The sequence below is a fragment of the Albidovulum sediminis genome (assembly GCF_025380365.1).
Lineage (GTDB): Bacteria > Pseudomonadota > Alphaproteobacteria > Rhodobacterales > Rhodobacteraceae > Albidovulum > Albidovulum sediminis.
On sequence record NZ_JAOCQF010000002.1, the window covers coordinates 348,195 to 403,824 of the forward strand.

Annotated in this window: 55 protein-coding genes, 1 tRNA gene and 1 riboswitch (2 of these 57 only partly in view); of the genes, 36 read left to right on the forward strand and 20 right to left on the reverse strand. The window is 68.5% G+C overall.

The features are described 5' to 3' along the window. The 3 genes in view from N5I32_RS13395 to ric are tightly spaced (each overlapping or abutting the next) and all read left to right on the forward strand, a layout consistent with a single transcriptional unit that may run on beyond the window. Positions 1–1,205, forward strand: the 3' portion of a protein-coding gene (locus N5I32_RS13395; RefSeq protein WP_261496377.1) for a UbiD family decarboxylase. It extends 280 nt beyond the left edge of the window; only the last 1,205 of its 1,485 coding nucleotides appear in the window; its start codon lies beyond the left edge, outside the window; its stop codon occupies positions 1,203–1,205. Continuing rightward, positions 1,202–1,786: a UbiX family flavin prenyltransferase gene (locus N5I32_RS13400; RefSeq protein ID WP_261496378.1), complete on the forward strand. Its 585-nt coding sequence runs from the start codon at positions 1,202–1,204 to the stop codon at positions 1,784–1,786. Before N5I32_RS13395 ends, N5I32_RS13400 begins: the two co-directional genes overlap by 4 nt. Further along, entirely contained in the window at positions 1,783–2,448 is a 666-nt protein-coding gene (gene ric, locus N5I32_RS13405) for an iron-sulfur cluster repair di-iron protein (RefSeq protein ID WP_261496379.1), read from the forward strand. The genes N5I32_RS13400 and ric overlap by 4 nt, the downstream gene beginning before the upstream one ends. Here ric and N5I32_RS13410 read toward each other — a convergent pair. From N5I32_RS13410 to N5I32_RS13425, 4 genes are all read right to left on the reverse strand, one after another. Next, entirely contained in the window at positions 2,433–3,527 is a 1,095-nt protein-coding gene (locus tag N5I32_RS13410; protein ID WP_261496380.1) for an NnrS family protein, read from the reverse strand. The genes ric and N5I32_RS13410 overlap by 16 nt on opposite strands. Positions 3,528–3,529: 2 nt before the next feature. Then, positions 3,530–4,000 carry a 6,7-dimethyl-8-ribityllumazine synthase gene (locus tag N5I32_RS13415; protein WP_261496381.1) on the reverse strand — a complete coding sequence of 157 codons (471 nt, stop codon included), beginning with the start codon at positions 3,998–4,000 and terminating at the stop codon, positions 3,530–3,532. A gap of 68 nt (positions 4,001–4,068) precedes the next feature. Beyond that, positions 4,069–4,199, reverse strand: a riboswitch (FMN riboswitch). A gap of 108 nt (positions 4,200–4,307) precedes the next feature. Next, positions 4,308–4,394, reverse strand: a tRNA-Leu gene (locus tag N5I32_RS13420). A gap of 115 nt (positions 4,395–4,509) precedes the next feature. Further along, a complete protein-coding gene (locus N5I32_RS13425; protein WP_261496382.1) occupies positions 4,510–5,748 on the reverse strand; it encodes a peptidoglycan-binding domain-containing protein in 1,239 nt (412 codons plus the stop codon). A 108-nt stretch (positions 5,749–5,856) separates the two neighbouring features. Between N5I32_RS13425 and lipB the strand changes: the two genes are divergently transcribed. From lipB to N5I32_RS13445, 4 genes are all read left to right on the forward strand, one after another. Continuing rightward, positions 5,857–6,552 (forward strand): lipoyl(octanoyl) transferase LipB, encoded by a 696-nt coding sequence (gene lipB, locus N5I32_RS13430; RefSeq protein ID WP_261496690.1) that lies wholly within the window; start codon positions 5,857–5,859, stop codon positions 6,550–6,552. 137 nt (positions 6,553–6,689) lie between these two features. Beyond that, positions 6,690–7,103: a c-type cytochrome gene (locus N5I32_RS13435; protein ID WP_261496383.1), complete on the forward strand. Its 414-nt coding sequence runs from the start codon at positions 6,690–6,692 to the stop codon at positions 7,101–7,103. Positions 7,104–7,249: 146 nt separating this feature from the next. After that, a complete protein-coding gene (ctaD, locus tag N5I32_RS13440; protein ID WP_261496384.1) occupies positions 7,250–8,941 on the forward strand; it encodes a cytochrome c oxidase subunit I in 1,692 nt (563 codons plus the stop codon). A gap of 101 nt (positions 8,942–9,042) precedes the next feature. After that, positions 9,043–9,546, forward strand: a complete 504-nt coding sequence (locus tag N5I32_RS13445) for a DUF2244 domain-containing protein (protein ID WP_261496385.1) — start codon at positions 9,043–9,045, stop codon at positions 9,544–9,546. 45 nt (positions 9,547–9,591) lie between these two features. Here N5I32_RS13445 and N5I32_RS13450 read toward each other — a convergent pair whose 3' ends face one another. Both N5I32_RS13450 and N5I32_RS13455 read right to left on the reverse strand, forming a co-directional pair. Next, positions 9,592–10,131 carry a hypothetical protein gene (locus N5I32_RS13450; RefSeq protein WP_261496386.1) on the reverse strand — a complete coding sequence of 180 codons (540 nt, stop codon included), beginning with the start codon at positions 10,129–10,131 and terminating at the stop codon, positions 9,592–9,594. Between the two features lie 299 nt (positions 10,132–10,430). Continuing rightward, on the reverse strand, positions 10,431–10,889 hold the full coding sequence (locus N5I32_RS13455; protein ID WP_261496387.1) for a GatB/YqeY domain-containing protein: 459 nt from the start codon (positions 10,887–10,889) through the stop codon (positions 10,431–10,433). A gap of 182 nt (positions 10,890–11,071) precedes the next feature. On the opposite strand from N5I32_RS13455, the gene carA reads away from it, so the two are divergent. Continuing rightward, positions 11,072–12,238 (forward strand): glutamine-hydrolyzing carbamoyl-phosphate synthase small subunit, encoded by a 1,167-nt coding sequence (gene carA, locus N5I32_RS13460; protein WP_261496388.1) that lies wholly within the window; start codon positions 11,072–11,074, stop codon positions 12,236–12,238. Positions 12,239–12,300: 62 nt separating this feature from the next. Continuing rightward, positions 12,301–14,259: a glycosyltransferase gene (locus N5I32_RS13465; protein WP_261496389.1), complete on the forward strand. Its 1,959-nt coding sequence runs from the start codon at positions 12,301–12,303 to the stop codon at positions 14,257–14,259. A gap of 13 nt (positions 14,260–14,272) precedes the next feature. Here the strand turns inward: N5I32_RS13465 and N5I32_RS13470 are convergent, their stop codons facing one another. Continuing rightward, entirely contained in the window at positions 14,273–15,430 is a 1,158-nt protein-coding gene (locus N5I32_RS13470; RefSeq protein ID WP_261496390.1) for an acetate/propionate family kinase, read from the reverse strand. 3 nt (positions 15,431–15,433) lie between these two features. Beyond that, positions 15,434–17,209: a sulfoacetaldehyde acetyltransferase gene (xsc, locus tag N5I32_RS13475; protein WP_261496391.1), complete on the reverse strand. Its 1,776-nt coding sequence runs from the start codon at positions 17,207–17,209 to the stop codon at positions 15,434–15,436. A gap of 160 nt (positions 17,210–17,369) precedes the next feature. Here xsc and pdxR (N5I32_RS13480) point away from each other — a divergent pair, with 160 nt between their 5' ends. Then, positions 17,370–18,848 carry a MocR-like pyridoxine biosynthesis transcription factor PdxR gene (pdxR, locus tag N5I32_RS13480; RefSeq protein WP_261496392.1) on the forward strand — a complete coding sequence of 493 codons (1,479 nt, stop codon included), beginning with the start codon at positions 17,370–17,372 and terminating at the stop codon, positions 18,846–18,848. A 22-nt stretch (positions 18,849–18,870) separates the two neighbouring features. Here the strand turns inward: pdxR (N5I32_RS13480) and N5I32_RS13485 are convergent, their stop codons facing one another. The 4 genes from N5I32_RS13485 to N5I32_RS13500 are packed head-to-tail and all read right to left on the reverse strand — an operon-like array spanning position 18,871 to position 20,998. After that, positions 18,871–19,638, reverse strand: coding sequence for an aldolase/citrate lyase family protein (locus N5I32_RS13485; RefSeq protein WP_261496393.1), 768 nt, complete (start codon positions 19,636–19,638; stop codon positions 18,871–18,873). Continuing rightward, entirely contained in the window at positions 19,635–19,841 is a 207-nt protein-coding gene (locus N5I32_RS13490; RefSeq protein WP_261496394.1) for a Gfo/Idh/MocA family oxidoreductase, read from the reverse strand. Before N5I32_RS13490 ends, N5I32_RS13485 begins: the two co-directional genes overlap by 4 nt. After that, a complete protein-coding gene (gene aroQ / locus N5I32_RS13495) occupies positions 19,838–20,278 on the reverse strand; it encodes a type II 3-dehydroquinate dehydratase (RefSeq protein WP_261496395.1) in 441 nt (146 codons plus the stop codon). The genes N5I32_RS13490 and aroQ overlap by 4 nt, the downstream gene beginning before the upstream one ends. A gap of 3 nt (positions 20,279–20,281) precedes the next feature. After that, entirely contained in the window at positions 20,282–20,998 is a 717-nt protein-coding gene (locus N5I32_RS13500) for a GntR family transcriptional regulator (protein WP_261496396.1), read from the reverse strand. Positions 20,999–21,120: 122 nt separating this feature from the next. On the opposite strand from N5I32_RS13500, the gene N5I32_RS13505 reads away from it, so the two are divergent. The 7 genes from N5I32_RS13505 to N5I32_RS13535 all read left to right on the forward strand — a co-directional run bounded on the left by N5I32_RS13505 (position 21,121) and on the right by N5I32_RS13535 (position 28,343). After that, entirely contained in the window at positions 21,121–21,798 is a 678-nt protein-coding gene (locus N5I32_RS13505; RefSeq protein WP_261496397.1) for a GntR family transcriptional regulator, read from the forward strand. A gap of 137 nt (positions 21,799–21,935) precedes the next feature. Then, positions 21,936–22,940, forward strand: a complete 1,005-nt coding sequence (locus N5I32_RS13510; RefSeq protein WP_261496398.1) for a sialic acid TRAP transporter substrate-binding protein SiaP — start codon at positions 21,936–21,938, stop codon at positions 22,938–22,940. Between the two features lie 24 nt (positions 22,941–22,964). Then, positions 22,965–23,513: a TRAP transporter small permease gene (locus N5I32_RS13515; RefSeq protein WP_261496399.1), complete on the forward strand. Its 549-nt coding sequence runs from the start codon at positions 22,965–22,967 to the stop codon at positions 23,511–23,513. Then, positions 23,510–24,805: a TRAP transporter large permease gene (locus N5I32_RS13520; RefSeq protein ID WP_261496400.1), complete on the forward strand. Its 1,296-nt coding sequence runs from the start codon at positions 23,510–23,512 to the stop codon at positions 24,803–24,805. Before N5I32_RS13515 ends, N5I32_RS13520 begins: the two co-directional genes overlap by 4 nt. 3 nt (positions 24,806–24,808) lie before the next feature. Then, on the forward strand, positions 24,809–25,651 hold the full coding sequence (locus tag N5I32_RS13525) for a shikimate dehydrogenase family protein (RefSeq protein ID WP_261496401.1): 843 nt from the start codon (positions 24,809–24,811) through the stop codon (positions 25,649–25,651). 171 nt (positions 25,652–25,822) lie between these two features. Next, entirely contained in the window at positions 25,823–26,980 is a 1,158-nt protein-coding gene (locus N5I32_RS13530) for a Gfo/Idh/MocA family protein (RefSeq protein ID WP_261496402.1), read from the forward strand. A gap of 43 nt (positions 26,981–27,023) precedes the next feature. Continuing rightward, positions 27,024–28,343, forward strand: a complete 1,320-nt coding sequence (locus N5I32_RS13535; protein ID WP_261496403.1) for a cytochrome-c peroxidase — start codon at positions 27,024–27,026, stop codon at positions 28,341–28,343. 8 nt (positions 28,344–28,351) lie between these two features. Here the strand turns inward: N5I32_RS13535 and N5I32_RS13540 are convergent, their stop codons facing one another. Both N5I32_RS13540 and N5I32_RS13545 read right to left on the reverse strand, forming a co-directional pair. Beyond that, a complete protein-coding gene (locus tag N5I32_RS13540; RefSeq protein WP_261496404.1) occupies positions 28,352–29,857 on the reverse strand; it encodes a CRTAC1 family protein in 1,506 nt (501 codons plus the stop codon). Then, positions 29,854–31,137 (reverse strand): ROK family transcriptional regulator, encoded by a 1,284-nt coding sequence (locus N5I32_RS13545; protein WP_261496405.1) that lies wholly within the window; start codon positions 31,135–31,137, stop codon positions 29,854–29,856. Before N5I32_RS13545 ends, N5I32_RS13540 begins: the two co-directional genes overlap by 4 nt. Positions 31,138–31,352: 215 nt before the next feature. Here N5I32_RS13545 and N5I32_RS13550 point away from each other — a divergent pair, with 215 nt between their 5' ends. The 7 genes from N5I32_RS13550 (at position 31,353) to N5I32_RS13580 (ending at position 40,435) form a co-directional block, all read left to right on the forward strand. Next, the gene (locus tag N5I32_RS13550; RefSeq protein WP_439648198.1) at positions 31,353–32,381 is read left to right on the forward strand and encodes a substrate-binding domain-containing protein; all 1,029 of its coding nucleotides are present in this window, start codon (positions 31,353–31,355) and stop codon (positions 32,379–32,381) included. A 143-nt stretch (positions 32,382–32,524) separates the two neighbouring features. Then, on the forward strand, positions 32,525–33,844 hold the full coding sequence (locus N5I32_RS13555; protein WP_261496406.1) for a sugar ABC transporter permease: 1,320 nt from the start codon (positions 32,525–32,527) through the stop codon (positions 33,842–33,844). 13 nt (positions 33,845–33,857) lie between these two features. Beyond that, positions 33,858–34,625, forward strand: a complete 768-nt coding sequence (locus tag N5I32_RS13560; RefSeq protein ID WP_261496407.1) for an ATP-binding cassette domain-containing protein — start codon at positions 33,858–33,860, stop codon at positions 34,623–34,625. Position 34,626: 1 nt separating this feature from the next. Beyond that, a complete protein-coding gene (gene xylB / locus N5I32_RS13565; RefSeq protein ID WP_261496408.1) occupies positions 34,627–36,063 on the forward strand; it encodes a xylulokinase in 1,437 nt (478 codons plus the stop codon). Beyond that, the gene (gene xylA / locus N5I32_RS13570; RefSeq protein ID WP_261496409.1) at positions 36,060–37,361 is read left to right on the forward strand and encodes a xylose isomerase; all 1,302 of its coding nucleotides are present in this window, start codon (positions 36,060–36,062) and stop codon (positions 37,359–37,361) included. The genes xylB and xylA overlap by 4 nt, the downstream gene beginning before the upstream one ends. 39 nt (positions 37,362–37,400) lie before the next feature. Next, positions 37,401–39,134: an ATP-binding cassette domain-containing protein gene (locus N5I32_RS13575; protein ID WP_261496410.1), complete on the forward strand. Its 1,734-nt coding sequence runs from the start codon at positions 37,401–37,403 to the stop codon at positions 39,132–39,134. Then, positions 39,134–40,435 carry a beta-barrel domain-containing protein gene (locus tag N5I32_RS13580; protein ID WP_261496411.1) on the forward strand — a complete coding sequence of 434 codons (1,302 nt, stop codon included), beginning with the start codon at positions 39,134–39,136 and terminating at the stop codon, positions 40,433–40,435. The genes N5I32_RS13575 and N5I32_RS13580 overlap by 1 nt, the downstream gene beginning before the upstream one ends. Here the strand turns inward: N5I32_RS13580 and N5I32_RS13585 are convergent, their stop codons facing one another. Further along, positions 40,436–40,891 (reverse strand): Lrp/AsnC family transcriptional regulator, encoded by a 456-nt coding sequence (locus N5I32_RS13585; RefSeq protein ID WP_261496412.1) that lies wholly within the window; start codon positions 40,889–40,891, stop codon positions 40,436–40,438. Positions 40,892–41,024: 133 nt separating this feature from the next. Between N5I32_RS13585 and N5I32_RS13590 the strand changes: the two genes are divergently transcribed. From N5I32_RS13590 to N5I32_RS13600, 3 genes are all read left to right on the forward strand, one after another. Next, positions 41,025–42,074 (forward strand): Glu/Leu/Phe/Val family dehydrogenase, encoded by a 1,050-nt coding sequence (locus N5I32_RS13590; protein ID WP_261496413.1) that lies wholly within the window; start codon positions 41,025–41,027, stop codon positions 42,072–42,074. A gap of 64 nt (positions 42,075–42,138) precedes the next feature. Next, positions 42,139–42,336 (forward strand): heavy-metal-associated domain-containing protein, encoded by a 198-nt coding sequence (locus tag N5I32_RS13595; protein WP_261496414.1) that lies wholly within the window; start codon positions 42,139–42,141, stop codon positions 42,334–42,336. A gap of 94 nt (positions 42,337–42,430) precedes the next feature. After that, complete coding sequence (locus N5I32_RS13600) at positions 42,431–42,745, forward strand: hypothetical protein (protein ID WP_261496415.1); 315 nt, start codon at positions 42,431–42,433, stop codon at positions 42,743–42,745. A gap of 52 nt (positions 42,746–42,797) precedes the next feature. Here the strand turns inward: N5I32_RS13600 and N5I32_RS13605 are convergent, their stop codons facing one another. The 4 genes from N5I32_RS13605 to N5I32_RS13620 all read right to left on the reverse strand — a co-directional run bounded on the left by N5I32_RS13605 (position 42,798) and on the right by N5I32_RS13620 (position 45,064). Further along, positions 42,798–43,226, reverse strand: coding sequence for a copper chaperone PCu(A)C (locus N5I32_RS13605; RefSeq protein WP_261496416.1), 429 nt, complete (start codon positions 43,224–43,226; stop codon positions 42,798–42,800). Between the two features lie 36 nt (positions 43,227–43,262). Next, complete coding sequence (locus N5I32_RS13610) at positions 43,263–43,619, reverse strand: hypothetical protein (RefSeq protein WP_261496417.1); 357 nt, start codon at positions 43,617–43,619, stop codon at positions 43,263–43,265. Between the two features lie 104 nt (positions 43,620–43,723). Continuing rightward, complete coding sequence (rpmB, locus tag N5I32_RS13615; RefSeq protein ID WP_261496418.1) at positions 43,724–44,008, reverse strand: 50S ribosomal protein L28; 285 nt, start codon at positions 44,006–44,008, stop codon at positions 43,724–43,726. A 123-nt stretch (positions 44,009–44,131) separates the two neighbouring features. Then, positions 44,132–45,064: a LysR substrate-binding domain-containing protein gene (locus tag N5I32_RS13620; protein WP_261496419.1), complete on the reverse strand. Its 933-nt coding sequence runs from the start codon at positions 45,062–45,064 to the stop codon at positions 44,132–44,134. 108 nt (positions 45,065–45,172) lie between these two features. On the opposite strand from N5I32_RS13620, the gene N5I32_RS13625 reads away from it, so the two are divergent. From N5I32_RS13625 to N5I32_RS13665, 9 genes are all read left to right on the forward strand, one after another. Beyond that, on the forward strand, positions 45,173–45,367 hold the full coding sequence (locus N5I32_RS13625; RefSeq protein WP_261496420.1) for a hypothetical protein: 195 nt from the start codon (positions 45,173–45,175) through the stop codon (positions 45,365–45,367). A gap of 58 nt (positions 45,368–45,425) precedes the next feature. After that, positions 45,426–46,040, forward strand: coding sequence for a nitrile hydratase subunit alpha (gene nthA / locus N5I32_RS13630; RefSeq protein ID WP_261496421.1), 615 nt, complete (start codon positions 45,426–45,428; stop codon positions 46,038–46,040). Further along, complete coding sequence (gene nthB / locus N5I32_RS13635; RefSeq protein WP_261496422.1) at positions 46,037–46,708, forward strand: nitrile hydratase subunit beta; 672 nt, start codon at positions 46,037–46,039, stop codon at positions 46,706–46,708. The genes nthA and nthB overlap by 4 nt, the downstream gene beginning before the upstream one ends. Next, positions 46,705–47,034, forward strand: a complete 330-nt coding sequence (locus N5I32_RS13640) for a nitrile hydratase accessory protein (RefSeq protein ID WP_261496423.1) — start codon at positions 46,705–46,707, stop codon at positions 47,032–47,034. Before nthB ends, N5I32_RS13640 begins: the two co-directional genes overlap by 4 nt. 120 nt (positions 47,035–47,154) lie before the next feature. Beyond that, positions 47,155–48,546: an aminotransferase family protein gene (locus N5I32_RS13645; RefSeq protein WP_261496424.1), complete on the forward strand. Its 1,392-nt coding sequence runs from the start codon at positions 47,155–47,157 to the stop codon at positions 48,544–48,546. A 174-nt stretch (positions 48,547–48,720) separates the two neighbouring features. Next, positions 48,721–50,199: a MocR-like pyridoxine biosynthesis transcription factor PdxR gene (gene pdxR, locus N5I32_RS13650; RefSeq protein WP_261496425.1), complete on the forward strand. Its 1,479-nt coding sequence runs from the start codon at positions 48,721–48,723 to the stop codon at positions 50,197–50,199. A gap of 36 nt (positions 50,200–50,235) precedes the next feature. Continuing rightward, a complete protein-coding gene (locus N5I32_RS13655; protein WP_261496426.1) occupies positions 50,236–53,025 on the forward strand; it encodes a molybdopterin oxidoreductase family protein in 2,790 nt (929 codons plus the stop codon). Then, positions 53,022–53,759 carry a 4Fe-4S dicluster domain-containing protein gene (locus N5I32_RS13660; RefSeq protein ID WP_261496427.1) on the forward strand — a complete coding sequence of 246 codons (738 nt, stop codon included), beginning with the start codon at positions 53,022–53,024 and terminating at the stop codon, positions 53,757–53,759. Before N5I32_RS13655 ends, N5I32_RS13660 begins: the two co-directional genes overlap by 4 nt. Continuing rightward, a complete protein-coding gene (locus tag N5I32_RS13665; RefSeq protein ID WP_261496428.1) occupies positions 53,759–54,628 on the forward strand; it encodes a dimethyl sulfoxide reductase anchor subunit family protein in 870 nt (289 codons plus the stop codon). The genes N5I32_RS13660 and N5I32_RS13665 overlap by 1 nt, the downstream gene beginning before the upstream one ends. Here the strand turns inward: N5I32_RS13665 and N5I32_RS13670 are convergent, their stop codons facing one another. Then, positions 54,629–55,630 carry the 3' portion of a Na/Pi cotransporter family protein gene (locus N5I32_RS13670; RefSeq protein ID WP_261496429.1) on the reverse strand. Its footprint extends 663 nt past the window's final position, so 1,002 of the gene's 1,665 nt are visible here — the last part of the coding sequence; its start codon lies off the right edge, out of view; the stop codon is at positions 54,629–54,631.

Sequence of the window (55,630 nt, forward strand, 5' to 3'; positions counted from 1 at the left end):
GCGCCTTCCTGGCCGCATTGCGCGCCCCCGCCCCGGTCGAGGGGATGCGCGACGCGCTCGCGCGCTGGCCGATGCTGCGCGCGGCGCTGTCCACGCGGCCGAAGATCCTGCGTCGCCCGCCCGTGCAGGAGGCGCGGCTGCCCGATCTTGCCGCGTTGCCGGTGCAGACGCCCTGGCCGGGCGATGCCGGCCCGCTGATCACCTGGCCGGTGGTGGTCACCCGCCCGCACGGCAGCGCGCCCGCGGATGTGGCGCGCTACAATCTTGGCGTCTACCGCGCGCAGGTGATCGGCCCGGACCGGCTGATCCTGCGCTGGCTGGCCCATCGCGGCGGCGCGGCCCATGCCCGCGGCTGGGCACGGGCGGGCGAGCCGATGCCCGTCGCCGTGGCGCTGGGCTGCGATCCCGCGCTTCTGCTGTCGGCGGCGCTTCCCCTGCCCGAAACCGTGTCGGAACTGACCTTTTCCGGCGTTCCGCGCGGCGCACGCACCGAGATCGCGCCGGCCGCCACCGTCCCGCTGATGGTTCCCGCGCGGGCCGAAATCGTGATCGAGGGCTGGGTCCACCCCGGCGACACCGCGCCGGAGGGGCCGTTCGGCGACCACACGGGTTACTACAACGCCGCCGAACCGTTCCCCGTCCTCAGCGTCTCGGCGATCACCTGCCGCAGCGATCCGCTTTACCTGTCCACCGTCACCGGCCGCCCGCCCGACGAGCCTTCGGTGATCGGAGAGGTCTTCAACGATCTCGCCCTTCCCGTCATCCGCGCCCAGATCCCCGAGGTCGAGGATCTCTGGCTGCCGCCCGCCGCTTGTTCTTACCGAGTCGCGGTTGTGAAGATCGCCAAGCGCTATCCGGGCCAGGCGCGGCGGGTGATGATGGCGCTCTGGGGGATGCTGCCGCAGTTCAGCTACACCAAGATGATCGTCGCGGTGGACGGCGACATCGACGCCCGCAACTGGGATGACGTTCTCTGGGCGCTGTCCACCCGGATGGACCCGGCGCGCGACCTGATGGTGGTGGACGGCACGCCGATGGACTACCTCGACTTCGCCAGCCCGCGCGAAGGGCTTGCGGGCAAGATCGGGCTGGATGCCACGACGAAGATCAAGGCAGAAACCACCCGCGACTGGGGCCGCGTGATGGTGTTGGACCCCGCGCACGAGGCGCGCGCGGCCCGGCTGCTGGACGAGGTCATGGCATGACCGCGCGGGTCGTCCTTGGCGTTTCGGGCGCGTCCGGCGCGGCACTTGCGCTCGACTGCGCGCGCGCGCTCCACGCGGCGGGGGCGGAGGTGGAACTGGTGCTTTCCGCCATGGCCGAGCGCACGCTGGCGCTGGAAATCGGCCCCGCCGCGCGGGACGAACTGGTCGCACTGGCTGCCCGCGTTCACCCGGTCATCGACCTGGGCGCGGCCATCGCCTCGGGCTCCTTCCCGGTCGCGGGCATGATCGTCGCGCCCTGTTCGATGCGCAGCCTGGCCGCGATCGCGCACGGGCTGGACGACAACCTTCTGACCCGTGCCGCCGGGGTGCAACTGAAGGAACGCCGCCCGCTGATCCTTCTGGCACGCGAGGCGCCGCTGACGCTGGCCCACCTGCACAACATGACCGCCGTTACCGAGATGGGGGCGGTCGTCCTGCCCCCAGTGCCGGCCTTCTACCTCCGCCCCGTCACGGTGGCGGAGATCACTGCCCAGATCGCCGCGCGCGCAGTCGATCTTTTGCACCTTGGCCCGCCCATCGCGCAGGCCTGGACCCCCGAGACGAAAGGAAATGCGACATGACCACCCTTGCCATCACCCCCGAAACCCCGGTCGGCGCCATCACCGATGCCCTGCCCGGCGCGACCGAGGTCTTCCGCCGCGCGGGGATCGGTTTCTGCTGCGGCGGGGACGAGGCCCTGGCCGAGGCCGCCGCCCACAACGGCGCGGACCTCGGCGCGGTCATGGCCGAATTGAAGGCGCTTCTCGCCCGGCAGGGCGGCGAGGCGCCGTCGGAAACCCCCGCCCTGATCGACTATATCCTCCTGCGCTACCATGACGTCCACCGCGAGGAACTGGAATGGCTGATCCCGCTCGCCCGGAAGGTTGAGACCGTCCACGGCGACCATGAGGAGGCGCCGCTTGGCCTGACCGAGGCGCTGGTGGCGCTGGCCGAGGACCTCGACAGCCACATGGTGAAGGAGGAGAACGTGCTGTTCCCGATGATGCGGGCGGGCGGCCATCCGATGATCGTTCACCCGATCGCGGCGATGCGGCACGAACACGACACCGCGGACGCCCTGCTGCGCCAGGTTCTGGAGGTCACCCGCGATCTTGACCTGCCGGTGGGCGCCTGCCGTAGCTGGACCGCGCTATACACCGGCTTGCGCAAGTTTGCCGATGACCTCGTCGAGCATATGCGGCTGGAGAACGACGTGCTGTTCCCGCGTTACGAGAGGGTCTGAGCAGGGCGCGCCGCGCTCAGCACCGGAAAGGGCGCGGGGTGCGCCAGGGCGGGCAGGTGGGCCGACAGGAAGGCGATCCACCCGCCCGACCAGAGAAGGCCCGACAGCACGATCCAGCCTGCAGGGGCCTGCGCGGCTTCGGCGCCCGCCCGGATCGCGGCGGCCAGGAGGAGGAGCGCGAAGGCCAGCCAGTGGTGCCGGCGCGGCACAAGCCCGGAGCCCGGCGGGCGGAGCATCGTCGCACGGGCGGCAAAGGCCAGCACCATCGGCCCCATGACGCCCATCGCCAGCAGATGCTCGGCGGCGAGGGCCGGGATCGCGCCCGCCCCCGCCGCCGCCTGAACGACCAGCGCCGGGCAGAGCCCCGCATAGGCCATCGCAAGCATGCGGTTCGCCGCACCCGCGCGCGATGCCCCGCGCAGCCGCGTCAGCACCCAGACCGCGGCAAGGGCCAGGGCCGCCGTCCCCCACGTCGTCCCCCACGCCGTCCCTGCCAGCGCCATCCCCGCGAGGATGAGGGCAAGACCGGGCCAGAACCGCGGGGATGCGGCCGCCTCGATCTGCTCCGCCGCCAGAAAGGCCGGGACCGCCCGGCCCCCGACTGCCAGGATCAGCGCGGCCATGGCCAGCAGCAAGGGAGATGCCGGCAGATGCCCGGCGATCACCGCGACCTCTGCCACTGCCAACGCCAGCGGCGCCGAGGCCAGCGGCAGCCGCCACCAGCGCCGCGCAATGACGACCGGCCAGAGCACGGCCAGCGCGATGGCGAAAAGAAGCAGCACCAGCGCGCCCACCGCCTCCGGCCGGACCAGGGACACGATCCGGGCAGCGATAGCCAACAGGCCCAGCACCGGCGCCCCAAGCGGCGCGTCCTGCCCGGTCCAGGCCCGCTGCGCGGTCAGGACATAGCCCACGACTGCCGCCCCGCCGAAGCCGAAGACGCCCAGCCGCAGGTGCGCAAGCCGAGGATCGTCGAGCGGCAGGATCCAGACCCAAGGCAGCGCCGCCGCCATGATCCCGGCGAGCGTGAAGAATACCCCTGCCGGATGCCGCCACAGCGCCGCGCGCGGCCTTGTCATCATTATTCGGCCGCCAACCGTGCCGCAGTTTCAAGCCCGGCATGGGTCGCGGCGATCGCCATGGCCGCCTCGGCCGCCTCGCGCCCCTTCTTCACGAAATGCGCCATGAAGAAGTCCCGATGCTCGGCAGTAGGCTGGAAATGGTGCGGCGTGAGCGAGACCGACAGCACCGGCACGCCGGTTGCCAGCCCCGCCTCCATCAGCCCGGTCACGACCGCCTGCGCCACGAAATCGTGCCGGTAGATGCCGCCGTCGACGACCAGCGCCGCCGCCGCGACGGCGTCGTAACGGCCGCTTTCGGCCAGCTTTTGCGCCAGAAGCGGCATTTCGAACGCGCCCGGCACCTCGAAGCAATCAACCTCGGCGGCGGCGTCGATCTCGGCCAGACGCGCGGTGAACCCCGCCAGCGCCTGATCGACGAACTCGGCGTGCCAGCGGGCCTTGATGAAGGCGAACCTTGGGGATTTTGTCATGGCTCCGGATCCTTTCCACGTGACAAGATCCCAGAGCGCACAGACCGCCCGGACCAGCGGCCCGACCGTCCCATTCTCTCCCATCCGGACTTTCACCGTCGGCCCCGGAATTTCACCGGATCTGCTGACCCGCCCCGAAGGACGGCGCTCGCGGGCTATGACCGCCGGTGGGGAGTTTCACCCCGCCCTGAGAATGTCCTTGTGTTAACCGCCCGCGCCGCCCGCGTCAAAGCCGAATGCGCCTCGAATGACGCGCGACGCGACACTCAGGGCCCGGAAGGGGTCGATCCGGCGAGGGAAGAAGAAATGGTGCGGTTGAGAAGACTCGAACTTCCACGGGGGTTAGCCCACAGCGACCTCAACGCTGCGCGTCTACCAATTCCGCCACAACCGCACTCTGTTCCGGGGCGCGCCCCGGCGAGGTGCGCGCTTCTTAGCCGAGCGTTCCGGCGAAGTGAAGGGGATTCTTCGGAGCGCCGAAAAATTCCTCCACCCCCGGAATCAGCGGTTCAGTTCGACGCCTCGGGCACGCCGAAACTGGGCAGCGCGGCCGGCACCGGCGTTGTCGCCGCGTCATCCTCGCGGCCCACCATCGCATAGGCGGCCTTGCGCACCAGCGCCATCCGCTCCGGCTGGCCGGGGGCGAAGACCGCCGCACCCGGGCGTTCCGCACCCTGAAGGGCGATGTCGTACCAGTCGAAGGCCAGGTCGGTGCGCTGCGTCGCCCCGAAGCCCTGGCTGAGGTGATGGCCCAGAACCTCGGCATAGGCAGATTCGCCGAGACCCGCGAGCAACAAAGCCGAGGCCGTCGCCACGTCCATCGCGTCGGTGCGGTAGCCGACCGACAGGCAGATCCTTGCGGTGGACGACAGTTGCGCCGGCGGCATCCCGGTTCCGAGCGCGAAGCGCTTCACCCCCTCAAGCACCGCCGGCGCGGGGTCGAGCGACAGCGAGGCGAGTTCCGCCTTCATCGCCGGACCGAAGCCCGCGCATTGCTGGGCGATCTGCTCGGGCGTGGTGCCGGGGACGCGGGCCGCCATCTCCTCGCCCTGCGCGATCGCGTAGGAACGGGTCAGGCACAGCTGTTCGCCCAGGGCCTCCATCGGGTCGGTCATGTCGGCGACGGTGGTGTAGCCGCCGTTGGTCGTCGTCATCAGCCCGACCCGGTTGCAGAACGAGGCGAGCGAGACCTGCGCCCCTGCCGTGCCGAGGAAGGTGGGCAGCCCGGTTGCGGGCGCCACGGCAGTCGTGGTCGCGGCGGGTGCCACGCCCAAAGCCTCGTCGCGCCAGGTGACAAGAAGCCCGCGCATGCCCATCGGGTTGGCGGCTGCGGCCTGCGCTGTCGCGGGGCCGCCCGCGACGGCCCGGTGATACGAGGTCAAGAGGTGGCTGCGCTCATAGTCGGTCAGCTGTCCGGTCGCGGGATACCCCAGCGTGGCCTGATATTCTGATACCGCCGCGCGTGACCGCGCGCCCATCACCCCGTCGGGGGTTCCGGCCGGATAGCCGAAGTAGTTCAGCGCCGTCTGCACCTCGGCATTGGCGGCGCGCTGGGCCGAACTGACCGTCGGGGCCGAAGTGGCGGCCGGCTGCTTCTTCTTGTTCGCCTCGTTGACGATGACGCCGCCGATCACGCCGCCGACGACGCCGCCGACAAGCGCGTCGCCCAGATCGGCCCGGGCGGGTGCCGACTGCGCCGCCATCAGCGCCGCGGCCACGCACGAGGTTGCAATCCGTTTCGCTTTCATTCCATCTCTCCCGCATCAATGGTTTTGCACCGCAACGACTCGGGCCAGCGGGGCCGACGTCGGGCGGTGTCCGGAAATTCCCGATGAGTTTGCGCGTCCGCGCCCGCTCTGGCAACCGGGGAGTTCCGGCGGAGGCGGGGGCCGAGCATGGTCGAGTGGATCGAGAGCCGCGGGCTGGTGCCCTACGAAACCGCGCTGGCCGAGATGGAGGCGCGCGTAGCGGCCATCCACGAGGGGCGGGCAGGCGAGGCGATCTGGCTGCTGGAGCATCCGCCGCTCTACACCGCCGGAACCTCGGCCCGGGCCGAGGATCTCACCGATCCGGGCCGCTTTCCCGTCCATGTCGCGGGGCGGGGAGGGCAGTACACCTATCATGGGCCGGGTCAGCGCGTGATCTATGTCATGCTCGACCTCAACCGCCGCGGCCGCGACGTGCGGGCTTTTGTCCGCCGGCTGGAGGGCTGGGTGATCGCCACGCTGGCCGAGTTCAACGTGACGGGTGAGATCCGCGAGGGCCGGGTGGGGGTCTGGGTCCGCAGGCCCGACCGGGCGCCTAACCCGGACGGATCGGTGCGGGAGGACAAGATCGCCGCCATCGGCATCAAGCTGCGCCGCTGGGTCAGCTTCCACGGCATCTCGATCAACGTGGAGCCGGACCTGAGCCATTTCGACGGCATCGTGCCCTGCGGGATCCGCGAGCACGGGGTGACGAGCCTTGTCGATCTTGGCCTGCCGGTCACGATGGGAGACCTCGATTCAGCGCTGAAGCAGACGTTCCCGGCGGCCTTCATCCAGACGGATTGACTCTGCCGGCCACTGCCTTGCACTCGACCCGAGGCGGTGGTCTACTTGACTTATCGCAAGTCGCGACCGAGCGTCGCATGCTACGAGCGCCGTCGAAAGCGTATCTCCACAACGGAATCAGCAACCGAGGACCCGTGATGAAGACCATCCTGATCGCCGCATTCGCGACCCTGGCAGCCGCCGCACCCGCCCTTGCCGAAGGGGACGCCGCCAAGGGCGAGTCCGAATTCAAGAAATGCAAGGCCTGCCACATGATCGTCGCCGACGACGGCACCGAGATCCAGAAGGGCGGCAAGACCGGTCCGAACCTTTACGGCGTGGTGGGCCGTGCTGCCGGCGCCGTCGAGGACTTCAAGTACAGCGAAGTCATGGAAGAGGCAGGCGAGAAGGGGCTTGTCTGGACCGAGGAAACCCTAGTCGCCTACCTGCCCGATCCCACCAAGTTCCTCGAGGAATTTTCGGGTGACGACAAGGGCAAGTCGAAGATGACCTTCAAGCTTGCCAAGGGCGCCGAGGACATCGCCGCCTATCTTGCCTCGGTCGCGCAATAACCTTCCGACCCTGCCGGGGGTGAGGCAATTTTTCCTGCTTGCCCCCGGTATCTCCGATTGCCCATTTCCGGCTTGCCAATTATGACGGGCGTGTAGCCTTGCGCGGGGGAGAGTCCCGCGCCGTGCGAATGGAATGGGAGAACAGCATGGCCGACGCAGCCGTTCATGGCCACGGCGAACATGGGCATCCCGGGTTCTTCACCCGGTGGTTCATGTCGACCAACCACAAGGATATCGGTATCCTCTACCTTTTCACGGCCGCCGCCGTGGGGTTCATTTCCGTCCTTTTCACCGTCTACATGCGGCTGGAACTGATGAATCCCGGCGTGCAGTACATGTGCCAGGAGGGCGCGCGGTTCATCGCCTCCGACGCGGTCTGCACTCCGAACGGGCACCTGTGGAACGTGATGATCACCTATCACGGCGTCCTGATGATGTTCTTCGTCGTCATCCCGGCGCTGTTCGGCGGGTTCGGCAACTACTTCATGCCGCTGCATATCGGCGCGCCGGACATGGCGTTCCCGCGGATGAACAACCTGTCCTACTGGCTTTATGTCGCGGGGACCTCGCTCGGCGTCGCCTCGATGCTGGCGCCGGGTGGCAATGGTTCGCTGACCTCGGGCCTGGGCGCCGGGGCGGGCGTGGGCTGGGTGCTTTACCCGCCGCTGACGACCACGGCCGAGGGCGGCTATGCGATGGACCTCGCGATCTTCGCGGTCCACGTGTCGGGCGCGTCCTCGATCCTCGGCGCGATCAACATGATCACTACCTTCCTGAACATGCGCGCCCCCGGCATGACCCTGCACAAGGTGCCCCTGTTCGCCTGGTCGATTTTCGTGACCGCCTGGCTGATCTTGCTGTCGCTGCCGGTTCTGGCGGGCGCGATCACCATGCTGCTGACCGACCGCAACTTCGGAACCACCTTCTTCTCGCCGTCGGGCGGGGGTGACCCGATCCTCTACCAGCACATCCTGTGGTTCTTCGGTCACCCGGAGGTCTACATCATCATCGTGCCGGGCTTCGGGATCATCAGCCACGTCATCGCGACCTTCTCGAAGAAGCCGATCTTCGGCTACCTGCCGATGGTCTACGCGATGGTGGGTATCGGGGTTCTGGGCTTCGTCGTCTGGGCGCACCACATGTACACCGTCGGCATGTCGCTGACCCAGCAGTCCTACTTCATGCTGGCGACGATGGTCATTGCGGTGCCCACCGGCATCAAGGTCTTCTCCTGGATCGCCACGATGTGGGGCGGCTCGATCGAGTTCAAGACGCCGATGCTCTGGGCCTTCGGGTTCCTCTTCCTCTTCACCGTGGGCGGCGTGACCGGCGTGGTGCTGAGCCAGGCGCCCGTGGACCGTGTCTATCACGACACCTATTACGTCGTGGCGCACTTCCACTACGTGATGTCGCTGGGCGCGGTCTTTGCGATCTTCGCCGGCATCTACTACTGGATGGGCAAGATGTCGGGCCGGCAGTATCCGGAATGGGCGGGCAAGCTGCACTTCTGGATGATGTTCATCGGCTCGAACCTCACCTTCTTCCCGCAGCACTTCCTGGGCCGCCAGGGTATGCCGCGCCGCTACATCGACTATCCGGAGGCCTTCGCCCACTGGAACTACATCTCGTCGCTGGGCGCGTTCCTGTCCTTCGCCTCGTTCGTGTTCTTCATTGGCGTGGTGATCTACACCCTGCGCGCCGGCCAGCGCGAGACGCGGGCGAACTACTGGAACGAGTACGCCGACACGCTGGAATGGACGCTGCCCTCGCCGCCGCCCGAACACACGTTCGAGCAGCTGCCGAAGCGCGAGGACTGGGACAAGGGCCACGCTCACTGACCCGGCAAGATCGACCGACGGCCCCGGAGCGATCCGGGGCCGTTGCCATTTGAGGGGACTCAATCCCCCTCTGACCCCTTGCGTTCTGCCACGGCTGACCGATGCCCTACGAATGGACCCGATCAGAGGCTTCGGCCGACCATCCGTCCGAACTGCGCCTCTGGCCCTACCGCTCGCTTGGCCCGCGCGGGTTTGCCGCCTTCATCGGCGCAACCGCGACGATGCTCGCTGTGCCGCTTTTCGCGGTTCTCGGAACGGCAGTTCTCTGGGGGCTTCTGCCCTTCGTCGTCGCCGCGGTCGCCGGCATGTGGTGGGCGCTGCGCCGCAGCTGGCGCGACGCGCGGTTGACCGAGGTTCTCACCCTCGGGGAAGACCGGATCTCCATCCGGCGGGATGAACCCGACGGAACCCGGAGATCGTGGGATGCCAATCCCTACTGGACCTCGGTCCACCTCAAGCCCGCAGGCGGGCCGGTCGCGCAGTACCTGACTCTCAGCGGCGGCGGCAGGGAGGTCGAGCTTGGCGCCTTTCTTGCGCCGGAGGAGCGCGTCGCCCTGGCCGACGACCTGAAGGACCGCCTCCGGCGGCTTCGGCAATCGCGCTGATCGGCTGCGAGGCGCAGGATTAGGCCCCGCAGCCGATGCGTCGCCCTATTGCACCGGAATCATCAGATGGGCGTAGGGCGTGCCGGGCCACATGACATAGGGCACCGAAGTGTCGGGGCTGGCACTCTCGGGGTATCCGGCCATCTGGCTACCGGCGTTGACCACCATGACATGCGGTCCCGTCTCGATCCAGTTGTTGCCGTCTGCCGGCGCGGTTGCGTAGGGGTCAGTATTGCTGGCGTCGGTGCCTCCGGCGAGCATGTACATGAAGCCGACCTTGCCGGCCGGCGGCTCGGCCTTTCCGATCCAGGCCATCGCCCATTCCATGGAGTTGGCGTCGCCGCACATCGGATCGGGTCCGGGCGTGGCCGGTGAGTCGGGCATGCACCACCAGCCGTTCGCGCCCTCGCGCACGGTCCGCATCTGACCGGACGCATCCATCGCGTAGACTGTCGCGCCTGCGCTGACGGCCGCCGGTGCGGCCGATTCCGCGCTCTTGATCAGGTCTTCGTCGGTCTGCGCGTAGGCGCCCGGCGAAGCCATGAGGACGGCGAAACCCAGAAACATCCGTGAACGCACTGCCATGATCCTTCTCCCTTCCGGAGTGTTGAGTGCAGCCATTCCTTGGCGTCCCGGCCTCGGGGTGCGCGAGAACGATGGCGGCGTCTCGGCCATGCGCAATGCCACGGCGGCCCTGCGAGCCACCGCAGGGAAACGCCCCGGATGCTGACGTCAGTTCGTGCCGGTCGAGAAACCGCACCGCTTCGGAGCCGGAAGACTGGAAACGCCACGCACCCGCCGGATCCTTTGGACCGACGGATTGCGCCCATTAAGAATACCACGGGCCACGCGCAATTTCCATCTTTCCGGACGGCTGCGTCGGGTCAGGCGAGGCGGTCTTTCACCCGCGGTCCCACCGCGCCGAAGTCCATCTGCCCGGTGTAGCGCGACTTGAGCGCCGCCATCACCTTGCCCATGTCCCGGATCGAGGTCGCGCCGGTTTCGCCGATCGCGGCATCGATCGCGGCGGCGATCTCTTCCTCGGCCAGTTGCCGGGGCAGGAACTCCTCGATCACGCGGATTTCGCCCAGTTCCTTCTCGGCCAGTTCAAGCCGCCCGCCTTCCTCGTAGGCGCGCGCGCTTTCCTGCCGCTGTTTGACCATCCGTCCGAGAATGGCCAGCACCTCGGCGTCGCCGACGGTGACTTCGCCACCTTCGCCGCGCACCGCGATGTCCTTGTCCTTGATGGCCGCGTTGATCAGCCGCAGCGTCGACAGCCGTTCCGCCTCTCGCGCTTTCATCGCGTCTTTGAGGGCGGCGGCAATCCTGTCCCGCATATTCATCCGGTATCCCATCCCCTGAGGTTCCGAAGGCCCACAATATCCGCTACCGTTACGCGATACAACCGCGCAAATGCGATCTAAGTTATTGATATCGTTGCGTAAGCTAAATCACGCCGAACCCCTTGACCATGGCTGGCCATTCCCCTTAATTTCCGCGGGATTTGCCAAGCGGGAGTCGCGCCATGCCGGAAAGCCCTGAGCCCAACGCCAGACCGACGGCCTGCCTTGCCCTGGCGGACGGAACGATTTTCTACGGCCATGGTTTTGGTGCCACGGGCGAGACGGTGGCCGAGCTTTGCTTCAACACCGCGATGACCGGGTATCAGGAAATCATGACCGACCCTTCCTATGCGGGCCAGGTCGTGACCTTCACCTTCCCGCACATCGGCAACGTCGGCGTCAACCCTGAGGATGACGAGGCGACCGAGCCGGTTGCCGCCGGGATGGTGGTGAAGTGGGACCCGACCGAGCCCTCGAACTGGCGCGCGGCGGGGGAGCTCACCGACTGGCTGACGCGGCGCGGGCGGATCGGCATCGGCGGTCTCGATACGCGCCGCCTGACCCGCGCGATCCGCCGACAGGGCGCCCCGCACGTGGCGCTTGCCCACGATCCTGAGGGCAACTTCGATGTCGCGGCGCTGGTCGCGCGGGCCCGCGCCTGGAGCGGCCTTGTCGGACTCGACCTCGCCAAGGACGTGACCTGCGCGCAAAGCTATCGCTGGGACGAAACCCGCTGGGCCTGGCCCGACGGCTACGGCCGGCGCGCGGGGGAGGGCCTGCGGGTCGTCGCCATCGACTACGGCGCCAAGCGCAACATCCTGCGCTGCCTCGCCTCGGCGGGGTGCGACGTGACCGTGCTGCCTGCGACGGCGACGGCAGAGGATGTCCTGGCGCTCGAGCCCGAGGGCGTGTTCCTGTCCAATGGCCCCGGCGATCCGGCGGCGACCGGCGCCTATGCCGTGCCGATGATCCAGGGCGTGCTGGCGCGCGACCTTCCGGTGTTCGGCATCTGCCTTGGCCACCAGATGCTCGCGCTGGCCCTTGGCGCGAAGACGATCAAGATGAACCACGGCCACCACGGCGCCAACCATCCGGTCAAGGATGTCGAATCCGGCAAGGTGGAGATCACCTCGATGAACCACGGCTTTGCCGTGGACAGCCAGACGCTGCCCGAGGGCGTGATCGAAACCCACATCAGCCTGTTCGACGGGTCGAACTGCGGCATCCGCATCAAGGACCGCCCGGTGTTCTCGGTCCAGCACCACCCGGAGGCCAGCCCCGGCCCGCAGGACAGCTTCTATCTGTTCGAGCGGTTCGCCGCGGCGATGCGCGACCGCCGCGCCGCCTGAGGGTCTTAACGCGCCGTTAACCTCATGCGCGCAGCATGGGTCTCGTCCGTCATGGAGAGATCATGGCCCGCGCCACTCGAAGGACCACTCCGCCACCCTTGCTGACCGTCGTGCCCATGGCGGTTCCGGACGGGCGGCCGCGCACGGGTCGCTTGCGCCCGGCGCGCACACCGCTTGGCCGCATCCTGCTGGACCGCGGCGCGGTTGATCCCGGCGACATGCTGAAGGCGCTGGCGCTGCGCGCACGCGAAGAGGCCCGCCTGGGCGAGATACTGCTGGCCCGCCGCTGGGTCGATGAGGGCGACCTGATGCAGGCGCTCTGCGATCAGTGGGGGACACGCACCGTCGACCTTAGGGCGGAACCGCCCGACGCGCGCCTTGTCGATCTGGCCGGCGCCGAACGCTGCTTGGCAGAGGCCGCGCTGCCGTGGCGCCGGATCGGTGCGGTGACGGTGATCGTCACCGCCCGCCCGGATGAGTTCGACCGGCTGCGCCGCGATCTGGCACCCGTCCTTGGCGCCTGCGTCATGGCGATCGCGCCGGAACGCGCGATCCATGACGCCATCGCCGAGGCACGCCACGCCCGCCTGGCGCGCAAGGCCGAAACCCGCACCGACCCGCGCGAAAGCTGCCGCAACCTCGGGTCGGCCCGGGCGGCGTTCTGGGTCTGGGCGGTGATCGCAGCGCTTGCGGCTGCCACCCTGGCCGCGCCCGGCGCGGTCTTCGTCGCCTTCGCGCTCTGGGCGATCCTGACGCTGGGTCTGACCACCGGGCTGAAGGCCGTCGCCTTCCGCGCCGAGTGGCGCCGGTCTCGCCAGGACCGTCCGGGGCCGCCCGCCCCCCTGGCCGGGCGATTGCCGGTCGTGTCGATGATGGTGCCGCTCTTTCGCGAAGACGACATCGCCCCGCGCCTGATCGCGCGGCTGGGGCGCCTGGACTACCCGAAGGAACTGCTCGACATCGTTCTGGTCGTGGAGGAGACGGATAGCCGCACGCGCGACGCCCTGGCACAGACGCGCCTGCCGCACTGGATGCGCGTCATCCTCGTGCCCGATGGGCCGATCCGCACCAAGCCGCGCGCGCTCAACTACGCGCTCGACTTCTGCCGGGGGCGGATCGTCGGCGTCTGGGACGCCGAGGATGCGCCCGAACCGGGGCAGATCCACAAGATCGTGCGCCGCTTCGCCGAGACCGGGCCGGAGGTTGCCTGCCTTCAGGGTGTTCTCGACTACTACAACGCCCGCCACAACTGGCTGACGCGCTGCTTCACGATCGAATACGCCGCCTGGTTCCGCGCCATGCTGCCGGGGCTGGCCCAACTGGGGCTGGTCGTTCCCCTGGGCGGCACCACCGTCTTTTTCCGGCGCGAGGCGATCGAGGCGCTGGGGGGATGGGACGCGCACAACGTGACCGAGGATGCCGATCTCGGCCTTCGTCTCGCCCGGCGCGGCTACCGCACCGAACTGGTGCCCACCGTGACCGAGGAGGAGCCGAACGCCCGCGTCCTGCCCTGGATCCGACAGCGGTCGCGCTGGCAGAAGGGCTATGCGATCACCTGGGCGGTGCACATGCGCTACCCGGCCCGGCTTTGGCGCGAGCTTGGGGCGAAGGGGTTCCTGGGCGTCCAGATCCTGTTTCTCGGCTCGCTCTCGCAGGCGGTCCTGGCGCCGGTGCTGTGGTCGTTCTGGGCGCTCAGCCTGAACCTGCCGCATCCCTTCGCGCCCCTGGCCGGCAGCGGCTGGATGGCCGCGCTCTGGGGCCTGTTCCTGGTCAGCGAGGTCGTCGGCCTGGGTGTCGCCGTCTGGGCGGTGCGCGGGCCGGGGCACCGCCATCTGATCAAGTGGGTTCCCCTGCTGCACCTCTATGCGCCGCTTGCCTCGCTGTCGTCGTACAAGGCCTTCTATGAGGTGGTGACACGACCCTTCTACTGGGACAAGACCGCGCACGGCATGATCGACGCGCCCGCCGCCGTGTCGGCGGCAGCCGATGCGGAGGCCTTCTCACAGGCCATTCCGGCCTGACGCCTGCCGGCGGTCACGGCCAGCCGAGAACGCGCCGCGCCTCCTCGGCGATCCAGCCTTCCTCGTCCGCGGCGTGGATCAGCGCCTGCACGCGCGAGGACGGGGCGTGAATGACAGGCCCGCCGCGGCCGTTTGACGCCTCGTCGAAATCAAGTCCGAGGAAGGCCAGGCCGCGCATGATCCCGGCGCGTACGGTTGCGGAATTCTCGCCGATCCCGCCGGTGAAGACCACCGCATCGATCCCGCCCATGTCGGCCACCATCGCGCCCGCATGGTGAACGGCCCAATGGATGAAATGGGCGACCGCGAAGGCGGCCTCGGGTGTGCCGGCGGTTTCGAGCGTGCGCATGTCGCTGGCCCCGCCCAGCCCCCTCAGCCCGCTCTCGCGGTTGAGGATCGCCGCGGCGCGGTCGATACCGGCCCGGCGCGCGATGTCCAGAACCGCGTTGCCGTCGATTTCTCCGGTCCGGGTGCCCATCGTCAGCCCGCCGAGGGGGGAATAGCCCATCGTCGTGGCCGCCGATCGCCCGTCGAGGATCGCGCAGAGGCTGGCCCCGTTGCCCAGATGTGCGGCCAGAAGCCGCCTGGGAAGGGGGCGCCCGGTGGCGGCAGGCAGCCGCGCAACCAGGCTTGCGTAGGACAGGCCATGAAAGCCGTACCGGCGGATGTCGCGCGTCTCCGGCAGATCGGGCAGCGCGTAGCGCCAGCCCAACGCGGGGATGGTTGAATGGAAGGCGGTGTCGAAACAGGCCACCTGACGCAACCCCGGCCAACGCTCCGCAGCCGCGGAAATGACGGCGAGCGCGGGCGGATTGTGCAGGGGTGCGAGGGTGGCGGCGGCCTGCGCCCGCGACAGGACAGTGGGCGTCAGTTCCGCCGAAGCCGCGAGGTCGGGGCCGCCATGCACGACGCGGTGAGCGACCGCGCCGACCGAGTCGGGATCGACACCCTCGGCCCGCGCCGCGTCGATGAGCGCGACGAGCGCCGCGGCATGATCGACAATCGCTTCTGCCCGAGACCCCGCCGGCAGAACCAGCCGGGATGCTCCGCCGACCTCGGCGGCCATGCCCGCAAACTGCACCGCGCCATCGGGGGCCACGATCCGGATCTTCAGCGAGGAAGACCCGGCATTCGCGACAAGGATGGGTGCTGCCCCTACGGGCCGCTGCATCCCTCAGACCCGTTGCGGGCGCATGTCGGCGGCGCTGATGCCCGCCACCTCGACCGGCTTCTTCATCGCGTCGCGGCGGAACGGCTCACCCAGTTCCTGGTTGATCATGGCTTCGATCAGCGTGGTCTTGCCGTGCTTCATCTGATCCTCGATCGCCTTCGCCAGCGCGGCGGTCAGCTCCTCCATCGTGCGAGCGACCACGCCCTGCAATCCGCAGGCCTTCGCGATGCCGGCATAGCTCACCTGTTCGTTCAACTCGGTGCCGACGAAGTTGTCGTCATACCACAGCGTCGAGTTCCGCTTTTCCGCGCCCCACTGGTAGTTGCGGAAGACGATCTGCGTGATCGCCGGCCACTCCGGGCGGCCGATGGCCGTCAGTTCGGTGACGGCGATGCCGAAGGCGCCGTCGCCCGAGAAGCCGACGACCGGCACATCGGGGCAGCCGATCTTGGCCCCCACGACCGAGGGCAGGCCATAGCCGCAGGGGCCGAACAGGCCGGGAGCGAGATATTTCCGCCCCGCCTCGAACGAGGGGTAGGCGTTGCCGATGGCGCAGTTGTTGCCGATGTCGGAGGAGATGATCGCCTCTTTCGGCAGTGCCGCCTGAATCGCGCGCCAGGCCATGCGCGGGCTCATCCAGTCGGGCTTGGCCGACCGCGCGCGCTGGTTCCATGTGGTGCCGGGGTCGTCGTCTTCGTGGTCCATCGAGGACAGTTGCTGCGCCCAGGCCGATTTCCGGGTGGCAATCAGGTCCAGCCGTTCCTGCCGGCCCTCGTCGCCCGCCGCGGGCGACAGCCGGTCCAGAAGCGCCGTCGCCACCTTCTTCGCGTCGCCGACGATCCCAACCGTTACCGGCTTGGTCAGGCCGATCCGGTTCGGGTTGATGTCGACCTGGATGATCTTCGCCTCGCGCGGCCAGTAGTCGATGCCATAGCCCGGCAGGGTCGAGAACGGGTTGAGCCGGGTGCCGAGGCAAAGGACCACATCGGCCTTCGCGATCAGTTCCATCGCGGCCTTCGACCCGTTGTAGCCCAGGGGGCCTGCGTGCAGCGGATGGGATCCGGGGAAGGCGTCGTTGTGCTGGTAGCCGCAGCAGACCGGAGCCGACAGCCGTTCGGCCAGCGCCATCGAGGCCGGGATGGCGCCGCCGATGACGACGCCCGCGCCGTTCAGGATCACCGGAAAGCGCGCCTCGGACAGAAGTGCGGCCGCCCGGTCCAGCGCCTCGGTCCCGCCGGCGGGGCGCTCGAACTCGACGATGGCGGGCAGGGTGATGTCGATAACCTGGGTGAAGTAGTCACGCGGCACGTTGATCTGCGCGGGCGCGCTGTGGCGGCGGGCTTGCAGGATTACGCGGTTCAGAACCTCGGCCATGCGTGCGGGGTCGCGCACCTCTTCCTGGTAGCAGACCATGTCGCGGAAGGCGGCCATCTGCTCTACCTCCTGGAAACCGCCCTGGCCGATGGTCTTGTTGGCGGCCTGCGGCGTCACCAGCAGAAGCGGCGTGTGGTTCCAGTAGGCGGTCTTGACCGCGGTGACGAAGTTGGTGATGCCCGGCCCGTTCTGCGCGATCATCATGCACATCTTGCCGGTGGCCCGCGTGTAACCGTCCGCCATCATCCCGCCCGAACCTTCGTGCGCGCAGTCCCAGAAGGTGATCCCGGCCTTGGGGAAGATGTCCGAGATCGGCATGAAGGCCGAACCGATGATGCCGAATACGTGCTCGATCCCGTGCATCTGAAGCACTTTGACGAAGGCTTCCTCGGTGGTCATTCGCATGGTCTGTCTCCGGTTTTGCGGATGGGCCGCAGATATCTGGCCGCGGGGAGGCAAAGGGCATGCCGAATCTTCCCACGTGCTGCGCGGGACGTTGTCAGACCCGCGCCCGGATCGTTATATCCAGAGTGACTTAGATACCGTTCCAGATCGGGTGGGTGGAATGACCTCGGCGGACCGCATCGCTGCGGAGATGTTCTTTGTGGATCGCCGCGATGGCCGGACGCTGCAGATGCAGCTTGCGACCTCGATCACGGCAACGATTCTCGACACCCGCGCGCGGCCGGGGACGCGTATGCCTTCCAGCCGCAAGCTTGCTGAATACCTCGGGATTTCACGGCTGACGGTGACGCTGGTGTATCAGGAACTGGTGGCGCGCGGCTATCTTGACGCGCTGCCGCGGTCCGGCTTCGTCGTGTCCGAACGCGCGCCGCAGCGGCGGATCGACATGCCGCGCCGGCCCACGCCCACCCGCGACGTGGACTGGGGTGGCTGGCTGGCGCGGCGGCTTGCGGACCGGCGCCAGATCCTGAAGCCGCAGAACTGGCGCAGCTACCCCTATCCGTTCGTCTATGGACAGGTCGATCCCAAGCTGTTCGACCACAGCGCCTGGCGCGATTGCGCGCGCCGCGCCCTTGGCACGCGCGACTTCACCGGGCTGGCCGATGACCAGCTGACGCAGGACGACCCGGTGCTGGTGGATTACATCTGCAAGAACACGTTGCCGCGCCGGGGCATCCGGGCGGGCGCGGACGAGGTCCTGATCACGCTGGGCGCGCAGAATGCCGTATGGACCGCGGTGCAGCTTCTGGCTCGCCCGGACCGGACCGCCGCGGTGGAGGATCCGGGCTTTCCCGACTTCGCCGAGGCGCTGCGCTATGCCCGCATGCCGGTCGAATATGTCCCGGTGGATGCACAAGGTCTGGATCCGGCCGCACTGTCGGACGGGGTCGGGCTGGTCATCGCCACGCCCAGCCACAACATTCCCACCGGGGCGACCTTGCCCCTGGCGCGGCGGCTTGAGCTGCTGCGGCGTGCGGATACGCAGGATTTCCTGATCATCGAGGACGACTACGAGTTCGAGATGAGCTTTCTCGAACCGCCTTCGCCCGCGCTCAAGTCGCTCGATGCGGCGGGGCGGGTGATCTACATCGGCAGCTTCTCGAAGTCGCTCTTTCCGGGGCTGCGGATCGGCTACATGGTCGCCCCGCCCGAATTCATCCGCGAGGCGCGGGCCTTGCGCGCGATGATGCTGCGCCACGCGCCGGGCCACATGCAGCGCGTGACCGGCTATTTCCTCGCGCTCGGCCATTACGACGCCCATGTCGTGCGCCTGCGCCAGACCTTCCGCCGCCGGCGCGAGGCGCTTGTCGCCGCCCTCGCGCAGACCGATTTCGCCATCCTCGGAGCGTCGCGCCATGGCGGGTCGAGTCTTTGGGTCGCCGCCCCCGAGGGGATCGACAGCGCCGCGCTCAACGCCGTGTTCGGCGGCCAAGGCGTGCTGGTCGAACCGGGGCATCCGTTCTTCGCGGACCCGCCCGCGCCCTGCCGGTTCTTCCGGATGGGCTACTCCTCGATCGACGAGGGGCGCATCGCCGAGGGTGTCGCGCGGATGCAGGCGTGCCTGGCCGGCACGCCCTGAGGCGCGCCGGCTTCTGCGGAACCTAGGCGGAGAACCGAGCCCGAAGCGCCCTGACCCCGCTCACGAGGAGGGCAAGATCGACGCCCACCGCGGTGAAGGTCGTGCCAAGCTCCATGCAGCGGCGCACGAAGGCTTCATCGAGCGACAGGATCCCCGAGGGCACGCCCAGCGACTTCAGCGTGGCGATCGCCCCCTCGATCGCGGCCACCACCTCGGGGTGGCCGGGGTTGCCCGGGTGGCCCAGGCTGGCGGCCAGATCGGCGGGGCCGATGAAGATGCCGTCCACCCCCTCGACCGTGGCGATGCTTTCGATCGCCTCGAGTGCGGCCCGTGTCTCGACCTGGAGGAGCAGGCATATCTCGTCGTTGGCCGTCGCGGTGTAGCCGTCGATCGCGCCGTAGCGGCTGGCGCGGGTCATCCCGGCGACGCCGCGGATGCCCGCGGGCGGATAGCGGACGGCGCGGACCGCGGCGCGGGCCTCGTCCGCGGACTGGATGTAGGGCAAAAGCAGGGTCTGCGCGCCGAAGTCGAGGATGCGCTTGATCAGGACCGGGTCGTTGAAGGCGGGGCGCACGACCGGGCTCACCCACGGCCAGGCCGCCATGGATTGGAGCGCACCCAGCACGTCCACCACCTCGACCGCGCTGTGTTCGGTGTCGATCACCACCCAGTCGAAGCCGCACCCGGCCAGGGCCTCGGGCACGGTATTGCCGCCAATGGTGTTCCAGAGCCCGATCTGCTGGCGTCCGGCCTTCAGCGCCGCCCTGAAGCGGTTTTCGGGGTTCTTCATGGTGTATCTCCTTCCGGTGCCGGTATCGGGTTCAGTGTGATGGTCGTACCTGTCGCGGCCGAGCGCCGCGCGGCGTCGATGACGCGCAGATTTTCCAGTGCTTCGCGCGCCGGCACAAGCGGCGTCTCCTCGCCCCGGATCACTCCGTCGGGGCGATGGTCGGCAAGCAGACCGGCGCCGACAAGGGCCGGGCGTACCGTCATCTGGCCAGAAGACTCGCGATCCTCCGCACGGCCAGCGCGTAACCCTCCACCCCGCAACCCGCGATCACGCCCTCGGCGCGCAGCGATACGTAGGAATGGTGGCGAAAGCTCTCGCGCTTGTGGATGTTGGAGATGTGCACCTCGATCACCGGCCCCTCGAAGGTGTTGAGCGCGTCGAGGATCGCGATCGAGGTGTGCGTCAGCGCGCCGGGGTTGATGACGACCGCCGCAGCCTTTTCGCGCGCCTCGTGGATCCAGTCCACGATCTGCCCCTCGTGGTTCGACTGCATCAGCCGGACCGCAAGGCCGAGGCCGGAGGCGACGCCCGCGCAGGTCGCCTCCACGTCCTGCAGCGTTTCGCGGCCGTAGATCTCGGGCTGGCGTCTGCCAAGCAGGTTCAGGTTGGGGCCGTTCAGAATGTAGATCGTCTGGGTCATGTCCTATCCTTGCAAGGAATTTCGGGTCGTTGGTCTGGACGCGTGGCTCGTATGGTCTTCGAACCGGCGGGCAAGGCGTTCGCCCCAGTCCTCGATCTGCGCGCGCACCAGTTGCCGTGCCGCCTGCGCATCCCGCCTGAGGGCCGCGGCTTCAACGATGGCGTCATGGCCTGCCGCGCCGGTCGGGGGCGGAGTGTTGCCGCCGATCCGGCGGTATCGTTCGTGGAGACCCAGAAGGATCGCGCAGAAATCGGACAGGATCGGCATGCCGGCCCCGCCGACAAGGGTGTGGTGAAAGGTGGCGTGGGCCGCATCCCATCCGAAGGCGTCGGCTGGGTCGACGCGGTTCAGCCGGTGCAACGCTGCCATGACCTCGCCTTCCCAGTCCAGCCCCGCCCGCTCGGCCGCCAGACCCGCGGCCAGGCTTTCGAGTTCGGCGCGAAGCCGCGTCACCTCGGCCAGGTTGTCTGCCGAAACCTGGGCGACGCGATAGCCGCGCTGGTCCTCGAACTCCACAAGGCCGGCATGGACCAGGCGCGCCACCGCTTCGCGCACCGGGCTTAGCGACACGCCGAACCTCTCGCGCAGCCGGTCGAGGTTCACCCGGCTTCCCGGTTCCATCTCGCCACTGAGGATGGCCTGGCGAATCTCCTCCGCCAGCCGGCTTGCACGGGTGGCCTTGGCAGGCCCGCCCTTCGTCGGCCTCCGGGTCGCTGGCACAGGGGATCCTCACAGGCGGCTTCGTCACATGAAGGGCAGTTTAATCGATTTTGGTTGCGATGCTATGACAGATTGGCGCTATTCTTCCCGCAGTTCCGGCACCCGGCAAGACGGAGATCCCGATGTACCCGCGAACCGAGTCCGGCTTGGTCGGGCAGGACGTCTACCGATCGATCCGGCGCGACATCATCTTCGGCCGGCTTGACGCGGGTGCGCGCCTGCGGCTGGAGCGGATGAAGACTGACTACGGCGCCAGCGTCTCGACCATCCGTGAGGCGCTCAGCCGGCTTGCGACGGAAGGGCTGGTGGAAGCGCCGGGGCAGCGCGGCTTTGCCGTGGCCGGGATGTCGGACGCCGAACTGCGCGAGATTGCGGACCTGCGCATCCTGGTGGAGGGCCACGCGCTGGGCCTGTCGATCCGCGCTGGCGACACCGAATGGGAGGGCGCGATCGTTTCGGCCCACCACAAGCTCAGCCGGATGGAGGACCGCATGGCCGCCGGCGATACCGCGGTGCGGGAGACGTGGAAGCAGTATGACTGGGAGTTTCACCAGGCGCTGATCCTTGCCTGCGGGTCGCGCGCGCTGATGGAGGTTCACGGAACCGTCTTCGACAAGTACCTGCGTTACCAGATGCGTCGCCTGACCTATCGCGGCGCGACGGCCGCGGCCGAACATCGCGCGCTGCTCACGGCGGCCCTCGACCGGGATGTCATCCGGGCGCAATCCATCCTGCGCACGCATATCGAGGGGGGCGTGGCGGATTGCCTCGGGGCGGGTCGCGTCGCCACTGAAGAATAATCGATTATATTCTAAACACATGGTATTAATGGCAATCAGCAATGAAACCTCATTCATTGGTTGATTGAGCCACATTTCCCCGTATCCTCACCCGCCATGGTCGTCCGGGGGGTCGGGCGAATCTCAGGGAGGAAAAGATGACCGCTATCATCACCCGTCGGACACTTCTGTCCGCCGCGGCCGCGGCGCTGGCCGCGGGTGCCATGCCTGCATCGGCTCAGGACAAGATCCGCCTCAGGCTCTCGGCCGTGCAGTCGGAGACGGACCAGCGTTCGATCGCGATGCTGGAAAAGTTCGCGCCCATGGTCGCCGACTTCGCCAGCTTCGAACCTCACTGGAACGGAAGCCTTTTCCAGCAGGGGACCGAGCTTGAGGCGATCGCCTCGGGCGATCTCGAGATGTCGATCACTTCGGCGCAGGAACTGGCCACGTTCTTCCCCGAGTTCTCGATCTTCACCGCTGGCTACGTCCATCAAAGCGCGGAACACCAGGTCAAGGTGTTCAACGATCCCCTGATGGATGCGTTCAAGAAGAAGGTGGAGGACGAACTGGGGGTGAAACTCCTTTCGGTCATGTATCTGGGCCGTCGCCAGGTGAACCTGAGGATGCCGAAGTCCGAGCGTACGGTGATGACGCCCGCCGACCTGGCCGGGGTCAACCTGCGCATGCCCGGCACCGATGCCTGGCAGTTCCTGGGCCGTGCTCTTGGTGCCAATCCGACGCCGATGGCCTTCACCGAGGTCTACACCGCGCTTCAGACCGGTGCGGTCGACGGGCAGGACAACCCCCTGCCGACCGTCGTGGATGCCAAGTTCTACGAAGTGACGAAGCAGATCGTGCTCACCTCGCACCTGGTGGACCTGAACTACATCGCGCTGTCGAAAGCGGCCTGGGACGCGATGACGCCCGAGCAGCAGGCGAAGGTTCAGGAAGCGGCCGATGCCGCCGCCGACTTCGGCCGGCAGAACCAGCTTCAGAAGGAGGGGCAGTTGGTCTCGTTCCTTGAGGAGCAGGGGCTGGACGTCTACGAACCCGATGTGGCAGCCTTCCGCGATCATGTGCAGAAGGCCTATCTCGAGTCAGATTTCGCCAAGGACTGGCCGGCGGGCGTGCTGGAGCAGATCAACGCGCTGGGCGGCTGATCGAAGAGCGGGCGGGGACGCGCGATGAGACGTCTTGGCGCGATCCTCGCGCGCTTCACCGAGGGCATGGCGGCGCTGATGATGACCGCCATGTTCCTGACCTTCCTGATCCAGATCGCGGTCCGCTATGTTGTCGGGTCGGACTGGTTCATGGCGCGTCTCGGCCACCTGGTCGACGCCTCGGCTTTCGGCTGGACGCTCGAGTTCTGCCTGGTGATGTGGATCTGGATCGTCTTCTGGGGCAATGCCTTCGTCGTCCGGGAACGCGACCACGTGACGTTCGACATCCTGTATCTCTGGGTCCGGCCGGGGTTGCGGAGGGCCTTCACGGTCATCGGCGCGGCCTGCGTGGCGGCCGCCCTGCTGCTCTCGGTCCTTCCCACCTGGGAGAAGCTCGCGATCCTCAGGCTCAAGTCCTCGGCCACGCTGCCGGTCAAGATGCTGCCGATCTACTCGGTCTATTTCCTGTTCCTGGGCGTCGTCGGCTTGCGCTATCTCTGGCGGATCGTCGATGTGCTGCGTCACGGGGCCGGAAGGCAAGGCCACCACGTTCCCGAAGGCGCGTCTGAATGAGCGTTGAGTTCCTGCTCTGTCTCGGGTCGCTCTTCTTCCTGGCCGGGATCGGCGTGCCGGTGGCCTACGCGATCCTTGTCGCGGCCATCCTCTATGTCGGCGCGGGCGGACAGGGCATCGGCATCGTCGGCAAGAACCTTCTCGACGGGCTTTATCAAAGCTTCCTGCTGCTGGCCGTGCCGCTGTTCATCGTGGCGGCGAACATCATGAACGCGGGCACGATCTCGGACCGGCTGCTCGGGTTCTGCGTCGCCGTCGTCGGCCGCTTCCGCGGCGGGCTCGGTCATGTGAACGTGCTCGCCTCGCTGATCTTTTCGGGCATGTCCGGGTCGGCGGTGGCGGACGCCGCGGGCATCGGTCGGATCATCATCGACATGATGCGCAGGGACGGGCGCTTTCCGCCGTGCTATGCCGCCGCGATCACCGCCGCATCCGCCACCATCGGCCCGATCATCCCGCCCTCGATCCCGATGGTCCTTTACGCGCTCGTCTCCAACGCCTCGATCGGCTACCTGTTCCTGGGCGGCATCCTGCCGGGGCTGGTGATGGGCGCGGTCCTGATGGCGATGAATGCCTGGCTGTCACACCGCCGCGGCTTCGCGATCGAGCAGCCGGTGCCGCTGCGCGACCTGCCGCGCCGGACCGCGAACGCCTTCCCGGCGCTGCTGATGCCCGCGATCCTGCTTTACGGCATCTACGGCGGCGTCACCACGCCGACCGAGGCCGCGGCCGTCGCCGCCTTCTACGCCCTTGTCCTGGCCGCGCTCTTCTACCGCGCGCTGTCCTTCCGCACACTTTACGGGATACTCGTGGAGTCCGCGCGCTCCTCCGCCGCGGTGGGCCTGGTGATCGGCGGCGCGCTGATCCTGAACTACATCGTCGCCTCCGAGAACATCCCGAACCTGCTGGCGGGCTGGCTTGTCGGCCTCGATGTCTCCCCCCTGGCGTTTCTTCTGGGGGTGAACCTCGTCCTGCTGGTCCTGGGCTGCTTTCTGGATGCAACTACGATCATCCTTGTCATCATCCCCCTGTTCCTGCCCACATGCCGCGATCTCGGCATCGACCTGGTGCACTTCGGGGTGGTCGCCGTGGTCAACTCCATGATCGGCCTGATTACGCCGCCCTACGGGATCCTGTTGTTCGTCATCAACGCCGTAACGGGCATTTCGCTGCGCGAGATGATCGCGGAGATCTGGCCGTTCCTCGCGGTGCTCCTCCTCGCACTTCTGGCGATGATCCTGATGCCCGGAATCGTCCTTTTCCTGCCGCGGCTTGCCGGATACGAGGGGTGAGGGATGCCCGAGGTTTGTCTTGGCCTGATCGGTGACAACATCCGCGCCTCGCGCTCCCCCGACCTGCACCGGTTGGCGGGGGCGATGTGCGGGCTGAAGGTCAGCTATGACCTGTTCATCCCGCCGGCAATGGGCCTGCCGTTCGAGGCCGTGCTGGACGCCTGCCGCGACGACGGCCTTGCCGGGGTGAACGTCACGCTGCCCTACAAGGAACGGGTCGTGCCGCTGGTGCGGGTCGACGACCCGGCGATCGCAAGGATCGGTTCGGTGAACACCGTATGCTTCACGGGCGACGGCGCGCGCGGATTCAACACCGACCATTCCGGCTTTGTCGCGGCCTATCGCGGCGCCTATGGCGGCGCGGCGCCGGGCCGCGTCGCCCTGATCGGCGCGGGGGGCGTCGGGCGTGCCATCGGCTTCGCCCTGCTCGCGCTCGGCGCTGCCGAAGTCATCCTGATCGACAGCGACCCCGTGCGCGCGGCGCATCTGGCGGCAGCCATGGCAGATGCCGGCGGGGCCAGAATCCGGACCGCGGGGATCGAGGCCGTCGCCGGGTCGGACGGCGTCGTCAACGCCACGCCGCTCGGCATGGTGGGATACCCCGGTTCGCCGGTTCCCGACGGGGCATTTGCAAAGGGAGGATGGGCGTTCGACGCGGTCTACACGCCCGTCCTGACGCCGTTTCGCGCGCAGGCGCTGGCGGCAGGCGCGCGCTTCCTGTCGGGGTGGGAGTTGTTCTTTCACCAGGGCATCGACGCTTTCGGACTGTTCACGGGCCGCCGCCCGGCAGACCTGATGCGCCTGCGCATCGCGTTGGAGGATCCGGGACTGAGGGCCGCCGGCTGAACCGGGGCGGGCGACGGTGTCTAACGGCTGCATCCGCCGGCGATCGTCAGGCACCCGGCGCAACGGGTCTTGACGTTCGCGCCCGCCGGTGGGAGCGCTAACGCCCGACGGGTGCCGCGTGCCCCGTTCCGGCCGAGTCGGCCTGACGAGACGCTTTGAGCAGGAGATCACATGGCACGCCTCAACTGGGGTCTGATCGGCGGCGGCGAGGGGAGCCAGATCGGCCCCGCGCATCGCCTGGGCGCGGCGGTGGACGGCGCGTTCGCCTTTGCCGCGGGGGCGCTCGACCATAACGCGGAAGCGGGACGGGCCTTTGGCCGCAAACTCGGCCTTGCCGCGGACCGGTCCTACGGCAACTGGCACGAGATGCTGGAGGGGGAGCGCGCCCGCCCGGACCGGATCGACCTTGTCACCGTCGCAACCCCGAACGCCACCCATTTCGAGATCACGAAGGCATTCCTCGAGGCAGGGTTCCACGTCCTGTGCGAAAAGCCCATGACCATCACCGTCGAGGAGGGGGAGGAGATCGTCCGTCTGTCCCGCGCGACCGGGCGCATCTGCGCGGTCAACTACGGTTACACCGGCTATGCCCTTGTCCGGCACATGCGGGCGATGGTGGCGCGCGGCGATCTGGGGCGCATCCGGCTTGTGGTGGCGGAGTTCGCGCACGGCCACCACGCCGACGCCGGGGACGCCGACAACCCGCGTGTGCGCTGGCGCTACGATCCCGCGCAGGCCGGCGTGTCGGCGCAGTTCGCCGACTGCGGCATCCACGCACTGCACATGGCGTCGTTCGTGACCGGGCAGGAGGTGACGCGGCTTTCAGCCGATACCGTGTCCTGCATCCCCTCGCGCGTGCTGGAAGACGACGCGATGGTGAATTTCCGCATGGACGGCGGCGCGGTCGGGCGGCTCTGGACCTCTTCGGTGGCGATCGGCCGCCAGCACGGTCTGACGCTTCAGGTCTTCGGAGAGACGGGCGGGCTGCGATGGGCGCAGGAACAGCCCAACCAGCTTTACTGGATGCCGCTGCGCGGTCGGCTTCAGGTGATCGAACGCGGCGAGGCCGGGCTTTCGCCAGAGGCGGACCGCGCCAGCCGGGTGACGATGGGGCATGCGGAGGGCATGCCGCTTGCCTTCGCCAACATCTACCGCGACCTTGCCGAGGCGATCCTTGCGCAGAAGGAAGGCCGGGCCGCGAACCCCGCCGCCGACCTGTACCCGCGGGCGGAGGATGGGCTCCGGTCGATGGCGGCGATCTATGCGGTGGCCGAATCCGGCAAGGCTGAGGGGCGCTGGGTGGATGCGCGCCCGCCGATGTTCCGCTAGGCTGCATGGGATGGCGTGCGCCGCAGCTGGGAGGTGCCGGGCGATGCTGAAGACGATGCTGGCCGCCACCCTGGCGCTGCCCCTGCCGCTCTGGGCGGGCGAACTGCCCGACCCGCTGACGAACGCGGATTTTCCGCCGCCCGACATGGCCGAGGTTCGGCTGGGTCAGCTTCTGTTCTTCGACCCCATCCTGTCGGGCAACCGCAACATCGCCTGCGCGACCTGCCACCACCCCCGCTTCGCTACCGGCGACGGCGTTTCGCTGGGACTGGGCGAAGGTGGCACCGGTCTTGGCCCCGACCGGCGCGCCGATCCTGCGAACCTTCCCGAACAGCGCATTCCGCGCAATGCGCCGCCGCTCTTCAACCTGGGTGCGCGGCAGGTGACCGCCCTTTTCGCCGATGGGCGCATCGAGGTCGATCCCGCCCGGCCCGGCGGCCTGCGCACCCCGCTTGAGGACGAGATGGTGACGGGGTTCGCGAACCTTCTCTCGGCGCAGACCATGTTCCCCGTCCTGTCGCCGGACGAGATGGCGGGGCATTACCAGGAGAACGAGGTCTCGAAACTGGTGCGGCAGGGGCGGCTGACCGGACCCGACGGCGCCTGGGGCGCGATCGCCGCTCGCGTCGCGGCGGTTCCGTCCTATGCCCGGGACTTCCGCGCGGTCTATCCCGAGATCGCAGCTGGTCGGCCGGTCGGCTTCACCGACATCTCGAACGCCATCGCCGCCTTCATGGCGTTCGAATGGCGCGCCGACGACAGCCCGTTTGACCGCATATTGCGCGGTGACGGCGACCTGCCGCCTGCCGCGGCGCGCGGGCTCTCGCTGTTCTTCGGCAAGGCGGGATGCGGCACCTGCCATTCCGGCCCGCTGCTTTCCGACATGGGATTTCACGCCATGGGCCAGCCGCAGATCGGGCCGGGCAAGGCCGAGCGGTTCGAAAACCATCAGAAGGATGTCGGGCGAATGCGGGTCACGGGGCGGGCGGAGGATGCCCACGCCTTCCGCACGCCGCCCCTGCGCAACGTGGTGGAAACCGGCCCCTGGGGGCACGCCGGGGCCTATTCGGACCTGCGCCGCTTCGTGGTTGCCCATCTCGATCCGAAGGCGGCGCTGGCCTCATATGCGCCCGAGGCCATCCTGCCGCGGCTGCCGGGCGCAAGGCCGGACTTCACGCTCATGGACGATCCGGGCGCGCGGGCGGAGATTGCCGCGACGGTGCGCGCCGGTCCTGTCATGCTGAGCGAGGAAGAGTTGGACGACCTTATGGCGTTCCTGGCCAGCCTGACCGACCCCGCATCGCTGGACGGTCGGCTGGGCATCCCCGAGACAGTGCCGAGCGGCCTGCCGCTGGACCGCTAGCCGGGCCGTCAGCGGTCGATCCTGGCGATCCGGCCCGCGTCAAGGTGCTGCCAGCCGGTCGCGGTGCCGTCAGGCCAGATCACCCGCACCTCGGCCGCCGGTTCGGCCCCAAGGCCGAAGTGCACCGGGCCGGCCTGACCGCCCGCGTGGCCACCGCCCACCGTCACCTCGCGGGTCTGCGTTCGCCCGCCTGCCCGCACCTCTACCCAGGCGCCGACGGCGCGGGTGTTGGGCGCGTCCATCCGCGGCTCGATCGCGATCCAGTTGCCGGCATCTTCCGTGACGTTCTGCCAAAGCTCCATCGGCGCGCGCCGGTTCATCACCACGAGGTCAAGCCGCCCGTCGCCATCGAAATCCGCCAGCGCCGCGCCGCGCGCGCGTTCGGCGGTGGCGACGCCCGCCACATCGGCCTTTTCCATGAACGTGCCGTCGGGCCCTTGCATCAGCAGGTTGTTGGGGTCGTGGATCGCGTTCGACGGCATCTGGTCGACGTTGCCCTTGGCGATGAAGAGGTCGAGCCGCCCGTCGTTGTCGACATCGCCGAACTCGGCATGCCAGCCGGTCGAGGGGCGGCCGTCGTCGCCGACGAAGGGGCGCTGCGCATAGGTGCCGATGGAATAGGGGGCGGGTTCCATCCGGTCGCCCGCGTTGATCTCCAGCAATTGGTCGCCCATCGAGGTCAGCATGACCTCGGGTAGCCCGTCGCCGGTCAGGTCCGCGCTCGCGATGCCCATGCCCCAGAGCGAGACCTTGCGCCACCCGTCCGCCTCGGTCCGCTCCGCCAGGGGATCGAGCCGCCACATCTGTTCGTATCCGCCGCGCACATAGTAGTGCCGGTCGTTCGAGATGCGAAGTTCCGGCGTGCCCTTGCGCTGCCAGTCGGAGATCAGCATGGACAGCGCGCAGAACCCCGGCTCGAGGGTGATGGGCGCGCCGTAGCGGTCGCCTTCGGGGCGGTAGAGCGTGTTGGTGTCGCAGGCTTCGAACGGGCCCGCGGGGTTGGCGCGGTCGACATAGTGCCCGAAGACGAGCGTCGGGCCTGTGCGCCCCCGCTCCCACGTGGCGGTGAAGGCGGTGGTCCAGCGGTCGCCGGTGACCAGGCCCCATTCGGCCGTCGCATCGCGGAAGCCGCAGGTGCCGTCGCCCTTCAGCAGCAGGTCCGGCCCGACCCGGAGCACGGCGAGGTCGAGGTTCCCGTCGCCATCGAGGTCGAGCGGATAGGCGCCGGTCGCGCCGGTGATGTCTGCAAGCCCCCCGTCGCGGAAGGCGAAGGCGGCGCCGGGCGCAGGCGTTTCGTTGACGAACAGCCGGGCAGGCGCGGTGCCGCCGGCGGCCAGCATATCGGGGCGTGCGTCGCCGTTGCAGTCGAAGACGGCGACGCCGCCGCCCACGAAATGTTCCCAGTCGCCCGAGTAGACGACGCGTTCGGGCAGCGTCGCGGACCGGTCCACGAAGGCGGGATCGGCCGCGGCGGGTGTTGCGAGCGCAACGATGAGAGCGGCACGGCGCTTCATTGCGCGGCCATGTCGCGCGCGGGGCCCAGAAGCCCCTCGGTCACGGTCGACAGCGCGAGGGCCGCCGCGCCATGCGCCCAGAGGAGGTCCCCCCAGGCATGCACCTCGATCGGCGGGGTCGGGCGGCCGGTGTTCAGCACCAGCTTGTCCATCTCGGCCAGCGTGTCGGCGGCGTAAAGATAGTCATACCGCATCCGCTCACCCGACAGGATGATCAGCGCCGGATCGAAGAGGTTCACCACGTTGGCAAGGCCCACTGCCAGATACCGACCGGCGCGGCGGAAGATGGACCGCGCGGCGGCATTGCCGGCCTTGGCATGGTCGTAAAGGCTTTCGATCAGCACCTGCATGGGCTGACCCGCCTTGTGCATCCAGTTGAGCGCGGTCGTCGCCTCGCGCGCCAGCGCATAGTCGGCCACATAGGCCTCAAGGCAGCCGCGCTGGCCACAGCGGCAGAGCGCGCCGTCAAGTTGCACCTTGGTGTGGCCAAGCTCCATCCCGAGACCCTGCGCCCCGCGATAAAGCCGGTGGTTGATGACCACGCCCATGCCCACGCCGTGTTCGATGGTGACGACGGCGAAGTCGGCGATTTGCCGCCCGGCGCCATACCAGAGTTCGGCCAGCGCCACGAGGTTCGCGTCGTTGTCGAGCATCACCGGCAGGCCGGTGCGGGCCGAGATCGCCCCGGCCAGGGGAAAGTCCCGCTCGCCAAGGATCGGGGACCAGAAGACGCGGCCGGCTGCACTGTCCACGAAGCCCGGCACGCCGACGCCGATCGCCGAAAGCCGGCCGATCGGCAGTCCGGCCTTGGCCGCCACCCGTTCGAGAAGCGCGTGGCAGGCATCCACGACCGCCGCGGGCGCCTGCAGCCCCGGCTGCACCTGCACCGCCTCGGAGGCGATGACTGTGCCGGCGAAATCGACCACCACGGCGGTATGGAAGGAATCCGACAGCTTCACGCCGGCGACGAAATGCGCACCCGCCCGCACGCCAAGCGCGACCGGTGGCCGCCCACGGCCGGTGTCGCCCGGTTCGCGCGGGACGGCCACCTCCTCCAGCAGGCCCATCTCGATCAGTTCGGAGGTCAGGGTGGTCACCGATGCGGGGCTGACACCCAGTTCCTTGGCGACTTGCACGCGCGGCATAAGCCCGCCCGCCCGCACCCGTTCGAAGATCTGCTGCCGCATCGGGCGCATCGACTCGGACAGCGGCGGAATCAGCGGCCCGCATCCCCGCCGCAGTGCGCTTTCCGCGCCAGAGGACGCCATGTCACCGCTCATTTATTTTTCTTCCAAACTAAAAGATCGCGCATTCGCCCGGATTTCGCTGATCCGGCGGCCATCCTGGGGGTATATGGGCGATCTTCGAGCATGCTGCCGATACTACGGTTTAATATTATTTTGACAACCAAATTAATCTGGATAAGCTGTCTGCGTTCCGGCGAATCCGCCGGCACGGCCCCTGAGGGTGGGGCCGGTATCCAGGGAGGACACCTATGAAGAGAAGAACGCTTCTCGCCGCGGCGATGCTGGCCACGTGCCTGACCACGCCCGTCTTCGCGCAGAACCTGACCGTCGGCGTATCGTGGTCGAACTTCCAGGAAGAGCGTTGGAAGACCGACGAAGCCGCGATCAAGGCCGCGCTGGAAGCGGCCGGCAACACCTATATCTCGGCCGACGCCCAGGGTTCGGCGGCCAAGCAGCTGACCGATGTCGAGGCGCTTATCGCCCAGGGTGCGAACGCGCTCATCATCCTCGCCATGGACAAGGACGCGATCGGCCCGGCGGTCGACAAGGCCGCGGCGGAAGGCATCCCGGTCGTCGGCTATGACCGCCTGATCGAGGACAACCGCGCCTTCTACCTGACCTTCGACAACAAGGGCGTCGGCCGGATCATCGCCGAACATGTCGTCGCGGCCCAGCCGGAAGGCAACTTCGCGATCATCAAGGGCGATCCCGGCGACCCGAACGCCGACTTCCTGCGCTCTGGCATGGAAGAGGTGATCGCTGGGCCGGTGGCCGAGGGCAAGATCAAGATCGTCGGCGAGACCTACACCGACGGCTGGAAGCCCGAGAACGCGCAGACCAACATGGAACAGATCCTGACCGCCAACAACAACGCCATCGACGCCGTTCTGGCCGAGAATGACGGCATGGCGGGCGGCGTCATCGCGGCGCTGTCGGCGCAGGGTCTGACGGTTCCGGTCGGCGGCCAGGACGGCGACCTTGCCGCCCTGAACCGCGTGGCGCGCGGGACCCAGACGGTCTCGGTCTGGAAGGACAGCCGTCAACTTGGCAAGGCAGCGGCAGAGATCGCCTCGGCTTTGGCCGGCGGGACCGCGATGGATGCGGTCGAAGGCGCGGTGAAGTGGTCCGGCGGCGAGAAGGGCGTGGAGATGAACGCCATCTTCCTGGCGCCGACCCCGATCACCAAGGACAACCTCAACGTCGTGATCGACGCCGGCCACATCTCGAAAGAGCAGGCCTGCGAGGGTGCGGCCGCGGATGTGGCGGCTTGCCAGTGACCTGAACAAGGGGCCGGTGCCGGACTGACCGGCATCGGCCCTTTTCCTTCGGGCGTCAGCCACGCCCCCAGCGACACCGGTCGCGCGGGTTCTGTTCCCGCAGACCCGTCTGCACCGCCCCAACCCCCAGTGCCGGACGCGCCATGACCCAGACCCCTTCTGACACCACCGCCAGCGGCCCCGGAACGGGCGCCATCGGGCGATTCCTGAAAGCCACCGAAATCGACACCCGCCTTCTGGGCATGGTCGGCGCGCTGATCGCGATCTGGGTCGGTTTTCACCTTTACGGAACGATCGTGAACGGCAACGGCGTGTTCCTCACTCCGCGCAACCTGTGGAACCTGTCGGTCCAGACCGCGTCGATCGGGATCATGGCCTGCGGCATGGTTCTGGTCATCATCACCCGCCACATCGACCTGTCGGTGGGCTCGCTCCTTGGCTTTTCGGCGATGGTGATGGGCATCGCGCAGGTCTGGGTGCTGCCGCAGTGGCTGGGTCTCGGCCATCCGCTGATCTGGATCCTCGCAGGGGTCGTCGGAATTGCGGTCGGCTCGGCCATCGGGGCCTTTCACGGCTGGCTTGTCGCCTATCGCGGCATCCCGGCCTTCATCGTCACGCTGGGCGGCCTTCTGGTCTGGCGCGGTGCGGCCTTCCTTCTGGCACGGGGCGAAACTATCTCGCCCGTGGACGCCACCTTCGCCCTGATCGGCGGCGGCCCTTATGGATCGATCGGCGCGACCGGCAGCTGGATCGTCGGCCTTCTGGCCTGTGCCGGTATCGTCTGGATGCTGGTGAACGGGCGCAAGCAGCGGCGCGAGTTCGAGTTTCCGCTGCGTCCGATGTGGGCAGAATACACGCTGGGCGCGCTGGGCTGCGGGCTGGTGATCGGCTCCGTCCTGCTGGTCAACGCCTATCCCTGGCCGGTCGGCATCGTGAAGCAATATGCCGAGGCGAACGGCATCACCGTGCCCGAGGGCGGGATGTACATCAGCCACGGCTTCGCCATCCCTGTCCTGATCCTGGCGGTCGTCGGCATCGCCATGACCTTCCTGATGACCCGCACGCGGTTCGGCCGCTATGTGCTGGCCATCGGCGGCAACCCCGACGCGGCCGAGCTTGCGGGCATCGACACGCGCTGGATGACGGTGAAGATCTTCGCCCTCATGGGCTTCCTGACCGGGCTTTCGGCCATCGTCGCCTCGGCGCGCCTGAACTCCGCCACAAACTCGCTGGGCCAGCTTGACGAGCTTTACGTCATCGCGGCGGCGGTGATCGGCGGCACCTCACTGGCCGGCGGCGTGGGCACGATCTACGGCGCGATCATCGGCGCGCTGGTGATGCAGAGCCTGAAGACCGGCATGGTGCTGATCGGCTTCGACGCCGCCATGCAGGATATCGTCGTCGGCATCGTGCTGGTGCTGGCGGTCTATGTCGACAAGCTTTACCGCACCCGCGCGAAGTAAGGGGGAAACGACCATGAGCGGCAATCCGAACACCGGCACCCCCCTTGTCGAACTGCGCGACATCTCGATCGCCTTCGGGGGCATCAAGGCCGTCGATCACGTCAGCGTCGACCTTTACCCGGGCGAGGTCGTGGGCCTTCTGGGCCACAACGGCGCGGGGAAGTCGACCCTGATCAAGTGCCTTTCCGGCGCCTATCAGAAGGACGCGGGCGACATCTTCATCAACGGCGAGAGGGTGGAGATCGAGAATCCACGCGACGCCCGCGCCTACAACATCGAGACGATCTACCAGACGCTCGCGCTGGCCGACAACCTCGACGCCGCCTCGAACCTCTTCCTCGGGCGGGAACTGGTCAGCGCCGGGGGCTTTCTAGACGACGCGCGGATGGAGGCGGAGACGCGCAAGATCATGGGGCGCCTCAACCCCAACTTCCGCAAGTTCAATGTGCCGGTTTCTGCCCTGTCGGGCGGGCAGCGGCAGTCGGTGGCCATCGCGCGGGCGGTCTACTTCAACGCCAAGATCCTGATCATGGACGAACCCACCGCGGCACTCGGCCCGCACGAGACGCAGATGGTGGCCGAACTGATCCAGGAACTGAAGCGCCAGGGTCTCGGCATCTTCCTGATCGAACATGACATCCACGCGGTGATGGATCTCTGCGACCGCGCCGTGGTGATGAAGAACGGCCAGCGCGTCGGTTGCGTCAACGTTGGCGAGGTGACGGACGACGACATCCTGGGCATGATCATCATGGGCAAGAAGCCCCCGCAGGCCTATTGAGATGTTCATCGGGCTGGATCTCGGCACCTCCGGGCTGAAGGGTGTGCTGATCGACGAGGCGCAGCGCGTCCTTGCCGAAGCCACCGCCCCCCTCACCGTGTCGCGTCCGCAAGAGGGGTGGAGCGAGCAGTCCCCCGCCGACTGGATCGCCGCGGCCGAGGCCGTGCTGGATGCGCTGGCGGCGCACGGGCTGTCGGCGGTCCGCGGCATCGGGCTTTCGGGCCAGATGCACGGCGCCACGCTGCTTGACGCGAAGGACGAGGTGCTGCGCCCCTGCATCCTGTGGAACGACACCCGCGCGCATGTCGAGGCGGCAGAGCTTGACCGCGACCCGATGTTCCGGCGCCTGTCGGGCAACATCGTCTTTCCGGGCTTCACCGCACCCAAGCTCCTCTGGGTCGCGCGGCACGAACCCCGCATGCGCGAGCGGGTGGCAAGGGTTCTGCTGCCCAAGGACTATCTCAGGCTGTGGCTGACCGGCGATCATGTGGCGGAGATGTCGGACGCCGCCGGGACAAGCTGGCTCGACACCGGGGCGCGCGACTGGTCCGACGACCTTCTGGCCGCCACCGGACTCTCGCGCGCCAACATGCCGCGCCTCGTCGAGGGGTCCGAGGTTTCGGGGACCGTGCGGCCGGTTCTGGCCGCGCGCTGGGGCATGGGCAACAGCGTGGTGGTCGCGGGCGGCGGCGGCGACAACGCGGCGGCGGGCGTCGGTGTGGGCGTGGTGCGGGCGGGGGAGGCGTTCGTCTCGCTCGGCACGTCGGGCGTGCTTTTCGCGGCCAATGACGGCTATCACCCCGATCCGGCGTCAGCCGTCCACACCTTCTGCCACGCGCTGCCCCGCACTTGGCACCAGATGGGTGTGATCCTTGCTGCGACCGACGCGCTGAACTGGTATGCGCGCCTTGTCGGCGCAGAGGCCTCCGCGCTGACGGGAGAGCTGGAGAGCCTCAGGCCGCCCGGAAAGACCGTCTTCCTGCCCTATCTCGGAGGCGAGCGGACGCCGCTCAACAGCGCCTCGGTCCGCGGCGCGTTCACCGGCCTTGAACACGCAACCGACCGCTCCGCGGCGACGCGCGCGGTGCTCGAGGGCGTGACCTTCGCCATCCGCGATTGCCGTGATGCGCTGGCAGCGACCGGAACCCGGCTGGAAAGCCTTCTGGCGGTGGGCGGCGGCTCGCGTTCGGACTACTGGCTGCGCCTCATCGCCACCGCGCTGGGCGTGCCGGTGCAGCTTCCCGTGGCCGGCGATTTCGGCGGCGCCTTCGGGGCGGCGCGGCTTGCCCTGATGGCCAGCACGGGCGCGGGGGCCGAGAGCGCGACCCTGCCCGCGATCGCGCGCGTGATCGAACCCGACACCACCCTGACCGACGCCATGGATGCGGGCCACGCCCGCTTCCGCGCCGCACAAGACGCACTCAAGGACCTGACATGACCGACTTTTTCAACGGCATCCCGCACATCCGCCACGAGGGGCCGGAGACGGCGAACGAGTTCGCCTTCCGCCACTACAACCCCGATGAGGTGATCCTCGGCAAGCGGATGGAGGATCACCTGCGCTTCGCCGCGGCCTACTGGCACAGCTTTGCCTGGCCGGGCGGCGATCCCTTCGGCGGCCAGACCTTCGACCGCCCCTGGTTCGGCGACGGCATGGCGCTGGCGAAGCTCAAGGCCGACGTCGCGTTCGAGATGTTCGCGATCCTGGGCGTTCCCTACTTCTGCTTCCACGACGCCGACGTGCGCCCCGAGGGCGCGACCTTCGCCGAAAGCCGCCGCAACCTCGAGGAAATCGTCGACTACTTCGGCGCGAAGATGGAAGCCACCGGCACCCGGCTGCTGTGGGGCACCGCCAACCTCTTCAGTCACCGCCGCTTCATGGCGGGGGCGGCCACCAACCCGGACCCGGAGGTCTTTGCCTGGTCTGCGGCGACGGTCAAGTCCTGTATGGATGCGACGATGCGGCTGGGCGGTGAAAACTACGTCCTCTGGGGCGGGCGCGAGGGGTATGAGACGCTTCTGAACACCGACCTCGGGCGCGAGGCGGAACAGGCGGGCCGGTTCCTGTCGATGGTCGTCGACTACAAGCACAGGATCGGCTTCAAGGGTACGATCCTGATCGAGCCGAAGCCGCAGGAACCCTCGAAGCACCAGTACGATTTCGACGTAGCGACCGTCTACGGTTTCCTCCGGCGCTTCGGGCTGGAAGGCGAGGTGAAGGTCAACATCGAGCAGGGCCACGCCATTCTCGCCGGCCATTCGTTCGAGCACGAGATCGCGCTGGCCGCCTCGCTCGGGATCTTCGGTTCGATCGACATGAACCGCAACGACTATCAGTCCGGCTGGGATACCGACCAGTTTCCGAACAATGGTCCCGAGGTGATGCTGGCCTTCTACGAGATCCTGCGTGCGGGCGGCTTCACCACGGGCGGTACCAATTTCGACGCCAAGATCCGCCGCCAATCGCTGGACCCCGAGGATCTGATCCTGGCCCATGTCGGCGGCATGGATACCTGCGCGCGCGCGTTCAAGGCGGCGGCCGCGATGCTGGCGGACGGCACGCTGGAGCGGCTTCGCGCCGAACGCTACGCCGGCTGGGACCGGCCCGAGGCGCGCGCCATGTTGTCCAGCGATCTTACCACCATCGCCGAACGGGTGGAGCGTAGCGGGATCAATCCGGAACCGCGCTCCGGTCGGCAGGAACGGCTCGAAAACCTGGTCAACCGCTTCGTCTGACCCCCGGCGCCGTTTGCGCGTTGTTTACCCGGCAGGGCGATGCTGTGTCGGGCAATCGCGGCGGCAGGGCGGCAGGTGACGGACGGCGGCAGCAGGGATCAGGGCGGCGGCGTGGCGGGCCATTGGCTTTTCGCCGCGCTGGCGGTCTTCGGCGTGGCGTCGAACCTCTTGATGCTCGCCGGGCCGCTGTTCATGCTGGTGGTCTACGACATCGTCCTGCCGGCGGGGTCGACAGAAACGCTGGTCGTTCTTCTGCTGATGCTTGCGGCGGCACAGGCGGTGCAGTCGCTTGTCGATCTGTCGCGCAGCCGCATGCTGGCGCGCATGGGGGCGATGCTCCGGCAGGACGAGATTGCGCCGGCGGCTTTTGCCGGGGCGGCAGGCGCGGCGCAAAGCGGCGCGACGGTGCAGGCGTTCCTGGGCTCGGCGGCCGCGCTGGCCGTTCTCGACCTGCCGTTCCTGCCGGTGATGCTGGGGGTGCTTTTCCTGTTCCATCCGCTGATGGGGGCCCTTGCCATCGGCGGCATGGCCGTGCTTGCAGCGATCGGCGGGGTTGAGCGGCACCTCGCGCGCGGGCCCCGGCGGCGGCTGGACCTGGCGGCGGCCTCCGCGGCAGAGGAACTGGCCCGCGCAGGACCCGCCGCGGAGTATCTCGCCGCCACCGGCCAGGGCGGGGCGGCCGCGCGGCGATGGCGGCGTCACGACACGGCCGCCATGATCGCGCACCTGCGGCTGGGCGACACGACGGCGGCCTGCGCGGTGGCCTCGCGCGGGGTCAGGGTGTTCCTGCAATCGGCCACCATCGCGCTGGGCGCGGGCCTGGCGATCCGGGGCGAACTGACCGGGGGCGCGATGGTCGCGGGATCGCTGCTGATGTCACGGATCCTTGGGCCGTTTGAACAAGGGATGACGGCGGTTCCACAGGCATTGCGCGTGTGGCGCATGCACCGCGCGGCACGCCGCCGCGCCGCCGCTACACCCCCCGCGCCGCCGCTGCCCGGCCCGGCCCGGGTCGCGGCAGAAGGCCTTGCCGTAACGATGGGGGAGGGCGCGCGGCCTGTCCTCTCCGGCATCGAGTTTGCGGTCGGACCGGGGCAGATCCTGTTGATCCTGGGTCGCAGCGGAGCCGGCAAGACCATGCTTCTGCGCGTGATCGCCGGGCTTCTGCCCGCAAGCGCCGGCCGGGTCACGGTCGGCGGCGGCAACAGTGTTCCGCACCGTGAAGGTCCATCGGCGGTACTTGGCTATCTGCCTACGCACCCGGCCTTTTGCGCGGGCACGGTGGCGGAGGCGATCGCCGGGGATGCGCACGCCCCGGGCGGGGGAGAGCCGATGCGTACCGCGGCCCGGCAGGCTGCGCGCGCGGCCGGGGTGGAGATGGCGCTGCTTTCGCTTCCACAGGGTTTCGAAACGTCCGTCCCGGAGGCCGAGACCCGCCTGTCGAAGGGACAATTGCACCGGATGGCGCTTGCCCGCGCGCTCGCAGGAAGGCCCGACATCCTGCTGCTCGACGATCCCGACATCGCGCACGACCCGGAAGGTTTCGCCATCCTCGCCGCGGCGCTTCGTTCGGCGCGCGCGCGCGGCGCGTCGGTGATCGTGACGGCGCGGCAGGCCCAGTTGCTGCCGCTTGCCGATCTTGTCCTGCTGATCGAGGGCGGGCGCATGCAGGCCTTCGGCCCTGTCGGGCAGGTTATGGCCGGTCTTTCGCGCCGCGCTTCGGCCGTCGGCACGGCCGCGCCGGCGTCGGCTCCGCGCGGCGAGGTCGCCTGATGCGCGTGTCATCGGCCGCCGTCGCGCTGCGTGGCAGCATCCTTCTTGGTCTCGTGCCGCTGGCGGTGTTCGCAGTGGCAATGGCCTATGTGTCGGCCCAGGTCAGCATCGACGGCGCCATCGTCCTGCGCGGAACGGTCGAAAGCGCGGCCCCGCCGGTTCCGGTCCAGTCGGCGGAACCCGGCGTGCTTGCCCGTGCCGCCGTGACGGCGGGCCAGACCGTCCGACGCGGCGACAAGATCGCCGAGCTTGATGCCTCCGCGCTGGTTTCCGAACACGAGGCGGTCTTGCGCGAGGGGTTCGAAAACGCGCTGCGGCGCGATCTATTCCTGGCCGAGCGTGACGACCGGCCCGCCCTCTCCGTCACCTGCTGCACCGCTTCGGCCTTCTTCGACCCGCCCTGGGCGGCCGAGCGGATCGCCGCGACGATCGCACTGTTCGCGGCCCGGCAGGCAAGCCACCGGGCCGAGGTCGACACGGCTCTCCTGCGGGCGCGCGAGGCGGCGGCGCGCGGTGCCGGCCTGAGCGCGGAGAACAGCGCGCTTCAGCGGCGGGCGGCGCTTGTGGCCGCGGACCAGGCCGCGCTTGACCGGCTGCAGGCGGCGGGGCTGGCGCTGTCCGCCCGACTGGGGGCGTCCGCGCGAGAGGCGCTGGACACGGCAGCGGCGATGGAGCGCAACGCGGCGGCGATCGAGGCGTCGCGCCTGGTCGAGGAGATTGCGGAGCAGGAAGCAGAGGCGCGGTCCGCCTTGCGCCGGCGCGGCGCGGAAGAGGCGCTGGCCGAACTGTCGCGCGCGGCAGTCGAGATCGAGGTGCGCCGTGCGACCGTTGAGGCGCGGCTTGGACGGATGCATATCCTTGCCCCCGTCGATGGGACCGTGGCGGATCTTCCGCCCGATACCGGCGCGGTGGTGGGCGCGGGCCAGGTCATCGTGCGGATCGCACCGGCAGGCACCGGGCTGCGCGTCGTCGCGCGGCTGGATCCGCGCGATCTGGATGCTGCGCACCCCGGACAGCCTGCGCGCCTTCGCCTGACCGCCTTTCCCGGCACCACCACGCCCGACGTTCCCGCGACGGTGACCGCGCTCTCGGTGCTGCCCGGCCATGACGACCGCTCCGGCGCCCTTTACTACGAGGTGTTCCTTGCCCCGGACCCCGCAGCGCTTGCCAGCCTGCCGGAGCCCGGACTGCTGCCCGCGATGCCCGCCGAGGTGTTCCTGATCACCACGCCGCGGACGCCGTTGTCCTTCGTCGGCCGCGCGCTGTCGGACTATTTCGCGCGGGCGCTGCGGCCGGGCTGATCAGGCGACCGGCAGGGCGGCGCGGGCCACCATGGTGCGCAGCGCGAACGAGGAGCGCAGCGCGCGGATGCCGGGCACCCGCATCAGACGTTCCTCCAGGAAACGGTCGAAATCGGCAAGGTCCGCCGCCACCACGCGCAACAGGATGTCCCGCGATCCCGTCATCAGGTGGCATTCCATCACCCGATCGAACCCCCTCACCGCGCGTTCGAACGCATCGACGGCTTCCTTGGACTGAGTCTCCAGCTCGACCCAGATGAAGACCGAAACCGGCAGGCCGACCGCGTTCTGGTCGATCCGCGCGCCATACCCCCTGATGATGCCCTCGGCCTCGAGCCGGGCAATGCGCCGGGCGCAGGGCGTGGGCGACAGGCCGATCTCGTCGGCAAGGTCTGTCACGCTCATGCGCCCGTCGCGCTGAAGTGAGGCGATGATCCGGCGGTCAAGGGCGTCCATGGCAAAAAGCTCCAATCTTTCAGTCATTATTAGCCGAAAGACGCGAAATGACCAAATCAAAGAGAGGAGAACGCCGAAAATCTCCAGCGCGGTGGTGCTACCTTCACCCCGTCTGTTCCCCGCGGAGAATGTCATGCAGATCACGCGCTTGCCCATCGAAAGCCATGAGGAAGTGTACCGTGTCGAAGATCCCGATGCCGGGCTTCTGGGCTTCATAGCCATCCATTCGACCCGGCTTGGCCCTGCCGCCGGCGGACTGCGGATGCGAATCTACGACGGCGAGGCCGCAGCGGTCGAGGACGTGCTGCGGCTGTCGCGCGGCATGACCTTCAAGAACGCCGCGGCCGACCTGCCGCTCGGCGGCGGCAAGGCGGTGATCCTGGGCGATCCGGCGCGGCAGAAGACGCCGGCGCTGTTGCAGGCCATGGGGCGGGCGATCGAGACCCTGCAGGGCCGTTACTGGACGGCCGAGGACATGGGGATGAGCACGGCCGACATGTCGATCCTCGCCGGCCAGACGCGGTTCGTCGCCGGGCTTGCCGGCGGTGCGCACGGCTCGGGCGACCCGTCGCCGGTGACGGCGCGCGGCGTGTTCAATGCCATCGGCACTGCCCTCCGCCACCGCTTCGGGACGGCTGAGCTTGCGGGACGGGTGGTGGCGGTGCAGGGCCTGGGCTCGGTCGGACGCCATCTGGGCGCCTTGCTGCACGGGGCCGGCGCGCGGCTTGTCGTGGCCGATACCGATCCCGCGCGAGTCGCGGCGGCGGTGTCGGGTTGGGGCGCCCAAGCCTGCCCTGTCGAGCGGATCCATGCCGCGCCGGCCGATGTGTTTGCCCCCTGCGCCATCGGTGCGGTCCTGAACGCGGGAACCGTGCCGGATCTTCGCTGCGCCGTGGTCGCGGGGGCTGCCAACAACCAGCTGGCCACGGCTGCGGACGGCGCCGCGCTGCACGGCCGCGGCATCATCTACGCCCCCGACTTCGTCGCCAACGGCGGCGGCATCATCAACGTCGCAGCGGAGATCCTGCGGCGCCCGGATCGTGACGCCTGGGTTGCGGCAAAGCTTGCCCGGCTCGACGCGACGCTCGATGCCATCCTGACGCGCGCGGCGAGGGAGCGGGTCGGGCCGAACGAGGTAGCCGAGCGTGTCGTGGCGGAGCGGATGGCAAGCCGGGCCGCCTGATCGGGGCTTGACCCTTGCCCCGCCACGGCAGATGAAAGGCCGGTATCAGGACGGAGGCGCTGGGGTGAAACTTTCGGTTCCCGACATGAGTTGCGGGCATTGCAAGGCGGCGGTGGAACGCGCGATCGCAGCTGAGGACGCGACGGCAACGGTTTCGGTCGATCTCGCCGCGCGCGAGATCGAGGTGGTGACCGCGCTGCCGGCTGCGAAGGTCGTGGCGGTGCTGGCGCAGGAAGGCTATCCCGCCACTCTCCTCGGCTGAGGCGGGGATTGTCAGCGCGACGCCTGAACGGCATACTCCCGCGCCGAAGCAACGCGGCCCGGGTAATGGGCCGTCTGTCTCGGAGGGGGACAGGATGAAGAAGTTCAATCCCGCCGCGGCGGTCGCGGTGGCCTGCTTTCTTTGGGCCGGGAGCGCGGCGGCCGGTCCGGTCGAAACGGCCTGCCTCAAGTCGGGCAGTTCCGCCGCCAACCCGGCGCTTTGCGGCTGCATCCAGCAGGTGGCCGACATGACCCTTTCCGGGGATGACCAGAAGATGGCCGCGCGGCTGATCAAGAACCCGGACAAGGCGCAGGAAATCCGCACCTCGGATAATGCGCGGCACGAGGCGTTCTGGCTGCGCTACAAGAGTTTCGGGGAAGCGGCGGAAACCTTCTGCGCCCAGGGCTGAGGCGCGGCGGCGGACCGCGGAGCATCGGTGTGCGCCGCGATCCAAGGCAGTTTCAGCGCGCGTTGTCGACCGGGATCTCGACGGTCACGTCACCCGCCTGTTCGAAGCTGAGCGTGACGGTGACGGTTTCGCCGACCTCACCCTTCAGCCCCATGAACATGACATGGTCGCCGCCGCGCTCAAGCGCGTGGGTGCCGCCGGCCGGAACCGGGAACCCCACTTCGACCGGCATCATCTGCATGGAGCCATCGGCGCCTTGCACATGGGTGTGCAGTTCGACCTTCATGGCGACGTCCGAAGCCGCGCCGACAAGCCGGTCGTCGGCGGTTCCGTGGTTCTCGATCACGAAGAAGGCGGCGCCGGCCTTGGACCCGGGCATGAAGCGGGCGTAGGCGTCGGTGATGGTCACCCCGCCGTCGGCAAGGGCGGGGGTGGCAAGGGCGAAAGCGATCGCGGCAAGCGCGGATCTGAAGCTTTTCATGGTGTTGTCCTTCGATGGAATGTTTCGGTGCGCGGATCAGGCGACGCCCGGGGGCGCGCGGGCCGAACGCTCGGGTACGGGATGCCCGCAGGGCAGGTGCATCTCGAAGCTTGCGGCCAGGCGATCGGGCAGGCGGACAGGATGGACCTCTGCCGGAGAGAGCGAAACGGCCGCGATCAGCGAAAAGGCGAGGTCGGGGCACAGGTGGCTTTCGCCGGTGGGGTTGCCCTTGGCGTCCAGCGTCACCTGCAACAGACCGCCGGCCGAGCAGAGCACGATGGTCGTGCCCGCCCCGTCGACCGCGCGGCCGCGCGCGGAGGCCGCGGCGAACCCCGTCAGCACAAGCGCAAGCGCAAGTGCGACGGCAGTGAAGGTGGGTGCCCGTGATCTCATGCCGGCGAGCGATACAGGCTTTGCGCAGGTCTGGCGAGGAGACAAAACGAAGCGGCCCCGTCGTTCGGACGGGGCCGCAGCAATCAATCCGAAAGGGCTCAGGCTCAGGCGGCCTGGGTCTTCTCGATGTCTTTCTTGATTTTCAGCGCCTTCGCCGAAAGCTCGTCATCCTTCGCCTTGGCGAGGAACGCATCGAGCCCGCCGCGGTGGTCGACGGTGCGCAGGGCCGCGGCCGAGATGCGCAGCTTGAACGACTGGCCGAGCACGTCGGAGATCAGCGTGACGTCGTTGAGGTTGGGAAGGAAGCGGCGACGCGTCTTGTTGTTCGCGTGGCTCACGTTGTTGCCCGACATGGGGGCTTTACCGGTCAGTTCGCAGACGCGCGACATTGATCTCTTCCTTCAGTTCCGGAGGCTGTCGCCCCTGATTCCCATAAAATCCATGGGCGCCGACCGTGCGGCGCCCGAAATTCCGTCCGCGCGAAATACGGGGAAGCGCCAGAGTCGTCAAGATCAAATGCGCGCGTCCCCGGTGCCGCCGGCCGTGACTGCCGCCATCTCGGCAAGGAACCAGTCGCGGAAGGCGCGGATGGCCGGGGCGTTGCGGCGACGTTCGGGATAGGCGAGGTAGATCGCGTCTTCTTCCGTCAACTCTATGTCGAAGGGTTGGATCAGGTCGCCGCGGGCCAGTTCGCCCCGGAAAAGGCCGGGGTTCAGAAGGCTCGCGCCGTGGCCGGCCATCGCTGCCTGTGCGGTGTACGCCTGGACGCCGAAGAGCGTGCCGCCCTTGGTACAACACGCGGGCGGCGTGACGCCCGCCGCGCGGAACCAGCCCTCCCAGCCCATGTCGTCGGCGTCGATGAGCGGCAGGTCCAGAAGGTCGGCGGGCACCGAGGGTCGGCCGAAGCGGGCGATGAAGGCGGGCGAGATCATCGGGGCGTAGATCCCGGCCATGAGGAAATGTGACGCAATCCCTGGCCATTGGCCGCGCCCGGCCCGGATCGCCACCGTCGCCTCGCCGGCGATCAGGTCGACAAGCCGGCTTTCGACCTCCACCCGCGTGGTGATGGCGGGATGGGCGATCTGGAACGCGCCGAGGCGGGGGGCGAGAATCTGCTGGGCGAACGTCGGCAGGACCGAGATGACAAGCGTCTCGTCGCGGGCGTGGCGTGCCTCCGCGAAGGCCTGACGCAGGGTCTCGAACGCCTCGCCCGCACGTTCGGCAAGGCGGGCGCCGTCGGCGGTGAGTTCCACCCCCCGCGCCTTGCGGCGGAACAGCGGCAGGCCGACGCGATCTTCCAGCACCTTGATCTGATAACTGACCGCAGCCTGCGTCAGGCCAAGTTCCGCACCCGCGGAAGTGAAACTGCCATGGCGCGCCGCGGCTTCGAAGGCGCGGATCGCGGCGAGCGGCGGAAGAGAAGGGCGGGCGGATGCGGCAGCCATGTCAAGTCATCAAATCAGCTTATGAATGATGCCACAGCTTCGATTGGTCGGGAAGGGGGAAACACGCTACATCTACGATCAAAGCCAACCGCCAATCAGGACAGAACGATGACCACCCTGACGCTCTCACATCCCCATAAAATAAGAGAAATACTCGCCGATTACCTTGCCCGCAGGGCACGTCGCCGCAAGGCCGCGCGGGAACGCCGGGAACTGGCGCTGGCGGCGCGCAGGCTGGCCGCGGTATCGCCCCACCTGCTGCGAGATATCGGCCTGACTGATCCCGCCGCGGCCGATCTCTGAGCCGCGCCCGGCGCCTGGGCATCTGGACAAGGATGCGGCGGCATGCAAGCCTTGGGCCATGCCGCACGATCATCATGACCATCCGCATTCGCTCCTCCCGTCCGACCCGGCGCTGCGCGTCAAGGCGCTGGAGACGATCCTGACCCGCAAGGGTCTGGTCGATCCCGCCGCGCTGGATGCGATCCTTGAAACCTACGAAAAGAAGGTGGGTCCGCACCTGGGCGCCCGCGTCGTGGCGCGGGCATGGTCGGACCCGGCGTTCATGGCGGCGCTGAGGCAGGACTCGACGGCCGCCATCGCCACGCTTGGCATCTCCGGCCGGCAGGGCGAACATGTCGTCGCGGTCGAGAACACGCCCGAGACGCACAACATGGTCGTCTGCACGCTCTGCTCCTGCTACCCGTGGCCGCTTCTGGGTATTCCGCCCGCCTGGTACAAGTCCGACGCCTACCGCGCCCGTGCCGTGCGCGAGCCGCGCAAGGTTCTGGCGGAGTTCGGCGTGACCCTGCCCGAGGGGCAGAAGGTGCGGGTCTGGGATTCGACCGCCGAGGTGCGCTATCTGGTCATCCCGATGCGCCCGGAGGGCACCGAGGGGCTGGACGAGGCGCAACTGGCCGCGCTCGTCTCCCGCGATTCGATGATCGGCACGGGTCTGGCGGGGGCGCCCGCGTGACCCGCGTGCACGACATGGGCGGGCGCTACGGCGACGGGGCGGTGGTGCCGGAGCCGCAGGGAACGGTGCCCTTCGCGGCGGACTGGCACCGCGGCGCGCTGGCACTGACGCTGGCCGCCGGCGGGCTGGGTGGCTGGAGCATCGACACCTCGCGCCACGCCCGCGAAAGCCTTGATCCGAAGGACTACGCGCGGTTTTCCTACTACGAGAAATGGATTGCGGCGCTGGCCGACCTGCTGGTCGCGAAAGGCCTGGTGAGCGAGGCCGAACTGGCCGCCGGAACCGCCGAAGCCGCGCCGCCGCATCCAGGGCTCCTGCGTGCCGCGGCCGTTGCCCCGGCGCTGGCCAAGGGGTCGCCCTATGCGCGGGGCGGGGGGAACCCCGGCTTCGCGGTCGGTGACCGTGTCCGCACCCGCCTGCCCGCGCGCAATGTGCTGGTGGCGGGCGGGCATACGCGGCTGCCCGCCTATGCAGCCGGACACGCAGGAACGGTGATCCTGTCGCACGGCGCGCATGTGTTTCCCGACGCGAACGCCCACGGCCTGGGTGAACGGCCCGAGCCGCTCTACACAGTCGCCTTCGACGCCGCCGACCTCTGGGGCGAGGCGGAGCGCGCGGGCGACGAGGTGACGCTGGACCTGTGGGAAAGCTATCTGGAACGGGCATGACGACCGAAACCGCCCCCACCGGAACCGCCCCCTTCGACGAACCCTGGCAGGCGCAGCTTTTCGCCCTGACCGTCGCGCTGAGCGAGGCGGGGCATTTTTCCTGGCCGGCCTGGACCGAAGCCTTCGGCGCCGTGCTGAAGGACCACGGCGCCGCGCGGCCGCTGGACGGGCAGGGCGACTACTGGAACGCCTGGCTCGTCACGCTCGAACACCTGCTGGACGGGTCCGGCTGGGCGGCGCGGGACGAGGCGGAGCAGGTCCGCGCGCTCTGGGAGGATGCCTATCTGTCCACCCCGCATGGCAAGCCGGTCAGGATCGCCGGCTGATCAGCCGCGCTGGACCTAGATTACGGCCGCGTCTGGACCTATCGCTTCGCCCCGCTTCCGTGCTGATCTGGAAGGCGATGCCGGTACCGCCGGCCCATTCCGCATTGCGAGGGTAGACCCATGACCATTCCCGTTCTCGGCAACGACCTGACCGAGGTGATCGAGGCCGATCGTGCCCACCTCTGGCACCACCTGATCCAGCACAAGCCGTTCGAGACCATCGACCCGCGGGTGATGGTGGAAGGCAAGGGCATGCGCGTCTGGGACGCCAAGGGGGTTGAGCGGATCGACGCCGTTTCGGGCGGGGTCTGGACCGTCAACGTGGGCTACGGCCGCGAGACGATCGCCAAGGCGGTCTATGACCAGCTGGTGAAGATGAACTATTTCGCGAACTCGGCCGGGTCGATCCCCGGCTCGCTCTTCGCCAAGCGCCTGATCGAGAAGATGCCGGGCATGAGCCGGGTCTACTACACCAACTCGGGCTCGGAGGCCAACGAGAAGGCCTTCAAGATGATCCGCCAGATCGCGCACAAGAAGTACGGCGGCAAGAAATACAAGATCCTCTACCGCGACCGCGACTATCACGGCGGGACGCTCGCCACGATGTCGGCGGGCGGGCAGGACGAACGCGCGATGCAGTACGGGCCGATGGCGCCCGGCTTCGTGCGGGTGCCGCACTGCATGGAATACCGCCGTCACCAGCAGGACGGCGCGCCGGTCGAGAACTACGGCGAATGGGCGGCCGACCAGATCGAACAGGTGATCCTGCGCGAGGGGCCCGACACCGTCGGCGGCCTCTGCCTTGAGCCGGTGACCGCGGGCGGCGGCGTTATCACGCCCCCGCAAGGCTACTGGGAGCGGGTGCAGGAGATCTGCCGGAAGTACGACATCCTTCTGCATATCGACGAGGTCGTCTGCGGCGTCGGCCGCACCGGCACCTGGTTCGGCTATCAGCACTATGGCATCAAGCCGGACTTCGTGACGATGGCGAAGGGCGTGGCCTCCGGCTATGCCGCGATCGCCTGCTGCGTGACGACCGAGGCGGTCTTCGACATGTTCAAGGACAATGCCGACGACCCGATGAACTACTTCCGCGACATCTCCACCTTCGGCGGCTGCACGGCGGGTCCGGCGGCGGCGCTCGAGAACATGCGCATCATCGAGGACGAGGGGCTTCTGGAAAACACCGTGCGGATGGGCGAGCGGACGGTCGCCAACCTGCAGGCGCTGATGGAGAAGCACCGTGTCATCGGCGACGTGCGCGGCAAGGGGCTGTTCTGCGGGGCGGAACTGGTCGCCGACCGTCAGACCAAGGAGCCGGTGAGCGAGAAGCAAGTGGCCGCGGTGGTGGGCGAATGCTTTGCCCAGGGCGTGATCATCGGCGCGTCGAACCGGTCGGTTCCGGGGCTGAACAACGTCCTTTGCCTCAGCCCGGCGCTGATCGCGACGGCCGACGACATCGACGCGATCACCGGGGCCATCGACAAGGCGCTGACCAAGGTCTTCGGCTGAGGCGGCCCGCGAGGGACAGGATTTCGCCCGCCGGGGCGGGCGATCCGGGCGAGTGTTCCGGGCGGGGGGCGCTGCCCCCCTGACCCCCCGGGATATTTGGGAAAAGAAGAAGGGGAGGGGTGGCGCATGGCAGGGATTGATGGGGCCAGTTCGGTCGTGTCATAAGTCCAGGTGATGCCGATCCCGGTCGAAACCTTCTTTCTCGCGCCCGGAGCGGGCGGCACCCTGCAGCAGCAGATCCGCGCGATGATCGCCGATGGCATCCTCGCGGGGCGGTTGCGGGCGGGGGACAAGCTGCCGTCGAGCCGGAGGCTGGCCGATCACCTGGGGGTGAGCCGCATCACCGTAACGCTTGCCTATACCGAACTGGTGGCTGGAGACTATCTGACGGCGCTGGGGCGGTCGGGGCACTTCGTCTCGCAGACAGCACCCGTCCGGCCCGGCCTGCGCCATCCTTCAAGCCCGCGGGCGAGTGCCGTCGACTGGACGCGCCGCGTGGTGCGGGATTTCTCTGGCCACCGCATCATCGGGCGGCCGCAGGACTGGCGCAGCCATCCCTATCCCTTCATCTACGGCCAGGCGGATCCGGCGCTGTTCGATCACCAGAACTGGCGCCAATGCGCGCTGCAGGCGCTGGGCCGGCGGGATTTCGACGCCTTGACGGAAGATTATTACGAGCGCGACGACCCGATGCTGATCGAATATGTGCTGCGCGCGCTCCTGCCGCGCCGCAGCATCGCGGCGGAGCCGTCGGAGGTGCTGCTGACGCTCGGCGCGCAGAACGCGCTGTGGCTTGCCGCGCAGGTGCTGCTGGGGCCGGGTCGGCGGGCCGTCACCGAAAATCCCTGCTACACCGGGCTGAGGTCGATCCTTGGCCAAACCGGGTCCGACGTCACCGCCGTCGAGGTGGACGAGGAGGGGCTGCCGCCCGACCGGGTGCCGGACGGGGCCGATGTCGTCTTCGTCACCCCTTCGCACCAGAGCCCGACGAATGCCACCATGCCGGTGGACCGGCGCCTGGCGCTCCTGGAACGGGCCGCGCGCCAGGATTTCCTCATCGTCGAGGACGACTACGAATTCGAGATGTCGTTCCTCAAGCCCGCGGCACCCTCGCTCAAGTCGCTCGATGGCGAGGGGCGGGTGATCTATGTCGGTTCGTTTTCCAAGTCGCTCTTTCCCGGCGTGCGGCTGGGCTACATCGTCGCGCCCGAAGCTTTCGTGCGCGAGGCGCGCGCGCTTCGGGGCGCGGTGTTCCGCCATCCGCCGGGCCATGTGCAGCGCACGGTGGCCTATTTCCTGGCGCTCGGGCATTACGATGCGCATGTGAACCGGCTCCACCAGGCGTTCCGGCGGCGCCGGGTGGTGATGAACGAGGCGATCCGCGATGCCGGGCTGACGGTCGCGGGGCGGGGGGCCTTCGGCGGGTCGAGCTTCTGGATGGCCGCGCCCGAGGGCGTGGACACCGAGGATCTGGCGCAGACGCTTCGGGCGCGGGGCGTGCTGATCGAGCCCGGCCGGCAGTTCTTCGCCCCCGGCCGCGAGGCGCGGAACTGTTATCGGCTTGCCTATTCCTCGATCGCACCGGGTAAGATACCCGAAGGCATCGCGCGCATCGCCGAGGCGCTGGCCGAGCGGCGGGCCGGGACGGAATGAGGGAACGCCCGCAGCGAGACGGGCAGGAGGGGACGAATGACGCGGCATGAACCGAGGCTCGACACCTCGCCCAGGGTCTCCGACGAGGTGCGGCGGACGACCTGCTACATGTGCGCCTGCCGCTGCGGGATCAACGTTCACCTGAAATCGGGCAAGGTGAGCTACATCGAGGGCAACCGTGACCACCCGGTCAACAAGGGCGTGCTTTGCGCCAAGGGATCGTCGGGGATCATGCAGGTCACCGCCCCCTCGCGGCTGCGCAAGCCGTTGCGCAGGGTCGGGCCGCGCGGGTCGGGCGCGTTCGAGGAGATCAGCTGGGACGAGGCGCTGGGCATCGCGACGCGCTGGCTGGCCCCCTTGCGCGCGACGGCGCCCGAGAAGTTCGCCTTCTTCACCGGGCGCGACCAGTCGCAGAGCTTCACGAGTTTCTGGGCGCAGGCGTTCGGGACGCCGAACTATGCCGCGCACGGCGGCTTCTGTTCGGTCAACATGGCGGCGGCCGGCATCTACACCATGGGCGGCGCTTTCTGGGAGTTCGGCCAGCCCGACTGGGACCGGACCCGACTTTTCGTGCTGTTCGGCGTGGCGGAGGATCACGACAGCAACCCGATCAAGATGGGCATCGGCAAGATCAAGGCGCGCGGCGGGCGGGTGATCGGGGTGAACCCGATCCGCACCGGCTACAACGCCGTGGCCGACGACTGGATCGGGATCACGCCAGGGACCGACGGTCTCCTGATCCTCGCGCTCATCCACGAGTTGCTGAAGGCGGGCAAGGTCGATGTCGACTACCTGGCGCGCTGGACCAATGCCGCCTGCCTGATCGACGAGACGGAGGGGGAGGAGAAGGGCCTGCTGCTGCGCGACGATCTGGGCAAGCCCCTGGTCATCGACCGGCGGACGGGCGATGCCGTACCCTATGACACGGCAGGCGTCCGGCCCGATCTGGCGGCGACGCACCGGGGCTGCCGGACGGTCTTCCAGCACATGGCGGAGCGGTATCTGGGGCCGGACTACGCGCCCGAGGCGGTGGCGGCGCGCTGCGGCGTATCGGCCACCCGGATCCGCGCGCTTGCGGCCGAGATTGCCGACGTGGCCTTCAACCAGACGATCGCGATCGAGCAGCCCTGGACCGATTTCCGCGGCGAGACGCATGAGCGCATGCTGGGCCGTCCGGTCAGCTTTCATGCCATGCGCGGCATCTCGGCGCATTCGAACGGGTTCCAGACCGCGCGCGCGCTCCATGTGCTGCAGATCCTGCTGGGCACGGTCGAGGTGCCGGGGGGCTTCCGTTTCAAGCCGCCCTATCCCAAGCCTGCCCATGCGCACCCGACGCCGCACAGCTACTTCATGCCGGGCCGGCCGCTTGACGGTCCGCACCTCGGCTTTCCGCAGGGGCCGGAGCATCTGGCGCTGAAGCTTGACGACCTGAGCCCGGCGCGCATCGACCGGGGCTTCACCTGGGAAAACCCGTTGTCGGCGCACGGGCTCATGCACATGGTCATCCCGAACGCGGTGGCGGGCGATCCCTACCGGATCGACACGCTGATGCTCTACATGGCCAACATGTCGTGGAACTCCTCCATGAACACGGGCCAGGTGATGGAGATGCTGACGCGCAAGGACGGCAACGGCGACTACATGATCCCGCGGATCATCTATTCGGATGCCTACGCGTCGGAAATGGTGGCCTATGCCGATCTGGTGCTGCCCGACACCACCTATCTGGAACGCCACGACTGCATCAGCCTTCTGGACCGGCCGATCTGCGAGGCCGATCACGCGGCGGACGCGATCCGCTGGCCGGTGGTGGAGCCGGACCGCGACGTGCGCGGGTTCCAGTCGGTGCTGGTGGATCTGGGCGGGCGGCTCGGTCTTCCGGGCTTCGTGACCGACGACGGGCGGCCGAAGTATCGCGACTACGCCGACTACATCGTCAACCATCAGCGCCGGCCGGGGGTGGGGCCGCTCTTCGGCTTCCGCGGTCACGGTAAGGAGGTGGGGCGCGGCGCGCCGAACCCCAACCAGATCAACGCCTATATCGCCAACGGCGGCTTCTATGCCGCCGAGGTGCCGGAGGGGGCGAAGTTCTTCAAGCCCTGGAACCGCGCCTATCAGGACTGGGCGGTGAGCATGGGATTCTACGACACGCCGCAGCCCTACCTGTTCCAGATCTACTGCGAGCCGATGCGCCGCTTCCAGCTGGCCGCCGAGGGCTTTCACGAACGCCAGCCGCCCGATTTCCTGCGTGAGCGCATCAAGGCGACGATGGACCCGCTGCCAATCTGGTATGAGCCGTTCGGCGAGGCGGCGGGCGAGGCCTTTCCGCTCCACGCGCTGACGCAGCGGCCGATGGCGATGTATCATTCCTGGGGGTCGCAGAACGCTTGGCTGCGGCAGATCCACGGGGTGAACCCGCTTTACGTGCCGACGAAGGTCTGGCAGGCGCAGGGGTTCCGGGACGGCGACTGGGCGCGGCTTTCGTCGCAGAACGGTGCGATCGTGGTCCCGGTCGCCCACATGGCGGCGCTGAACGAGGATACGGTCTGGACCTGGAACGCCATCGGCAAGCGCAAGGGGGCCTGGGCGCTTTCCCCCGATGCGCCGGAGGCGACGAAGGGCTTTCTCCTCAATCACCTGATATCGGAACTCTTGCCCGAACGCGGCGACGGGCACCGCTGGTCGAACTCCGACCCGGTCACCGGGCAGGCGGCCTGGTTCGATCTGCGCGTCCGGATCGAGAAGGTCCCCCCGCCAGACGAGGCGCAGCCGGCCTATCCGCCCATCCCCTCCCCCGTTCCGCCCGCGAAAGGAAACCGGCCATGACCGCGCTTCCGCCGCCCTCTGACAAGAAGCTTGGCCTGGTTATCGACCTGGATACCTGCGTGGGCTGCCACGCCTGCGTGACCGCCTGTAAGGGCTGGAACGATCAGGGCTACGGCGCGCCGCTGTCCGATCAGGACGCCTGGGGGGCGGAGCCCTCGGGCACGTTCCTGAACCGCGTGCACAGCTACGAGGTGACGCCCGAGGCGGGCCCTGCGCAGATCGTCCATTTCCCGAAGTCCTGCCTGCATTGCGAAAACGCGCCCTGCGTGACGGTCTGCCCGACCGGCGCCAGCTACAAGCGCGCCGAGGACGGGATCGTCCTGGTCAACGAAAGCGCCTGCATCGGCTGCGGGCTCTGCGCCTGGGCCTGCCCCTACGGCGCGCGTGAACTGGATCAGGCGGCGGGCGTGATGAAGAAATGCACGCTTTGCGTCGACCGCATCTACAACGAGAACCTGCCAGAGATCGACCGCACCCCCGCCTGCGTGCGCACGTGCCCCGCGGGCGCGCGGCATTTCGGCGATCTGGGCGATCCCGAAAGCGCGGTGAGCCTGCTGGTGGCCGAGCGGGGCGGGATCGAGTTGATGCCCGAACAGGGGACGAAGCCGGTGAACCGCTACCTGCCGCCGCGCCGCAAGGACCGGCTGGAGGAAACCGCGCCGCTTGCCCCCCTTCTCGACATTCAGGCCAGCGGTTTCGCCGGCTGGCTTGACCGTTTGCTGGACCGTATCTGATGCATCCCGCCCCTTCCGTCATTCTCTTTACCGTGTTTTCAGGGCTGGGCTTCGGGCTGCTGGCCGTGCTCGGGTCCGGCCTGATGCCGGTCACGGGCTGGGCCGCGCTGGTCGCCTATGGCGCGGGCTACGGCCTGGCGGTGGCGGGGCTTCTGGCCTCGACCTTCCACCTCGGCAATCCGCAAAGGGCCCTGCGCGCCTTCTCCCAGTGGCGGACAAGCTGGCTCTCCCGCGAGGCCTGGGCCTCGGTCGCGGCGCTGGCGCTGATGGCGCCGGTCGCGGCCTCAGCCGCGTTCCGGGGCGTGCTGATGCCCGCGCTGGGTATCGCCGCCGCGGTCCTGTGCCTGCTGACGGTGCTGACCACCTCGATGATCTACGCCCAGCTTCGGACCGTGCCGCGCTGGAACCACTGGACGACGCCCGCGCTGTTCTTCGGCCATGCGGTTGCCGGCGGTGCGCTGCTCGCCGGTCTCGGCAACGCGCCGGTGCTGCTGCTGCTTCTGGGGCTTTTCATGGCGCTTGCCTTCCGCGTCGGCGACGGACGGTTTGCCGAGCGTGGGCACACGCTGGCCACCGCCACGGGCCTCGGCCCCGGCACCGTGCGCCAGTTCGCGCCGCCGCATACCGGCACCAACTACCTGATGCGGGAAATGATCCATGTCGTCGGCCGCAAGCACGCGCTGAAGCTGCGGGTCATCGCCGTCCTGTTCGGGGCGATCCTGCCCGCGCTGGTGCTGCTTGCGCTGCCATCGGGACTTGTTGCCACCTTGCTGGCAGCAGCCCTGCACCTGACCGGCGCGCTGGCCGGGCGCTGGCTTTTCTTTGCCGAGGCCGAACATGTCGTCGGCCTCTACTACGGCCTGCGCTGATCAGCCGCGATGCGGCTTGGCCAGCCGGCTGGCCAGAAGGTCGCCCGTCTCCGACAGGATCGGGTAGGCGACCATCGAGAAGGCCGTGTTGACCTGCTTCAGCGCCCGCAGCGTTTCCTGGTGGATGTTCGACGTGTCGATGCTTTCGACCCGACCCTGTCGCAGCCGGTCGAGGTGGGAACGTTGCAGGTCCTGCTCCAGCACGCGCACATGCTCCTTCTCCTCGACAAGTGCGCGCGCGGCATCGGGGTTCAGCGTCATCAGCACGTTCAAAGCGGCCTGCGCGTTCGACAGGACGCGGTCGTGGAAATCGCGGACCTCCTTCCGCCCGGTTTCGGAGAAGGCCGTGCCGCTGTCGTTCAGCCGCCGTGCCAGTCCCAGCATCGAACGGGCGATTGCATCGCCCGCGCTTTCGAGGTTGACCGCCATGTTGGCCAGCTCCAGCCCCTTGTGGGTCACCTCCTCCTCGCTGTGCGCGCGGTTGAGTTTGGCCAGGTAGAGCTTGGTCTCGAAATGCATCTTGTCGATGTCGTCTTCCTTGGCCGTGATCGCCGCGGCGACCTGGTCGTCCCAGCGGTCGTAAAGCCCGATGACCGAACGCAGCATCGCCTCGATCCCCTCACCCATCTGAAGGATCTCGCGTGAGGCGCAGGCCAGCGCGCGATCGGGGTTGGCAAGTGCGGCGGGGTCGAGCGCGCTGACGCGCGCCAGCGACGCAGGCGTGGACGGCGGCCGGACGAAGGAAGAGACGAGCCTGAGGACCGGGCCGATCACGGGCAGCGCCAGGATCGCCAGCACGAGGTTGAAGGCAAGGTGCATGTTGATGACCTGCCGCGCCGGCGTGGCCCCGAGGAACGCGGGATCGAAGGCGGCCATCGACAGCGCGGTCAGCGCGATGGCGGCGCCACCACCACGCAGGGCGAGGTTGGCGATGACGATCCGGCGCGCCTCGATCTCGGCGGTCAGGGTCAGGATGAAGGCGATGAACGCCCCGCCGAGGTT

Bases quoted from the DNA above. Each gene is read 5' to 3' on its own strand.
- N5I32_RS13545 (WP_261496405.1), bottom strand. From the start codon at position 31,137: ATGAGCGGTGACATGGCGTCCTCTGGCGCGGAAAGCGCACTGCGGCGG.
- N5I32_RS13540 (WP_261496404.1), bottom strand. From the start codon at position 29,857: ATGAAGCGCCGTGCCGCTCTCATCGTTGCGCTCGCAACACCCGCCGCG.
- N5I32_RS13580 (WP_261496411.1), top strand. From the start codon at position 39,134: ATGCGCGTGTCATCGGCCGCCGTCGCGCTGCGTGGCAGCATCCTTCTT.
- N5I32_RS13560 (WP_261496407.1), top strand. From the start codon at position 33,858: ATGAGCGGCAATCCGAACACCGGCACCCCCCTTGTCGAACTGCGCGAC.
- pdxR (WP_261496392.1), top strand. From the start codon at position 17,370: ATGACCTCGGCGGACCGCATCGCTGCGGAGATGTTCTTTGTGGATCGC.
- N5I32_RS13445 (WP_261496385.1), top strand. From the start codon at position 9,043: ATGCCCTACGAATGGACCCGATCAGAGGCTTCGGCCGACCATCCGTCC.
- xylB (WP_261496408.1), top strand. From the start codon at position 34,627: ATGTTCATCGGGCTGGATCTCGGCACCTCCGGGCTGAAGGGTGTGCTG.
- N5I32_RS13520 (WP_261496400.1), top strand. From the start codon at position 23,510: ATGAGCGTTGAGTTCCTGCTCTGTCTCGGGTCGCTCTTCTTCCTGGCC.
- N5I32_RS13600 (WP_261496415.1), top strand. From the start codon at position 42,431: ATGAAGAAGTTCAATCCCGCCGCGGCGGTCGCGGTGGCCTGCTTTCTT.
- N5I32_RS13470 (WP_261496390.1), bottom strand. From the start codon at position 15,430: ATGCAGCGGCCCGTAGGGGCAGCACCCATCCTTGTCGCGAATGCCGGG.
- pdxR (WP_261496425.1), top strand. From the start codon at position 48,721: ATGCCGATCCCGGTCGAAACCTTCTTTCTCGCGCCCGGAGCGGGCGGC.
- N5I32_RS13465 (WP_261496389.1), top strand. From the start codon at position 12,301: ATGGCCCGCGCCACTCGAAGGACCACTCCGCCACCCTTGCTGACCGTC.
- N5I32_RS13530 (WP_261496402.1), top strand. From the start codon at position 25,823: ATGGCACGCCTCAACTGGGGTCTGATCGGCGGCGGCGAGGGGAGCCAG.
- N5I32_RS13510 (WP_261496398.1), top strand. From the start codon at position 21,936: ATGACCGCTATCATCACCCGTCGGACACTTCTGTCCGCCGCGGCCGCG.
- N5I32_RS13435 (WP_261496383.1), top strand. From the start codon at position 6,690: ATGAAGACCATCCTGATCGCCGCATTCGCGACCCTGGCAGCCGCCGCA.
- N5I32_RS13655 (WP_261496426.1), top strand. From the start codon at position 50,236: ATGACGCGGCATGAACCGAGGCTCGACACCTCGCCCAGGGTCTCCGAC.
- ctaD (WP_261496384.1), top strand. From the start codon at position 7,250: ATGGCCGACGCAGCCGTTCATGGCCACGGCGAACATGGGCATCCCGGG.
- N5I32_RS13400 (WP_261496378.1), top strand. From the start codon at position 1,202: ATGACCGCGCGGGTCGTCCTTGGCGTTTCGGGCGCGTCCGGCGCGGCA.
- N5I32_RS13485 (WP_261496393.1), bottom strand. From the start codon at position 19,638: ATGAAGAACCCCGAAAACCGCTTCAGGGCGGCGCTGAAGGCCGGACGC.
- N5I32_RS13610 (WP_261496417.1), bottom strand. From the start codon at position 43,619: ATGAGATCACGGGCACCCACCTTCACTGCCGTCGCACTTGCGCTTGCG.
- N5I32_RS13640 (WP_261496423.1), top strand. From the start codon at position 46,705: ATGACGACCGAAACCGCCCCCACCGGAACCGCCCCCTTCGACGAACCC.
- N5I32_RS13450 (WP_261496386.1), bottom strand. From the start codon at position 10,131: ATGGCAGTGCGTTCACGGATGTTTCTGGGTTTCGCCGTCCTCATGGCT.
- N5I32_RS13620 (WP_261496419.1), bottom strand. From the start codon at position 45,064: ATGGCTGCCGCATCCGCCCGCCCTTCTCTTCCGCCGCTCGCCGCGATC.
- N5I32_RS13605 (WP_261496416.1), bottom strand. From the start codon at position 43,226: ATGAAAAGCTTCAGATCCGCGCTTGCCGCGATCGCTTTCGCCCTTGCC.
- xsc (WP_261496391.1), bottom strand. From the start codon at position 17,209: ATGCGAATGACCACCGAGGAAGCCTTCGTCAAAGTGCTTCAGATGCAC.
- N5I32_RS13410 (WP_261496380.1), bottom strand. From the start codon at position 3,527: ATGACAAGGCCGCGCGCGGCGCTGTGGCGGCATCCGGCAGGGGTATTC.
- N5I32_RS13425 (WP_261496382.1), bottom strand. From the start codon at position 5,748: ATGAAAGCGAAACGGATTGCAACCTCGTGCGTGGCCGCGGCGCTGATG.
- N5I32_RS13625 (WP_261496420.1), top strand. From the start codon at position 45,173: ATGACCACCCTGACGCTCTCACATCCCCATAAAATAAGAGAAATACTC.
- N5I32_RS13415 (WP_261496381.1), bottom strand. From the start codon at position 4,000: ATGACAAAATCCCCAAGGTTCGCCTTCATCAAGGCCCGCTGGCACGCC.
- N5I32_RS13575 (WP_261496410.1), top strand. From the start codon at position 37,401: ATGCTGTGTCGGGCAATCGCGGCGGCAGGGCGGCAGGTGACGGACGGC.
- N5I32_RS13455 (WP_261496387.1), bottom strand. From the start codon at position 10,889: ATGAATATGCGGGACAGGATTGCCGCCGCCCTCAAAGACGCGATGAAA.
- N5I32_RS13645 (WP_261496424.1), top strand. From the start codon at position 47,155: ATGACCATTCCCGTTCTCGGCAACGACCTGACCGAGGTGATCGAGGCC.
- rpmB (WP_261496418.1), bottom strand. From the start codon at position 44,008: ATGTCGCGCGTCTGCGAACTGACCGGTAAAGCCCCCATGTCGGGCAAC.
- xylA (WP_261496409.1), top strand. From the start codon at position 36,060: ATGACCGACTTTTTCAACGGCATCCCGCACATCCGCCACGAGGGGCCG.
- N5I32_RS13490 (WP_261496394.1), bottom strand. From the start codon at position 19,841: ATGACGGTACGCCCGGCCCTTGTCGGCGCCGGTCTGCTTGCCGACCAT.
- N5I32_RS13515 (WP_261496399.1), top strand. From the start codon at position 22,965: ATGAGACGTCTTGGCGCGATCCTCGCGCGCTTCACCGAGGGCATGGCG.
- ric (WP_261496379.1), top strand. From the start codon at position 1,783: ATGACCACCCTTGCCATCACCCCCGAAACCCCGGTCGGCGCCATCACC.
- nthA (WP_261496421.1), top strand. From the start codon at position 45,426: ATGCCGCACGATCATCATGACCATCCGCATTCGCTCCTCCCGTCCGAC.
- carA (WP_261496388.1), top strand. From the start codon at position 11,072: ATGCCGGAAAGCCCTGAGCCCAACGCCAGACCGACGGCCTGCCTTGCC.
- N5I32_RS13665 (WP_261496428.1), top strand. From the start codon at position 53,759: ATGCATCCCGCCCCTTCCGTCATTCTCTTTACCGTGTTTTCAGGGCTG.
- N5I32_RS13525 (WP_261496401.1), top strand. From the start codon at position 24,809: ATGCCCGAGGTTTGTCTTGGCCTGATCGGTGACAACATCCGCGCCTCG.
- N5I32_RS13550 (WP_439648198.1), top strand. From the start codon at position 31,353: ATGAAGAGAAGAACGCTTCTCGCCGCGGCGATGCTGGCCACGTGCCTG.
- N5I32_RS13585 (WP_261496412.1), bottom strand. From the start codon at position 40,891: ATGGACGCCCTTGACCGCCGGATCATCGCCTCACTTCAGCGCGACGGG.
- N5I32_RS13590 (WP_261496413.1), top strand. From the start codon at position 41,025: ATGCAGATCACGCGCTTGCCCATCGAAAGCCATGAGGAAGTGTACCGT.
- N5I32_RS13555 (WP_261496406.1), top strand. From the start codon at position 32,525: ATGACCCAGACCCCTTCTGACACCACCGCCAGCGGCCCCGGAACGGGC.
- N5I32_RS13660 (WP_261496427.1), top strand. From the start codon at position 53,022: ATGACCGCGCTTCCGCCGCCCTCTGACAAGAAGCTTGGCCTGGTTATC.
- N5I32_RS13535 (WP_261496403.1), top strand. From the start codon at position 27,024: ATGCTGAAGACGATGCTGGCCGCCACCCTGGCGCTGCCCCTGCCGCTC.
- aroQ (WP_261496395.1), bottom strand. From the start codon at position 20,278: ATGACCCAGACGATCTACATTCTGAACGGCCCCAACCTGAACCTGCTT.
- N5I32_RS13505 (WP_261496397.1), top strand. From the start codon at position 21,121: ATGTACCCGCGAACCGAGTCCGGCTTGGTCGGGCAGGACGTCTACCGA.